The sequence below is a fragment of the Streptomyces sp. 130 genome, from assembly GCF_007096885.1.
GTDB lineage: Bacteria > Actinomycetota > Actinomycetes > Streptomycetales > Streptomycetaceae > Streptomyces.
This window is the reverse complement of sequence record NZ_VJNO01000011.1, coordinates 115,343-173,013: the sequence shown is the minus strand read 5'-3', so window position 1 is coordinate 173,013 and position 57,671 is coordinate 115,343. Positions and strand designations below refer to the sequence as shown.

The following is a 57,671-nucleotide window of genomic DNA, read 5'->3' as shown; positions in this document are numbered from 1 at the left end:
CACTTCGGGCCGAGCGTCATCGGCAGCATCAGGCCGGACAGCAGCATGGCCGGCATGGTGAGCGCGTTGACGACCGGGCCGAACTCCTGCGGCGTCGAGACCCGCATCGCCAGCGCGTACGAGAGCGAGGCCAGCGAGACCGTCAGCAGGCCGACGAAGACGAAGCCGGTCAGCACCCCGGCCAGCGGCGCCCGCAGCCCCATCAGTACGGCGACGAGCACCAGCAGCACCGCCTGGAACACGAACAGCAGCGCGTCCCGCAGCACCCGCCCCAGCAGCAGCGCCGCCCGGCTCACCGGGGTCACCCGCATGCGTTCGACCACCCCGGTCGACTTGTCGATGATCAGGCCGAACCCGGCGAACGAGGCGCCGAACAGGGCGAGCTGGAGCAGCAGCCCGGGCACCAGGACCTGCCAGGAGTCGGTGTCGCCGCCGAGCGGCAGCCCGGTGAGCAGCGGGCCGAAGAAGAGCAGGTGGAGCAGGGGCATCAGGATGCCGAAGAGGACCTGGAACTTGGAGCGCAGGGTCTGGCGGGCGTAACGCCCGAAGATCAGCGCGGTGTCGTGCAGCAGCATGGGATTCCTGAGGGGTCAGACCGCGAGGGGAGCGGTGTCGGCGGCGGGGGCGCGGCCGGTGACGGCGAGGAAGGCGTCCTGGAGCGTGGCGTCGGGTGCGCCCGCGTAGCGGGTCTTGAGCGCGGCCGGGGTGCCCTCCGCCGCCACCAGGCCGCCGTCGATGACGACGAGCCGGTCGGCGAGCGCGTCCGCCTCGTCCAGGTAGTGCGTGGTGAGCACGACGGTGGTGCCGTGCGCGTCGCGGAGCCGGCGCACCAGGTCCCAGAGGTCGGCGCGGCTGCCCGGGTCGAGCCCGGTGGTGGGCTCGTCCAGGAAGAGCACGGCGGGGCGGTGGGTGAGCCCCATCGCGATGTCCAGGCGGCGGCGCTGGCCGCCGGACAGGGCCGCGGTCCGCCGGTCGAGCAGGTCCGACAGGCCGAGTTCCGCGGCGAGTTCGGCCGCCCGGGCGATCGCCGCCGCCTTGCCGAGCCGGTACATCCGGCCCTGGGTGACCAGCTCCTCCCGCACGGTGGTGTGCGGGTCCACCCCGCCCGACTGGGCGACGTAACCGCACCGCGCGCGGACGCCCGCCGGGTCGCCGGCCAGGTCGCGGCCGGCGACGGTGGCCGCGCCGCCGGTGGGGGAGAGCAGCGTGGTGAGCATGCGCAGGGTGGTCGTCTTGCCCGCGCCGTTCGGGCCGAGCAGGCCCACGATCTCACCGGCCGCGACGGTCAGGTCGAGACAGCGGACGGCCTCGACGGGGCCGGACTTGGCCATGAAGGTCCGGGCGAGCCCGGACGTACTGATGACGGTCATGCCCCCACGAAAACAGAGTCACTGCAAAAATGCAATGACCCCAAATTTCAATAGACCCCAGCCGATCTACGATGGACCCATGGCTGAGGGACTCAGGGAGCGCAAGAAACGGCAGACCAGGCAGCACCTCTCGGACGTGGCCACCGGCCTGTTCCTGGAGCGCGGCTTCGACGCGGTGACGATCGCGGAGATCGCCCACGCCGCCGACGTCTCGGTCAACACCGTCTACAACTACTTCCCGGCCAAGGAAGACCTCTTCCTCGACCGGAGCATGGGCGTCGTGGAGCGCCTCTCGCGGTACGTCAGGGGCCGCGACCGGGGCGAGTCCGCGGCCGACGCCGTGCTGCGGGAGCTGCGCGTCCAGGTCGAGGGCGTGTCACCCACCGTCGGCCTGATGGAGGGGTACGCGCGCTTCATGCGGGTCATCGAGGAGGCCGACACCCTCAAGGCCCGCCTCTGGCACATCCAGCAGGAGGCCGCGCAGCACCTGGAGGCCACCCTCGTGGAGGTGAGCGGCGCCGGGGCGGGGGACCGGACGCCGGTCCTGGTGGCCGGTCAGCTCTCCTGGCTGCACGGCACCCTGATGGGATACATCGGGCAGGAGATGGTGGCCGGCGGCAAGCCCGCCGAGGTGTCCAGGCGCGCCCTCGTCCTGCTGGACGACATCGAGGACCTGTTGGGCGAAAAGGTGCTCAACTACGCCCGGCGCGCCGCCGAGTGACGGCCCCCGGTGTGATGTCCGTCATTTGAGACGTGACGCGCATCTCTTCGCGGCCCCAGCGCCCGCCCCGGGTACTAACCTCCGCCGGAGGGCATGGACCAGAACCAGCGACATGTACAGAGGGGTGCCAACGTGGCCAGGAAGCTCGCCGTCATCGGAGCCGGACTCATGGGGTCCGGCATCGCGCAGGTCTCCGCCCAGGCAGGCTGGGACGTGGTGCTGCGGGACGTCACCGACGAGGCCCTGACCCGCGGCCGTGACGGCATCAAGGGCTCCTTCGACAAGTTCGTCGCCAAGGGCAAGCTGGACGCGGCCGACGCCGAGGCCGCGCTCGGCCGGATCACCACGACCACCGACCTCGACGCCGTCGCCGACGCGGACGTCGTGGTCGAGGCCGTCTTCGAGAAGCTGGAGGTGAAGCACGAGATCTTCCGGTCGCTCGACAAGATCGTCCGGGACGACACCGTGCTCGCCTCCAACACCTCCGCCATCCCGATCACCAAGATCGCCGCTGTGACGGAGCGCCCGGAGCGCGTGGTCGGCGTCCACTTCTTCTCGCCGGTCCCGATGATGCAGCTCTGCGAACTCGTACGCGGCTACAAGACCAGCGACGAAACCCTCGCCACCGCGCGGGAGTTCGCCGAGTCCGTCGGCAAGACCTGCATCGTCGTCAACCGCGACGTGGCCGGCTTCGTCACCACCCGGCTGATCTCCGCGCTCGTGGTCGAGGCCGCCAAGCTCTACGAGTCGGGCGTCGCCACGGCCGAGGACATCGACGTCGCCTGCAAGCTCGGTTTCGGCCACGCGATGGGGCCGCTCGCGACCGCGGACCTCACCGGTGTCGACATCCTGCTGCACGCCACGAGCAACATCTACACCGAGTCGCAGGACGAGAAGTTCGCCGCCCCGGAGCTGATGCGCCGGATGGTCGATGCAGGTGACATCGGGCGCAAGAGCGGGCAGGGCTTCTACACCTACTGATCATTTTCGGTCCGGTCCGGCTGATTCGCTGTCAGCCGAGCCGGGTGCCGTTCGGGGCGACGCCGTCCGGAACCATCGGAATCATCGGCGTTCGCGGCCGAACCGCATCACTCCTCGGAGTGAATTCGGTATCGGTTCGCTTACAGACGGCAACTACCCTGTCGCTGCCACAGTCAGTTGGGGCATAGACAGTTTCGGACAGACGGACCGGGCCACGGAGCATTCCAGGGGAGCGCATATGCACATCAGGGGCGACCACGCCGAGCTGGTCGTCGGGGGCCGCCTCGACGTCCGAAGCGCGGCGGACGCCCGTACGGTCCTGCACTCGGCCCTGGACGGCGGCGTCGGCGATCTGGTGCTCGACCTGACCGAGCTGGATTCATGGGACGCCACCGGACTCGGCGTCATCATGGGCGCGCACCGCAGGGCGGGACGCGCCGGGCGGCGCCTCGTGCTGCGCGGCGTGCCTCCGCAGATGCAACGCCTCCTGGTGGCGACCCGGCTGCACCGCATCCTCGCCATCGAGGGCGGGCTCGCGGCGGAGTCCCTGCCCCGCGTCTGAGGGGCCCGCGGGAGCGGCCTGCGGGAGCACCCCGTGCCCCCTCGGTGACCGTACGGCGAGAAGGCACACAATCCTCACGAGACCGTGATCTCGGAGCGGCGCGCCACCCCGGACGGTCGTGGATACTGTGCGAAGGTTTAGGGTTCGGCCGTCTGCCGATTGACGGACCCGACCCGGCGGACACCGGACCGTGGGCGGCATCTGGACGTGCGAGGCCGGGAGGGACAACCGCGCTCGACGCGTCTTGGGGGCTTTGGCGATGGACCCGATACACCGGCGGCCGGAGGAGTTCGGCCACGACGGCGAGGACTCCGCCGAGGGGGCCGGCCCGCGCCGCCCTTCGCGCGATCCGCTGACCCCGGATTTCGGTCAGCAAACACCGCGGCAGGTCCGGATGGTCAGCCTCGTCGCCGGCGACCTGACGCTCACCGTCAACCCCGTCGACGGCAGCGAGGTCGAACCGTGCCCGCCCGGTGAGCGGCCCGCCGCCCCCGTCCGCCGCACCCCCGCCGAGCGCGCCGCCCGCGCCCGCGCCGCGGCGCCCCCCGTGCCGCCGGGCCCGCCCGTCCCCCGGCTGCCGCTGCTGCGGCGCGACGAGGAACGCGAACGGCTGACCCGCCTCCTGGCCCGAGGCCGCTCCGTCCGGCTCACCGGACCGGCGGGTTCCGGCCGTACCGCCCTGCTCGACGCCGTCGCCGCCGACTGCGCGGACGTCGCGCCCGACGGGGTCGTCCGCCTCAGCGGCCACAAGCGCACCGCCACCGACCTGCTGTACGCGCTCTTCGACGCCGTCCACGACGCCCCCCTGCACCGGCCGGACCGCACGCTCCTGCTGGAGACGCTGCGCTCCACCGGCGCCGTCGTCGTCCTGGACGACCTGGAGCTCGGCGGCGCCGCCCTGGACGAACTGCTCGACGCCACCCCCGAGTGCGCCTTCCTGTTCGCCGCGACGCCCGAGGTCGCCGCGCCCGGCGCCGACTCCGCCCTCGAAGAGGTCTTCCTCACCGGCCTCGACCGGGCCACCTCCGTGGACCTGCTGTGCCGGGTGGTCGAACGGCGGCTCACCGAGGAGGAGGCCAACTGGGCCGGAGACCTCTGGTTCGAGTCCGAGGGCCTGCCCCTGCGCTTCGTCCAGGCCGGTGCGCTGCTGCGCCAGCGCGACCAGCTGCGCACCGACGCCACCGCGTACGACGAGTACGGCTATCTGGCGAACCGGCCCGCCGACGCGCCGCCCGCGCCCGAGGCGGCCGGTGACCCGGACGTGCCGCTGCCCAGCCTCGGCGAGGGCGCGGCGCCCGCGGCCCTGCTGGCCTCCCGGCTGAGCGACGCGGCCCGGGACACGCTGCGGTTCGCGGTGGCCCTCGGCGGCGAGGTGCCGCACCAGGCCCATCTGCCCGCGCTCGTCGGGGACACCCACGCCGACGCCGCCCTCGGCGAGCTGGCCGGCTGCGGGCTGCTCTCCTCGACCGGCTCCCGCTACCGGCTGGCCGCCGGGGTCCTGGCCCAGCTGACGGCCGCCGGTTACGAGGACGACGCCGCCGACCGGGCCCGTACCGCCGCCCAGCACTACGCCTGGTGGACCGGGCACCCCTCGGTCACCCCCGAGCGGGCGACCGCCGAGGCCGACGCGATCATCGCCGCCATGGGCCGGCTGGTGCCGGGGGAGGCGGCCGGAGGGACCAGCGCCGCCGTGCTCCTCGCCCGCAGCGCGGCGCCCGCCTTCGCGGCCGGGCTGCACTGGGGCGCCTGGGAGCGGGCCCTGCGGATCGGCCAGGAGGCCGGGCGGCTCGCCGGGGAGGTCGCGGAAGAGGCGTACTTCCACCACGAGTTGGGCGTCCTCGCGCTCTGCACCGGCCACCCCGACCGGGCCAGGGCCGAGCTGGAGACCGCCATCAGCATGCGGGGGGCGCTCGCCGACAAGAGCGGCGCGGTGGCCGGGCGGCGCGCCCTCGCGCTGGTCGAGGACCGGGCCGGCGTGGTGCCGGCGGTGGGTGACGGCGGGGCGTTCGAGGCGTCGCCGCCGATGGGGGTGCCGGCCGTCGTCCCGGTCTCCATGACGAGCCCGTTCGCCGACACCGCGGTGGTGCCCCGGCAGGAGCCGATGACGGTGCCGGTGCCGGTGACCGCGCCTGCGGCGGGCGGCGGCAAGGGGGCGGTGCGGGGCGGGCCGCTGGCCCTCATCGGCGGGGCCCGCCGCAATCTGGTCGCCGCCGGGGCGGGGGTGCTGCTGGCCGGGGTCCTCGGCACGGTGGTGACGCTCGGCCTGACGTCGAGCAGCGATCCGCAGGGCGGGGCCGGCACGTCGACCGAGCAGGAGGTGCCGGACGACGACGGCGTCTACGACGCGGAGGTGGAGAGCGGGGAGCCGGCGGACGGGCCGTCCACGAGCGGGGCGCCTTCGGGGCCCGCGTCCTCGTCGGCGTCGGCCTCGGCGACGCCGGCCGCCACGGGGAGCGGGGCGGCGCCGGCCGACGAGGGGTCGCCTTCGGCGACGTCGTCGGCGCCGGACACGCAGTCGTCCCCGGGGTCGCCGTCGTCGCCCGGTGCGACGGAGCCGTCGTCGCCGAAGCCCACGTCGGCCTCGCCGACGCCCACGAAGACGGCCACCTCGCCCACGCCGACCGAGACCGAGACGGAGTCCCCGAGCCCGGGGGAGTCGGACCCGGACGTGCCGCCCACGAAGCCGGATACGCCGGAGCAGGCGAGCGACAGCCCTTCGGGGACCTAGCCCCCGCGAGGGCGCCGGCCCCCGGCGCCAGGGTTCCGTCCTCAATCGCCGGACGGGCTTGAAAGGGCCGACGGGCCGCGGGCATCACGGGGGTGTCGGGCCCGTTCGGCCCGAGGGTTCCGTCCTCAATCGCCGGACGGGCTTAGGGGGCCGGGCGGGCTTCATGGGGCCGACGGGCCGCAGGCATCACGGGGGCCTCGGGTCCGTTCGGCGCCAGGATTCCGTCCTCAATCGCCGGACGGGCTTGATAGGGCCGACGGGCCGCGGGCATCACGGGGGTGTCGGGCCCGTCCGGCGCCAGGGTTCCGTCCTCAAGCGCCGGACCGGCTTGATGGGGCTGGACGGGCTTGAAAGGGCCGGACCGGCTTGTGGGGGTCGGTTCAGAACAGGCGCAGTTTGTCGTCCTCGATGCCGCGCAGCGCGTCGTAGTCCAGGACCACGCAGCCGATGCCCCGGTCCGTGGCCAGGACCCTGGCCTGCGGCTTGATCTCCTGGGCGGCGAAGATGCCCTTGACCGGGGCCAGATGCGGGTCGCGGTTGAGCAGTTCCAGGTAACGCGTCAGCTGCTCGACGCCGTCGATGTCGCCGCGCCGCTTCAGCTCGACGGCCACCGTCTGCCCGTCCGCGTCGCGGCACAGGATGTCGACCGGGCCGATGGCCGTGAAGTACTCGCGGCGGATCAGCGTGTAGCCCTCGCCCAGGGTCTCGATGCGGTCGGCGAGCAGTTCTTGGAGGTGCGCCTCGACGCCGTCCTTGATCAGCCCCGGATCGACGCCCAGTTCATGGCTCGAGTCATGGAGGATTTCCTCCATCGTGATGATCAGTTTTTCGCCCGCCTTGTTCACCACGGTCCAGGTGCCCTCGTCGTCGCCGCTGCCCTCCTTCAGGGTGCACGGCGGCGACATCCAGTTGAGCGGTTTGTACGCCCTGTCGTCGGCGTGAATCGACACGCTCCCGTCCGCCTTGACCAGGATGAGGCGGGGAGCGGAGGGCAGGTGGGCGGTGAGCCGGCCCGCGTAATCCACGGAGCAGCGGGCGATGACGAGACGCATGGTCGGCAACGCTACTCGACAACGAGGGCCCGGCGCGATTCACCGGTCGGCCGCTCTCACCCCTTCCGGAGTTGGCGCTTTCTGTCTTGCCCCTCTTTGAACCCCTTCGTTATTGGCCGGTTGTGTTCCCAATCTCCTGGTGCGGCCCGGACTGCGCCCTTACCGTGGAAGCGGGAGGTCGCCGCGCGTGCACGCTGCGTCGTCGTCGGCCTTCTTCCCTGCCCGTAAGGCTCCGGTAATCCGCCGGGGCCGCGAGAGGAGAACCCATGTCGCTCGACGTCTCACCGGCTCTGTTGGAACAGGCCGAGCGAGGCGAGGTCGACGAAGCCGACTTCGTCGACTGCGTCCGGACCTCCCTGCCCTACGCATGGGAGATGATCAGCTCGTTGGTGGCTCAGCTGAAGGTCGACGGCGGGGAATTCGCCGACAACCAGACGCCGCCGCCCAACGAGCAGGCACGTGGTCAGCTGCTGCGTGCGCTCGCGAGTGATGCAATACGCGGAGCGCTGCAGCGGCACTTCGGGGTGCGTCTCGCATTCCAGAACTGCCACCGCGTCGCGGTGTTCCCGCTGGACGCCTCGGTCGACGACCGACTGGCCAAGTTCACCTCGGTGAGGGGCCAGTTGCTCAACCAGTCGCCCGAACTACGGGACTGCTGAACGCTTCCGTCGCCGTTCCGGGCCGCGGGAGGTGCAACTGGTCCGGGGCGGCGGCTCCGTACGCACACCGCCATACACCCTTCCGTCCGTGCGCGGGGGTCATCCGAGGAGTGGCCGTACCTCCGTGCCGAGCCGCGCTACGTTCTCCTCCGTGGCGACGAGATCCCCGGAACCTTCCACCAGGAGCGCGAAGCGGGTGATGCCCGTGCGCTCGGCGGTGACCGCCAGGCGCTCGGCCGCGAGCTCCGGCGTGCCCACGGGATGAAGGCCGCACAGCAGCTCCGCGTACCCGACGGGGTCCCGCATCACGCGGTGCCGGCCGTCCACCGTCACATGCGCGTCCAGCCCCTGGCGCAGCCAGCCCGGCATCGCCTTCACCAGCGTCTCGACGGCGTCCTCGGTGCGGTCGGCGATCTGGGCCACCCCGGCCGACACGTGCCCCGCCCCGCGCACCCTCTCCGGCGCATGGCCGGCCGCCAGCGCGCGGGACCGCCAGAGCGCCACCATCTCCGCCTTCTCCTCGTCCCCGCAGTGCATGCCGAGCAGCATCGGCAGGCCCCGGTCGGCGGCGAGCTCCACGGTCCTGCGCGAGGTGCACGCGACGATCACCTCGGGGCCGGACCCCGCCGTGCCGTCCGCGCCGATCAGCTCGTCGGCCCGGGGGACGACCGCCACCTCGCGGAAGCCGTACCGCTCGCCCCGGCCCGCCACGCGCGGCTCGCGCAGCCAGTCGAGCAGAAGCCCCAGGGACTCCGGGAACCCCTTCTCGTACGCCTCCAGGCCGCCGCCGAACACCTCCAGGTCCACCCACGGCCCGCCGCGGCCGACGCCGAGGCTGAACCGGCCGCCGCTCGTCAGATGGAGCAGCGCGGCCTGCTCGCCGAGCGCCACCGGGTGCTGCGTCGGCAGCACGCTCACCGCCGTGCCGACGCGGATGCGACGGGTCCGGCCGAGCAGCTGCGCGGCCAGGGTGACGGCCGACGGGCACACCCCGTACGGCACGAAGTGGTGTTCGGCCAGCCAGACCGAGTCGAGCCCGGACTCCTCGGCGACCTCGGCGGACCGGATGGCGCGGTGCAGCGCTTCCCCCGGCCCCTGGCCCGGAAACTGGGCCGCCAGTACGAACGTTCCGACACGCATCGCCAATTGCCTCCTTGCGGCCGACGCGGCTCTCCCCTACTGGCAACAACGTCTGACACGTGCCAAAGGCACGGTCCGGCGCGTAGTTGTTGCGATTTTCCGGTAACCCCTCGCGCCGCGAGGCCCGGGAGTCGGGTACCCCGCCCGAATGGCCCTACCCTGGACGGGTCCCGCCCGCCCCGTCCCAAGAGGTGAAACGTGTCCCCGCGCCGCAACCGCCCCCGAGGCGGCGAGAGCCGCAACGACAGCGCGAGCGAGTCGGGCGACCGGTACGGCGGGGGAGGGCGTACGGAGGAGTGGCAGGGCGAGGAGTGGTCGGTGCGCCCGGTCAGCGGCGCGAGCGCGGCCGGCAAGCGCTACCGCTGCCCCGGCTGCGACCAGGAGATCCCGTCCGGCGTGCCGCATCTGGTGGCCTGGTCCGAGTACGGCGGGGTCGACGACCGCAGGCACTGGCACAAGGCCTGCTGGAACGCGAAGGACCGCCGCACCACCAAGGTGCAGCGGTCCCGGAACGCGCCGCGCTACTGAGCCGGCCCCGCCTCAGACGTCGCGCCGGTTCATCGACAGGTAGGCCCCGCCCATGGCGACCGCCGTCACGCCGAGGAGGAGCCACAGCGGCTGCCAGCCGGTCGGGCCGCCGGACGAGGTGACCGAGTTGTCGTAGAAGACGCTCAGCTGGTTGGGGATCGAGTACTCCAGCAGCTTCTCCTGGAGCGTCGCCAGCGACGACGCGAACATGAAGATGGCCAGCACGAGCGGCAGCAGCACCACGCCGATCATCAGCGTGATCGCCCCGGCCGAGTGCCGGATCAGCGCGCCGACCGCGAGCGCCAGCAGCCCCAGCGTCGCCACGTAGAGCGCGACGCCGACCGTGGCGCGCAGCCACTCCTCGCCGCTCGGCGACGCCGCGTCCAGCATCGACGACTGGATCAGGGCGACCACCGAGGTCATCACCGTGGTGAGGACGAAGGTGAGCAGGAAGAAGACGAGTGCCTTGGCGCCGAGCACCCGGCCCCGGCTCGGGCAGGCCGTCAGCGTCGTACGGATCATGCCGGTGCCGTACTCCGAGGCGATCGTCATCACGCCGAGCGTGATCACACAGATCGTGCCGAGCAGCACCCCGAAGAAGCCGAGGCTCAGGACCGGGGTGTCGCCCATGTCCGAGTCGGACGCGGAGACGGCGACGGCCGCCAGCACCCCGATGACCAGCAACAGCGCGGTCATGATCCCGAGGGTCCACATGGTCGAGCGCACGGACCGGATCTTGGTCCACTCCGAGGCGATGGCGTCCCCGAGCGTCGCGCGGCGCACGGGGATCGGCGAGACGTACCCCTGCGGCTGCTGGTACGCCTGCTGCGGCGCGGGCTGCTGGTACGGCGCCTGCGGCGCCGGCGGCGTGGTCATCGGGGGTCCTCGCTGGTCTCGCGCTTGGTCAGGTCTGCGGGGGCGGGGGCGGGTGCCTCGGCGGGCGGCGTCGGGGCGGGAGCGGGCGCGGGCGCGGCGGGCGCGGGCGCCTGGGCCGGTGCGCCGGCCGCGTACGGGTTCTGTCCGGGCGGCGGCGGGGCGTACCAGCCCTGCTGCGGCACGTCCGGCACGGGCTGCTGCGGGGCGTACCCCGGCTGCTGCCCGTAGCCGGGATGCGGGGGCTGCTGCTGGAGGTGGGCCCGCTGGTCGACCGTCGAGCGGTAGTCCACGGCGCCCTGCGTCATCCGCATGTACGCCTCCTCCAGCGACGCCTGGTGCGGCGAGAGCTCCCACAGCCGGACGTCCGACTCATGGGCCAGGTCGCTGATCCGGGGCAGTGCCAGGCCGGTGACCCGCAGGGCGCCGTCCGGCTCGGACAGCACCTGGCCGCCCGCCTCGGTCAGCGTGGCCGTCAGCTTCTCCCGCGGCTCCGGCGTCCCGTCCGGGACGCGGACCCGGGCGAAGTCGGCCGAGTTGGCCGAGATGAAGTCCTTGACGCTCATGTCGGCCATCAGCTGGCCGCGCCCGATCACGATGAGGTGGTCGGCGGTGAGGGCCATCTCGCTCATCAGGTGCGAGGAGACGAAGACCGTGCGGCCCTCGGACGCCAGCATCTTCATCAGATTGCGGACCCAGAGGATGCCCTCCGGGTCGAGGCCGTTGACCGGCTCGTCGAACAGCAGCACCTGCGGGTCGCCGAGCAGCGCCGCCGCGATGCCCAGCCGCTGCCCCATGCCCAGCGAGAACCCCTTGGACCGTTTGCGGGCCACGTCCTGGAGGCCGACGACGCCCAGCACCTCGTCCACCCGGGCCTCCGGAATGCCGGCCAGCTGGGCGAGCGAGAGCAGGTGGTTGCGGGCGCTGCGCCCGCCGTGCACCGCCTTGGCGTCGAGCAGGGCGCCCACCTGGCGGGGCGCGTTCGGCAGGCCGCGGAACTCGTGGCCGCCGATGGTGACCCGGCCGGCCGTCGGCCGGTCCAGGCCGAGGATCATGCGCATGGTGGTCGACTTGCCGGACCCGTTGGGACCGAGGAACCCGGTGACGGCACCCGGCCGCACCTGGAAGGAAAGGTTGTACACGGCCGTCTTAGCGCCATAGCGCTTGGTCAGGCCGACTGCCTCGATCATGCTCTCCAGCCCCATCGACTTATCTGTCGTCGGGGCACACGCCGGTCGGCCGTACGCCCCCGTAAGAGTTAGGAGGATATCCACGCCTTGACGGTTCCGCCCAAGCCGTTACGAGGGGTGAGTCGCGGGCCGGCCCTTCCGCAGGGTCAGGCGTCCCGCTTCTTCAGTACGAGGAATCCGCCGAGCACCGCCGCCGCCACCCAGCCCACCATGATCAGCAGCCCGGCCCACGGCCCGTAGGGCGCCGGATCGCTGTTCATCGCGTCCGGCACCACCTGCATGATCTTGGAGCCCGCCTGGTCCGGGAAGTACCGGGCGACCTTCTGGGCGCCCGGCACCGCCGACAGGATCTGCGAGACCAGGAAGAAGAACGGCATCAGGATGCCCAGCGACAGCATGGAGCTGCGCAGCATCGCCGCCACCCCCATGGAGAACAGCGCGATCAGCCCCATGTAGAGGCCGCCGCCGACGACCGCGCGCAGCACGTTGTCCGCGCCGATGTCCGTACCGTGGCCGCCCAGCAGCGCCTGGCCCAGGAAGAACGTGGCGAAGCTGGTGACCAGGCCCACCACCAGCGCGAGGACCCCGGCCACCAGCATCTTGCTGAACAGGAACGTGGCCCGCTGCGGCACCGCCGCCAGTGAGGTGCGGATCATGCCCGAGCTGTACTCCGTACCGACGACGAGCACCCCGAACACCACCATCGCCAGCTGGCCGAGGATCATCCCGGAGAAGCTGACGAACGTCGGGTCGAAGGTGATCCGCTCCTCCGGCTTGAGGTCGTCGAACTGCGCGTTCATCAGCGCGCACAGAGCCGCGCCCATCGCCACGGTGACCAGGAACGCCGAGATCAGCGTCCAGGTGGTGGAGGAGACCGTGCGGATCTTGGTCCATTCGGAGGTCAGGACCGCGGGCACCGAGGCCATCGTCACGCCCCCTCTCCGCCGCCGGGCCGCTGGACCCAGCCCTCGCCCCACCGCGCGCCCCCGGGCGGCGCCCCGCCGCCCGGCTCCGAGTGCGCGTGGTACTCGACCGCGCCCGCCGTCATCTGCATGAACGCCTCCTCCAGCGACGCCCGTTGGGCGCTCAGCTCGTGCAGCGTGATGCCGTGCCGGGCGGCCAGCTCACCCAGGTCCTCGGTGGTGGCGCCGTCCACCTCCAGCGTGCCGCCGTCCGCCTCCACGGCGACGACACCCTCCTGGTGCAGCACGTCGCGCAGCCGCTCCGGCTGCGGGGAGCGCAGCCGTACGTAACTGCGCGAGTTCTCCTGGATGAAGTCGGCCATCGACGTGTCCGCGAGGAGCCTGCCCTGGCCGATCACGATGAGGTGGTCGGCGGTGAGGGCCATCTCGCTCATCAGGTGCGAGGAGACGAAGATCGTCCGGCCCTGCGCGGCGAGCGTCTTCATCAGGTTCCGGATCCAGTGGATGCCCTCGGGGTCGAGGCCGTTGACCGGCTCGTCGAACATCAGAATCCGCGGGTCGCCGAGCAGCGCCGACGCGATGCCCAGGCGCTGGCCCATGCCGAGCGAGAAACCCTTGGACTTCTTCCTCGCCACCGCGGTCAGGCCCACGGTCTCCAGCACCTCCGCCACCCGCTGTTCGGGGATGCGGTTGCTCTGCGCCAGGCAGAGCAGATTGTGGTACGCGCTGCGCCCGCCGTGCATCGCCTTGGCGTCCAGGAGCGCCCCGATGTACTTCAGAGGTTCTTCGAGTTCGCGGTAGTGCTTGCCGTCGATCCGCACGGAACCGCTGGTCGGGTTGTCGAGATCGAGCATCATCCGCATCGTGGTGGACTTGCCCGCCCCGTTGGGGCCCAGAAAACCCGTCACCATCCCCGGCTTGATCACGCACGACAACTGGTCGACGGCGACCTTGTTCCCGTACCTCTTCGTGAGGCCATCGAGCTCGATCATGCGTTCACGCTAGAACGCCCGCGTGCCCGGCGCCACCACAAGGGCGGGGCCGGGCACGCGGGTACGGCAGCCGGAATCAGCGGGTCTGCTGGGCCGGGACACCGCGCGAGGCGGGCTCCTCGTCGGCGGGGGTGCCGGCGGCGGCCACCGCGGCACCGGTCAGCGTCGCCAGCATCTCGCGGACGTTGGTCAGCTGCGCGTTGATCGAGTCGCGGCGGTTGGTGAGCGCCGCGAGCTCGCGCTCCGACTCGCTGCGGATGCGGTCGGCCTTCGCGTTGGCGTCCGCCACGATGTCCTCGGACTGGCGCTGCGCGGTCTCCACCGTCTGCCGGGCCCGGCGCTCGGCGTCCGTGCGCAGCTTCTCGGCCTCCAGCCGCAGCTGCTCGGCGCGGTGCTCGATCTCGGCGAGCCGCTTCTCCGCCTTGGCCTGGCGGGACGCGAGGTCGCGCTCCGACTGGTCGCGGCGCTTGGCGAGGTTGGTCTCGAAGTCCGCGGCGGCCTGGGCGGCCTTGGCGCGGGTCTCCTCGAAGAGGGCGTCGGCCTCCTCCCGCTTCTGCGCCGCGTCCTTCTGCGCGTCGGCGCGCAGCGCGGTGGCCTCACCCTTGGCCTTGTCGACGATGCGGACGCCGTCGTCCTCCGCCTTGGCCTTGCGCTCGGCGGCGAACGTCTCGGCGTCGTTGCGCACCTGCTGGGCGGCGGACTCGGCGAGCTCGCGGTGCTGCTCGGCGGCGCGACGGGCCTCCTCGCGCAGGTCCTTCGCCTCCTCCTCGGCCAGCCGGAGGATCTTCTCCACACGCGCGCCGAGACCCGCGTACGACGGCTCCGCGTCGTTCACCTGGGCCTGGGCGTTCTGCGTTTCGAGGTGCAGCTCCTCGATGCGCTTTTCCAGCGATGTGATGCGGGCGAGAGCACTATCACGGTCGGCGACGAGCTTGGTAATGCGGTCATCCACCTGACCGCGGTCGTAACCACGCCGCACGAGTTCGAAGCCGAAGGGGGAGGAAGGGTCACTCATGGGGTTCCTGTCGAAGTGAGACCGGTGAGGTGATAGAGGGAATCCTAGGGGCCGAAACGGCGTGTCATCGAGTGGATGCCGGTTTGATCTGGAGAATGACACCCCTTTTGAGTGGCGAACACGGCCTCCCCCTTGCCACCCGGACGGCTGAAGGTCCATGAGAGACCACGGACCACAGCCGGTCGGCTACCCATCGGACTGCTTGCCACCCGATCGAGTGCCCGCCGCGGCCCCGGCCTTGACACCGCCGGCCGGTGCGGAGCCCCCGCCCTTACCGCCCGCCGCGGGGGTCTCGAAAGACTCCAACGCCTCCAGCACGTCCTGGACACGGGAGATCTCCGTGTTGATGTCCTCGCGCCGGCGCACCAGGACCTCCAGCTCGCGCCGGCCCTCGTCCACCATCCGCTTGGCCTCGGCCTCGGCGTCCGCCCGCAGCTTCTCGGCCTCGCGCACCAGGCTGGCCTTCTTCTGCTCGGCCTCCTTCAGCAGCGACTCGGCCCGCTTCACGGCGGCGATCCTGACCTTGCTCGCCTCCGAATTGGCGTCCGCCAGCAGCTCCTTGGACTTCGCCTCGGCCTCCTCGCGCTGCTCGGTGGCGGCCTTGATCAGCTTGTCGACGCGCTCGCCGACCGTCTTGACCTGCTCGGCCGTCTCCCGGCGCGCCCGGTCGTGCAGCTCCTGCACCTCGGTCTCCGCACGGGTCTTCAGCTCCTCGGCCCGCTCCCGGATCTGCGTGGCGTCCCGGCGCGCGCCGACCAGCAGCTCGTCCGCGTCCGTCCGGGCCCGCTCCACCAGCGCGTTGCCCTCGACCGTCGCCTCGGAGGTGATCCGCACGGCCTCCTTGCGCGCCGCGCCGACCATCGCGTCGGCCTGCTCCTCGGCCTCCGTGGCGGCGCGCAGCGCCTCCTCCTGAGCCTTGGCGATGAGCTGGTCCGCCTGCTCCGCCGCGTCCGCCCGGCGCTTCGACGCGGCCTCGCGCGCCTCGTCGAGCAGCCGGTCCGCCTCCTGGCGCGCCTCGGCCCGCATCTGCTCGGCAGCCGCCTCCGCGTCCGCCCGCAGCCGCTCCGACTCCTCCCGGGTCCGCGCCGCGTGCTCCTGCGCGGAGCCCACCGTGGCCGAAGCCTCCGCGCGCATCCGCTCCGCGTCGCCCGCCGCCTCCTCCACGGTCCGGGCCGCCTGGTGCTCCGCGTCCGTGCGCAGCCGCCCGGCCTCCGCGGTCGCCTCGGACACCAGCAGGTCGGCCTGGGCCGCCGCCTCGTTCCGCATCCGGTTGGCGTCCTCGCGGGCCTCCGCCCGGCTGCGCGCCGCGTCCTGCTCGGCGGACGCCAGCGCGTCCGACGCCTCGGTGCGCATCCGCTGGCTGTACTCGGCGGTGTCCGCCCGCAGCCGCTCGGACTCCGCGATCGCCTCGGAGACCGTGCGCTCCGCCATCGCCTTCGCGGCGTCCGTCTCCTCCTTGGCCACCTGGCGGATGCGCGCGGCGTCCTCGCCCGCCCGCTCCCGCTCGGCGTGCGCGTCGGCGCGCAGCCGGTCGGCCTCCTCCTGGGCCTCCGACTTCGTCCGCTCCGCGGCATGCTCGGCCGCCGAGCGCAGCCCGGCGATCTCCGCCTCGGCCTGCTCCTGGAGCCCGCTGACCGCGTCCCGCACCTGCTGGGCGGTCTGCTCGGCCGCCGCGACCAGCTCGGCCGCCCGGGTCTCCGCCTCGGCGGTCAGGCGGTGCGCCTCGGCCTGCGCCTCCTCGACCCGCTTGCGCGCGGAGGCCAGCAGCTCCTCGCTCTGCTCACGGGCGCGCTCGCGCTCCTGATTCGCCTCGACACGGGCCGCGTCCAGCGTCTCCTCGGCCTCGCGCCGGCGCCGGTTCGCCTCCTCCTGGGCGGCGGCCAGCGCCTCGGCGGCCTCCGTGCCCACCCGTTCGGCCGCCGCGGCGGCCTCCGACCGCATCCGGCCCGCGCTCTCCTGCGCCTCGGTCCGCAGCCGCTCCGCCTCGGTGGCGGCCTCCGTGCGCAGCCGTACGGCGACGGCCTCGCCCTCGGCACGCGACTGCGAGGCGTCCGCCGCGGCCTCGTCGCGCAGCCGCTGGGCCTCGGCCTCCGCCTGCTCCCGGAGCGTCCGCAGCCGCTCGGCGGACTCCGCGCGCAGCCGCTCGGACTCCTCTCCGGCCTCGCGCCGGATGCGCTCCGCCTCCGCACGCGCCTCACCGAGCGCCTGCTCGGCGGCGGTGAGCCGGGTCTCGGCCTCGCCCTTGAGCCGGGCCAGCTCCTCGGCCGCCTCCGACTGCCGGGCCGCGACGGCGCGCTCGGTCTCCTCGCGCAGCGCCGACGCCGCCCGCTCCGCCGCGGTCCGCGCCGCCTCGGCCTGCTCCTCGGACTCCGTGCGCAGCTGCTCCGCCTCGGCGCGGGCCCGGTCGAGGGCCTCCTCCGCCTGCTTGCGCAGCGCCGCGGCCCGCTCCGTGGCCTCGGTGCGGACGCGCTCGCCCTCGGCGGTCGCCGTACCGCGCAGCTCCTCCGCGTCGGCCTTGGCCTTCGCGAGCAGCTCCTCCGCGGTCTTCGCGCCCTCCTCGATCTGCTGGAGGGCCTCGCGGCGGGCCTCGCCCCGGATCCGCTCGCCCTCCGCGACCGCCTCGGCCCGCAGCTGCTCGGCCTCGCCGCGCAGCCGGCGCGCCTCCTCCTGGAGCTCGACCGTCTTGGCCCGGTACTCCTTGGTGTCGTCCTTGGCCGCGCCCTTGAGCTGGTCGGCCTGCTCGGCCGCCTCGCCGCGCAGCCGGTCCGCCTCGGCCTCGGCCTCGCGGCGGATGCGCTCGGCCTCCTCGCCCGCCGCCCTGGTGGCCGCCTTCGCGTCCTCGGACGCCTTGGTCAGGATCTCCTCGGCGGACCGGGCCGCCTTCGCGAGCTGGGCCGCCGCGTCCTCGGCGGCGGCGGTGCGCGCGGCCTCGGCCGCCTCCGCACGCAGCCGCTCGGCCTCGGCACGGGCGTCCGCGAGCGCCTGCTCGGCCTCCGCCTTGAGGGTCTCGGCCTCCTTGGTCGCCTCGCCGACCAGCCGGGCGATCTCCGTCTTGGCGGTCCGGGTGCGCTGCTCGTTCTGCGACTCGGCGGACGCCAGCCGCTTGACCGCGGTCTCCTTGGCCTCGGCGAGGACCTTCTCGGCCTCCAGGCGCGCCTCGCGCAGCCGGGTCTCGGCCTCCTGCATGCGCTGCTCGGCGGCCCGGCTCAGCTCGGTCGCCCGCTGCCGGGTCTGCTCGGTCTCCGCGGTCGTCGTCAGCCGCAGCTGCTCCGCGTGGCTGGTGGCCTCCTGCGCCTGGCCGGCCGCGACGCCGAGCATCCGCTCCGCGTCCTTGCGGGCGCGGGACAGGATCGACTCCGCCTCGGCCCGGGCGGACTCGGCCTCCGCCCCCACGCGCTGACGGGTCTCCTCGGCCAGCCGGGCGGCCTCGGCCCGGGCGGTGGCGAGCGCCTGCTCGGCCTCGGCCCGGGACTCCTCCATCAGGCGGCGGGCCTGCGACTCCGTCCGGGCCCGCAGCTGCTCGGCCCAGGCGACGTTCTCGTTGACGTGGGACTCGACGGTCTGGCGGCGCTCCGCCAGCTCCTGGTCGAGCTGCTGGCGGCGCTGCACCGCCTCGTTGTGCAGCTCGGCCTGGAGGCGGGCCTGGTGCTCGGCGTGCTCCTGGAGGATGCGCTGCGTCTGGGCGCGGGCGTCGCGCAGTTCGCGCTCGGCGTCGCTGCGCATCTGCTCGGCCTGGATCTGGGCGTTCCGCAGGAGCTGCTCCGCCTGATAGCCGATGTCCGCGCTGTCGTAGGCGGGACGCATCGCCAGACTGCGCCGTGCCTCGTGCAGCTTGGCTCGCAGGACCTCGACCTGGTAGCCGAGGTCCTCGGCGTGCTGGACGGCCTTCTCCCGGTCGGTTCTGAGCCGGTCCATCTCGGCCTCGAACCGCGAGAGATGGTCGTCTTCAGCTCGGTGGCTCTCCTGGCGTTCGTAGCCCCGCACTGCGCGGTCCCATCCTTCCCCGAGCTCTCAACGTTCGGGGAATGGTGACAGATCAACGGCTGGGGACGCGGCGCGCCCCCGACCCGGCCCCGGCCCGGAAGAGCCCACTCTACCGGGCGGGTATGGCTGGGGTCAGTGCTCCTTCTTCGCCGTGACCAGTTCGGTGAGGACGCCGTGGCAGTCCTTGGGGTGGAGGAAGGTGATCCTGGACCCCATCGAACCCGTCCTGGGCTCGTCGTACAGCACCCTGACCCCCTTCTCGCGGATGTCCGCGGCGTCCCCGTCCACATCGGCGGTGCCGAACGCGATGTGGTGCACGCCCTCCCCGTTCTTGGCCAGCCATTTGCCCACGGCGGAGTCCTCCCGGACGGGCTCCAGCAGCTGGAGGTACGAGGCGCCGCCGTCGGACGTACCGTTGATCTTGAGCATGGCCTCGCGTACGCCCTGCTCCTCGTTGACCTCGGTGTGGAAGACCTCGAACCCGTAGGTCGAGCGGTAGAACTCGACGGTCGCGTCGAGGTCGAAGCAGGCGATCCCGATGTGGTCGATGCGCGTCAGCATGGGAACAGTGCAGCGCGCTTCGAACGGTTACGCAACGTGCGCGCGATCACACCCGCTGCCGGATGACGGGGGCGGTACCGCTCAGTACATTCAAGTAAACCCTCGTTCACATCCAACCCAAGGGGCTGTGCCTCATGTCAGGAACGACCGGTAACACCTCCGTGATCGTCGCGGGCGCCCGGACGCCCATGGGCCGGCTCCTCGGCTCCCTGAAGAGCTTCTCGGCGGCCGACCTCGGCGGCTTCGCCATCAAGGCGGCGCTGGACCGGGCCGGCATCGGCGGCGACCAGGTCGAGTACGTGATCATGGGCCAGGTGCTGCAGGCCGGCGCGGGCCAGATGCCCGCCCGCCAGGCCGCGGTCAAGGCCGGCATCCCGATGAACGTCCCCGCGCTCACCGTCAACAAGGTGTGCCTCTCCGGGCTCGACGCCATCGCCCTGGCCGACCAGCTCATCCGCGCCGGTGAGTTCGACGTCGTCGTGGCCGGCGGCCAGGAGTCCATGACGAACGCCCCGCACCTGCTCCCGAAGTCCCGCGAGGGCCACAAGTACGGCGCGATCGAGATGCTGGACTCCATGGCGTACGACGGTCTGACCGACGCCTACGAGAACATCCCGATGGGCCAGTCCACCGAGCAGCACAACGCCCGCCTCGGCCTCGACCGCGCCGCCCAGGACGAGATCGGCGCCCAGTCCCACCAGCGCGCCGCCGCCGCCCAGAAGAACGGCCTGTTCGAGGCCGAGATCACCCCGGTCGAGATCCCGCAGCGCAAGGGCGACCCGGTCCTCTTCGCCAAGGACGAGGGCATCCGCCCCGAGACCACCGTGGAGTCCCTGGGCAAGCTGCGCCCGGCCTTCGCCAAGGACGGCACCATCACCGCGGGCACCTCCTCGCAGATCTCCGACGGCGCCGCCGCGGTCGTCGTCATGAGCAAGGCCAAGGCCGAGGAGCTGGGCCTGGACTGGATCGCCGAGATCGGCGCCCACGGCAATGTGGCCGGCCCGGACAACTCCCTGCAGTCGCAGCCGTCCAACGCCATCCGGCACGCCCTGAAGAAGGAGGGCATCGGCGTCGAGGACCTGGACCTCATCGAGATCAACGAGGCGTTCGCGGCCGTCGCCGTCCAGTCCATGAAGGACCTCGGCGTCACCTCGGACAAGGTCAACGTCAACGGCGGCGCCATCGCGCTGGGCCACCCCATCGGCATGTCCGGCGCCCGCGTGGTGCTGCACCTGGCGCTGGAGCTCAAGCGGCGCGGCGGCGGCACCGGCGCGGCGGCCCTGTGCGGCGGCGGCGGTCAGGGCGACGCGCTGATCCTGCGCGTCCCGGGCAAGTAACGCGGTACGAGAAGACGCGCTGAGCGGAACGGAGCGGTGATGGTGGACGTCCCCACCCTGGTGGAGCAGGCCCGCGCGGGCGGACCGCGGGCGGTGGCCCGGCTCATCTCCCTGGTGGAGGGTGCCTCGCCGCAGCTGCGCGAGGTGATGGCGGCCCTGGCGCCGCTGGCGGGCAGCGCGTACGTGGTCGGCCTGACCGGCTCGCCGGGCGTCGGCAAGTCCACGTCGACGTCGGCGCTCGTCTCCGCGTACCGGAAGCAGGGCAGGCGGGTCGCGGTGCTCGCCGTCGACCCGTCCTCGCCGTTCTCCGGCGGGGCGCTGCTCGGCGACCGGGTCCGGATGTCGGACCACGCCTCGGACCCGGGCGTCTACATCCGCTCCATGGCGACCCGCGGCCACCTCGGCGGCCTCGCCTGGGCGGCCCCGCAGGCGATCCGCGTGCTGGACGCGTCGGGCTTCGACGTGATCCTGGTGGAGACCGTGGGCGTCGGCCAGTCCGAGGTGGAGATCGCCTCGCAGGCCGACACCTCGGTCGTCCTCCTCGCCCCCGGCATGGGCGACGGCATCCAGGCCGCGAAGGCGGGAATCCTGGAGATCGGCGACGTGTACGTCGTGAACAAGGCGGACCGGGACGGCGCGGACGCCACCGCGCGCGAGCTCAACCACATGCTGGGCCTCGGGGAGTCCCGGGGCCCCGGTGACTGGCGCCCGCCGATCGTGAAGACGGTCGCCGCGCGGGGCGAGGGCGTCGACGAGGTGGTCGAGGCGCTGGAGAAGCACCGGGCCTGGATGGAGGAGCACGGCGTCCTCGGCGAGCGCCGGGCCGCCCGCGCCGCCCGCGAGGTCGAGACGATCGCGGTCACCCGCCTGCGCGAACGCATCGGCACCCTGCACGGCGACCGCCGCCTGGACGCCCTCGCCGAACGCATCGTGACCGGCCGCCTCGACCCGTACGCGGCTGCGGACGAACTGGTGGCGGGGCTGACGGGCGAGAGCTGACGCCTCGCGGACGCGGCGTGCGGGCCGCGTCCGGGCGTGCCCGGGACCGTCCCAACTCCCTTGCTCCCGTGGCAGGATGGCCGCCCGTCACGCGCGCGAGGGGGGAAGTGGCACATGCTCGGTCCGCTCAGGGACGACTCGCCCAGGACCATCGGCCCGTACACGATCCGGGCCCGGCTGGGCGCGGGCGGCATGGGGGAGGTCTTCCTCGGAGACCGGGGCGGCTCCACCGCGCCCGCCGCCGTCAAGACCGTCCGGCGCGACGTGGTGCAGGACCCCGGCTTCCGCGACCGCTTCCGCCGCGAGATCGCCGTCGCCCGGTCCGTCACCGGCGCCCGTCTCGCCCCGCTGCTCGACGGGGACGCCGACGCCGCCGTGCCCTGGCTCGCCACCGCCTACGTGGCCGGGCCGACGCTCTCCGCCGCCGTGCGCCGGGCGGGCGCGCTGGACGAGGCCGAGGTGCGGATGCTGGGCGCCGGGCTCGCCCGCGCGCTGGCGGCCGTGCACGCGGCGGGCATCGTGCACCGGGACGTGAAGCCGGGCAACGTCATGCTCGCCGCGGACGGGCCGCGCCTCATCGACTTCGGGATCGCCCGGGACACCGGCGCCACCCCGCTCACCACGACCAGCCGGATGGTCGGCAGCCCCGCCTTCATGTCCCCGGAGCACGTCGCGGGCAGCGGACGCGTCGTCCCGGCCTCCGACGTCTTCTGCCTCGCCTCCGTGCTCTGCTTCGCCGCCACCGGGCGCGACCCGTTCGGCGACGGGCCCGTGGCGGCCGTCCTGTACCGCGTCAAATACGTCGAGGCCGATCTCGCGGACGTGCCGGACTCGCTGCGCGCGGTCCTCGCGGACTGCCTCACCGCCGACCCGGCCGGCCGCCCGACCGCCGCGGCCCTCGCCGAACGGCTGACGCCCGGCGCCGCCTCCGGCTGGCCGGCCCCGGTCGGCGAGCAGATCGCGGAGTACGAGAGGGAGCTGGCGCGCGTCACCGCCCTGGACGGCCCCCTGCTCCCCGGCTACACGCCCACCCAGGCCGCCACCGCGAGCCCGGCCGCCCCGCACCGGCCGCCGGACTTCGTCCACCTCGCCCCCACCCAGGGCCCGGGCCTCCCCGCGCCCCCGCGCCGCCCGGGGCGGGGCCTCGCGGCGGCCCTGGCGGCCCTGGTCCTGCTGGGCGCGGCCACCGGCGGATACCTGGGGTGGCGCGAGCGCGGGGGCGGCCCCGCCGAGGCGTCCGCGGGCGGCGGGGGCCCGCGGACGGCCGTGGTGGCGGGCGTGGGCGAGCGGGGCGGCCCGGACGGCTCGGGGACCGTGCCCTACGGCCGCGACGTGCGCCCCGCCGGCTGGAAGAAGCCGTGGCGGGGCAGGTTCGCGCAGCCCCCGCTCGGCTGCTCGGCCGGCCGTGACGTGCTGGTGTGCCGGCTGATCGACGGCACCTACGAAGGGCTGTCGGCCGCCGACGGCCACCATCTGTGGACGTTCGACTCGGGCCAGGAGATGAGCGGCCGGCAGGCGGGCTACGGGCCCAGCGGCGCGTTCTTCATGCCCGCCGGGGCCACCGTCCCCACGGTGTACGACGACACCGTCCTGCTCGCGGCCGGCAGCCGCCTCCACGCGCTGGACGCCCGCACGGGCGAGGGACGCTGGGAGACCAGGGCGGGCGAGGCGCTGTCCCTGGAGAGCGCGCCGCTGGTCCTCGGCGACCTCGTCTTCGCCGCCGCCTCGGCTTCCGAAGGGGCCGAACTCGCCGCGTACGACCGGCGGACGGGCACCGAGAAGTGGCGGAAGCGGCTGGCGGAGGAGGACATCGCCATGGCGCAGAAGGGCAACTTCTGGCCCGTCGCCACCGACGGCGAGGTGGTGTACGCGATCGGCCTGGAGGGCCCGAAGGCCTTCCGCCCCGAGGACGGCCGGCTGCTGGGCACGGCCGGGGGCGACGCCGGGCAGGAGTCCGCGAACTCCGGCTGCTGGGACCTGCGGGTGCGCGGCACCTCCGCGTTCTGCGCGACGTTCGTACCCAATGACGAGGGCGACTCCGGCTTCGGCGAGGACATCGCCGTGCTGCGGTTCCGCACCGGCGACCTCCGGGCCGAGGGGCGGGTGGAGCTGGACGCCGGGCTGGTGTCCGGCGCGGCGCTGAGCGCGGTGGACGACCGGGTCACCGTGCTGAGCAGGGGCGACGAGTACGTGGAGAGCGTGCCGGACGAGATCGACGTGGTGAGCCGGGCGGACGGCCGCACCCTCGGCCGGTTCCCGCTGACGCCGCACCCCGAGGAGGGGATGAGCAACCCGGCCTCCGCCCCGCTGATCGTCGCCGACACCGTGGTCTGGGCGGACACCGCGACGCTGTACACGGTGCCGGTGCGCCCGGACGGCACGCTCGGCCCCCTCAGGAAGACCGAGGTCCCCGGCGCCCCCGGCCCGAGCCCGACCCCCGACTACGAAAGGTCCCAGGGCATCGAACTGGGCAAGGAGCTCCTGGCCCCCCGGGTGCTGCCCGTGGGCGGGGTGGTGCACCTCGTGTACGACGACGGCACGACGGTCTCCGTACGCCTGCCGGACTGACCCCGCCCGACCCCGACGCACGACCGAGGAGAGCCCCAGTGATCCAGCCGCTGCCGGCCGGGCGGACCCGGCTGATCGGGCCGTACCAGCTGCTCGGGCTGCTCGGCGCGGGCGGCATGGGCGAGGTGTATCTCGCCCGGCCCGTGGACGGCCCGCAGGCCCCGGGGCCCGTCCTGGTCGCCCTGAAGACCGTCCGGCCCGACCTGGACCTGGACGACGGCTTCCGGGTCCGCTTCCGCCGCGAGATCGCCGCCGCCGAGGCCGTCCGCAGCCCGCACACCGCCGCGCTCGTGGGCGGCGACGCGAGCGGCCGGCTGCCCTGGCTGGCCACCGAATACGTCCCCGGCCCCTCGCTCGCCGAGGCGGTGGCCCGGGGCGGGCCGCTCCCCGAACCGGCGGTCCGGGCCCTCGGCGCCGGTCTGGCCCTGGCCCTCGCCGACATGCACGCGGTACGCGTCCTGCACCGCGACCTGAAGCCGGGCAACGTGCTCCTCGGCCCGGACGGGCCCAAGGTCATCGACTTCGGGATCGCCCAGGCGTTCGACGCGACCCAGCTCACCCGTACCGGGGTCGTCGTCGGCAGCCCCGGCTACATCTCGCCCGAGCACGTCAACGGCTCCCGCGCCCTGGTGCCCGCGTCCGACGTGTTCTGCCTGGGCGCGGTGCTGGCCTTCGCGGCGACGGGCCACGGGCCGTTCGACGACTCCGACATGGCCGCCGTCATCTTCCGGATCGCGCGGGGCGAGTCCGAGCTCTCCCGCGTACCGCCCACCCTGCGCCCGGTGATCGAGGCGTGCCTGCGCACCGACCCGGCCGCCCGGCCCGCGCCGGGCCGGCTGGCGGAGCTGCTGCTGCCGCGGCGGCCCGCGCCGGGCGCCTTCCCGTGGACCGACGCGGTACGGGAACAGCTGGCCGCCCACGCGGCGGCGGCCGGTGCCTGGGCACGGGCGGCGGCCCCCGCCCCGGCCGCCCCGCCGCTCCCGCCCCACCACCCGGCGTTCGCCCGCACGCCGGTCGTGCCGGTCGCGGTGCCGGGGGACCGGAAGGGCGGCGGCGGGCGGCTGCGGCTCGGGCTCGCCGCGCTGGCGACGGCGGCGTGCGTCGCCCTGGGCGCGGTCCTCCTCCCGGGGCTCCTCTCCGGTGACGACGGGCAGGACGGCACCGGCGGGGCCGCCCGGCCGACCGCGTCCGCCTCCGGGGCGGTGTCCACCGAGGGCGCCGGCCAGGTCGTCTTCCCGCACGCGGACCCGGGCCGCACCGGCGACTTCGGCGCGGTGGCGGCCGATGTCTCCGCCCGCCCGGAGGGCTGGCGGGCGTGGCACGCCCAGGTGGACGACGGCCGGGTCGAGTGCGTGTACGCCGGTGCGTCACTGGTGTGCGCGGGCCCCCGCCGGATCACCGCGCTGGCGGCGGCGGACGGCAAGCGGCTGTGGCGCGGCGCGCGGACGGACTCCGGCCCCACCTCGGTGGCGGCGGTCCTGGACGGCACGGTGTACGCGTTCGAGGGCGGCGCCCTGGTGGCGCGCGGGCTGTCCGAGGGCGCCGAGAAGTGGCGCGAACCCCTGCCGGACGGGGTGGCCGTGGCCGACTCCGTGCAGTCGGGCGACACGCTGTACTACGCCACGAAGGCGCGGGGCTCCGGGACGGGCCGGCTGGTCGCGCGCCGCCTGACCGGCGATCACGACCGGGTCTGGGACAAGGAGTGGCGGGACACGTCCGAGACCGCCGAACTCCTCCTGGACGACGGCCGCCTGGTCGCGGCGGGCGACGCGGTCACCGTCCTGAAGGCGTCGGACGGGACCCGCGTCTCGGCGGCCGGCACGCGGTGCCGCACCCCGGTTCTGAAGGGCGGGCAGCTCCTCTGCCCGGGCCCGGACGGCCTGACCGTGGTCGACGTGACGTCCCTGGGGAAGCGGCGCACGCTCCTGCCCGGCGTGGACATCGCGTTCCGCCCCGCGCTGGCGGCCGACGGGACGGTCGTGGTGGGCGGCACGGACCGGGTCTACGGGGTGGACCTGGGGTCCGGTGAGACGCGGTGGGCGACGTGCGCGTGCGAGGAGTCCATGGCCCAGTGGGGCGCACCGTACGTCGTCGGTGACCGGGCGATGATCGTGCAGGACTACGGCCCGACGGTCGTCCCCCTGGCCTCGGAGGGCGAGGTCGAGCCCCGGGGCGCGGCGGAGATCAAGGGCTGGCCGGGCCCGGCGGTGGACGACTACCCGGACCCGGCGTCGGTGTCCGTCCTGGCCCGGGGCGACACGGTGCTCGCGAGCTTCGAGAACGGCACGGTGCTCTCGGCGTACGCCCCGTGACCCGGACCGCCTCGCGGGGGCGCTGCCCCGGACCCCCGCTCCTCTACCGCTGCCCCCGCAGATGCTGCGCCACCGGCGTCAGCGCCGCCCGCAGCTCCGCCAGCGCCTCCTCCGACAACAGGTCCACGAAGTGGCGGCGCACCGACGCCACGTGATGCGGCGCCACCCGCCGCATCGTCTCCGCGCCGTCATCCGTCAGCACCGCGTACAGCCCCCGCCGGTCCGACTCGCAGTTCTCCCGCCGGACCAGCCCCGCGCTCTCCATGCGCGTGATCTGGTGCGAGAGCCGGCTCTTGGACTGCAGGGTCGCGCCCGCGAGGTCACTCATCCGCATCCGCCGGTCCTCGGACTCCGAGAGGTTGACGAGGATCTCGTAGTCGTTCATGGTCAGCCCGAACGGCTGGAGGTCCTTCTCCAACTGGTAGGTCAGCAGCCTGCTGACGTCCAGGTGGGTGCGCCAGGTGCACTGCTCTGCATCGCTCAGCCAGCGGGTGGCCGTCTCGGTCTCCATGTTTGAATTCTACCTAAGAAGTTGAAAGCCGGACGAAGTGTGAAGGTGTGACACCCGGCACCGCACCGCCCGCGTGGGTGGACCGCACCGGGGCGCAGACGTTCGACGTCACACTCCGCAGACTACCGCTCACACCCCGAAGCGACGCTGGAGGTCCCCCAGCTGACCGGGCGCCCGGGGCGTCTGGCCCGGCCGGGCGCCCCCGCCCGGCACCCCCGCCTGCTGCGGCACCGCCCCCGTCGCCTGTTCGGCCATCAGCGCCTCGGAGGACTGGAGCAGCACCGTACCGGCGCCGACGAACTCGAACTGGTGTTCCTCGCCCGAGGTGCCGCCGATGCCGGTCAGCCCGCGCAGCCCGCCCAGGAAGCCGGTCATGTAGCCGTGGTCGTAGTGGTGGCAGGGGGACGGGCAGTCCGCCCAGCCGACCAGCGCCTGCGGGTCCACGCGCAGCGGGGGCTCCATGAAGACCACCGGGCCGTTGGACGCGGCGACGAACTTGCCGGTGCCGATCAGCGTCAGGAACCCGGGCACGATCGACTGCTTCAGCGCCAGCGACGGCTGGTACGCGAGCAGATTGCCGGACCGGATCGTCAGGTTCCCGTCGTCCAGGTCGTAGGAGTTCACGTCGAACGCCCGGTCGGCGAGCAGCATCTTGCCGTTGCCCTCGGCCACGACCCAGTCGCTCGCGTGCAGCGGCGAGTGGAAGCTCGACCGGACCAGCCCCTCGAAGCGGCCGTGTCCGATGCCGTCGAAGACGATCTGCCCGTAGTAGGCGATCATCTTGCCCTTCTGGAGGAACCACCGGCTCCCCTTGAGCTCCACGCAGAAGGTGTACGCGTTGACGTTGTCGTCCGCCGGCAGCGTCATCGGGTCGAAGACCACGGGCCCGTTCACAGCTTCTCCTCCGACGCCTGGACGTACACCGCACCGTTGCCGCTCAGCTCCAGCTGGAAGCCCTCGCCCGAGCCGCGTCCCACCATCTCGCGCCAGCCGATCGCGGTGGAGAGCTTGTTGCGCACGTCGCCGTGGTGGGCGACGTACGCCTGGGGGTCGACGTGCACGTCGCGGCCCGGCGAGATCGGCAGCTCGATCACCCCGCCGTGCGCCATCACCGCGACCGAGCCGTGGCCCTGGAGGGTCGTGGTGAACAGGCCCTGCCCGGTCACCTGGCCGCGCACCATGCCCATCACCCCGCCCTGCGAGCCCATGAACATCGTGCCCTGCTGGAGCGTGCCGTCGAAGGCGAGCAGCCGGTCCGCCTCCACGTAGAGGGTGTCCCCGGAGAGGTTGATCACATGGATGTGGTGGCCGCCGTGGCCGAACATCACCGTGCCGTCGCCCTCGACCGTCATCAGCGGGGTCGCCTCGTTCGCCAGCCGGCGGCCGATCATCGACATCATGCCGCCCTGGCCGCCCTGGATGTTCGGCGTGAACGCCACCTCGCCCCGGTAGGCGAGCATCGCCCCGCGCTGGCTGAACATCTTCCGGCCGGGGACCACCGTCGCCTCGACCATCTTCGAGTTGATCTCACGGAACGGCATCAGACGTTCCCCCCGATCGTGTTCCGCTCGCTGGGCTGCACGTAGACCAGGCCGTCGCCCTCGAAGCGGATCTGGAAGGACTCGCCGGAGCCCTCGCCGATCAGCGTCCGGAAGTTCACCCCGGACTGGAAGTGCTGCTGGAGGCTGCCCTGGTGGGCGATGTAGGCGCCCGGGTCGACGAACAGCGGGTACTGGGGGGAGACCCGCAGCACCACGGCCGTGCCGTCCGACATGATCGCCGCCTGCCCCGTCCCCTCCACGGTGGTGGTGAACAGGCCGTTGCCCGTCGCCCCGCCGCGCAGGCCGGTGAACGTGGTGCCGGTGCGCAGCCCCGCGTCGGTGCAGAGCAGATTGCTCGCCTCGACGTACAGCTTGTCACCGTGCAGCGAGACCAGGTTGATCTCGCTCGCCCGGTCCGCGAAGTAGCAGGTGCCCTGCCCGCTGACCTGCATCACGGCCATCGCCTCACCGGTCAGCCTGCGGGTCACCATCCCGCGCAGCCCCTCACCGCCGCCCGTCATCTTCTTGAACGTCATCCGGCCCTCGTACGCGACCATGGAGCCGTTCTTCGCCTTGACGGCATCGCCTGCCAGATCGACGGCGAGCGTCTTGTTTCCCTCGAGCCGGAACATTGCCACCCGGCGAAAATAGCCGCAGCCACCGCCGCCGAACAGGGGCAGTCGCGCCATCGCACGCCCCTGACCGCCCCTGATACGCATCCGGTACGGGACCCGGACACTACGGAGACGTACCTCGCACACAACGCCCGGCCGCCGGGCCGCCGCCCATCCGGACCCGCCGCCGGACCTCCCCGCCCGCGATGTCACAATGGGTGCCGCTTGTGCGTGCGTTCACAAGCTGTCACGCCCCTCCCACCGAAGGTGCCCCCCGTGGACATCAAGACCGCCACCGCCCTGCACCGGCTGCGCCTCATCTCGATTCCCGAGGCGCTGTCCTTCCCGGCGCTCATCCTCTTCGGCTCGGTGCTGAGCCGCGTCTCCGACATCGACTTCCTGATGATGCCGCTGGGCATGCTGCACGGCGTGCTCTTCGTGATCTACGTCGTGCTGCTGCTCGACGTGTGGGCGAAGACCAAGTGGCCGCTGAAGCGCGTCGCGTTCTTCTTCCTGCTGTGCGTGCTGCCGTTCGGCGGCCTGTACGGCGACAAGGTGCTCAAGCGCTACGAGGCGGACAGCGTCATCGCCGCCCGGGCCCGCCGCGAAGGCACGGTCAGCGCATGATCGTCGCCTTCTCCGTCAGCCCGCTCGGGGTCGGCGAGGACGTCGGCGAGTACGTCGCCGACGCGGTCCGGGTCGTCCGCGAGTCGGGGCTGCCGAACCGCACGGACGCCATGTTCACCTCCGTCGAGGGCGAGTGGGACGAGGTCATGGACGTGGTGAAGCGCGCCGTGGCCGCCGTCGAGGCGCGCGCCGGGCGGGTCTCGCTGGTCCTGAAGGCCGACATCCGCCCCGGGGTCACCGACGGGCTCACCTCCAAGGTGGAGACCGTCGAGCGCTACCTCGCGGAGTGATCCCGCGCCCCCGATGAGCCCCTGCCGGTCCCGGCGGGGGCTCTCCTCATCTCATTCCGGGACCGCGAGCGCGATCCCCAGCGGCGTCCGCTCGTACAGCACCTGGTGCCCGTAGCGCCGCGAGGTCAGCAGCCCCGCCGCCCGCAGCACCGACAGGTGCTCCGACACGGACGAGGGGGCGAGCCGCAGCCGGTGCGCCAGCACGCTGGTGCCGGCCGGCTCGTCCAGCGCGCACAGGACGTCCGCCCTGGTCCGCCCGAGCAGCCGGGCCAGGGCGTCCGGCGTGGTGCCGCCCGGCTCGGTCCACAGGCTGCCGATCCCGCGCGCGGGGTAGATCACGGCGGGCGGCCACGGCGGTTCGTATCCGCTGACCACGTCCGGCCAGGCGAAGACGCTGGGGATCAGCACGAGGCCCTGCCCGCCGAGCACCCGCGAGTGCCGGCCCCGCATCCCCACCAGGGTCAGGGTGGAGTCCGTCCACGTCAGCTGCGGGCTCAACTCCCCGAGAAGACGTGCGAATCCCACCTCGGCCAGCCGTCGCGAGTGGTAGGCGATATCGGCCTCCAGCAGGGCGCGCAGCCTCGACCAGTCCGGTTCGACCAGCGTCCGCCACGCCTCTTCGAGCAGATCGGCCAGCTCCCGCAGGGCACGCGCCGGGTCGGCGAGCAGCGCCCGGCCGGCGGGGGAGTCCAGGGCACCCGGCCGGTCCGCCAGCGTCAGCGCCAGATCCTCGGCGACCAGCTCCGGGGCGGTGGCGCGTACGGCCTCGATCTCGTCCGCGAACGTGACGTTCGGCCTCGCGGGAGGCGGGCAGAGGAAGTCCGGATTGTGCCCCCCGTCCGTCATCAGCGACCAGAGCGGCCGCAGGTCGAGCCCCGAGGCCGCGGCCTCGATGCGCCGCAGCCAGGGCCGGTGGTACCCGTGCCGCTGCGGGTGCAGCAGCGTACGCACGGCGGCCTGGGTCTCCCAGAGCGGGGAGAGCGCGAACCGGCAGCGCAGCAGGTCGTTCTCGTCGAGGTGGAGATGGAACGGCATGGGCGGCCTCGCGAAGATTCGGCGTCGGCCGAAAGTCTACGGAGAGGGGCGACCGCTCCTCCAGGCTGCCGCCATGCCGAGCAACAGCACCCGCCCGCAGGGCGCCGCCCCCGGTGCGCCGGACGCCCCGTCCGCCGCCCGTGGCTACCGCGCCGTCTTCGCCGTACGCGAGTTCCGCGCCGTCTTCGCCGCCCATCTGCTCTCCCTGCTCGGGGTCGTCGTCAGCGAACTCGCGCTCACCGTCCTCGTCTACGGCCTCACCGGCTCCCCGCTGCTGAGCGCCCTCACCTTCGCGCTCGGCTTCCTCCCGTACCTCGTCGGCGGCACCCTCTTCGCCGGGGTCGCCGACCGCTACCCGGCCCGCCGGGTGCTCGTCACCTGCGATCTGATCTGCGCGGTCTGCGTCGCGTGCATGGTGCTGCCGGGCACTCCGGTCGGCGCGCTCCTCGCGCTGCGCTGCCTGGTCGCCGCCGTCTCCCCGGTCTTCACCGGGACGCGGATGGCGGCGCTCACCGACATCCTGGGCGAGGGCGAGCTGTTCGTCCTGGGGCGCTCGTTGCTGCGGATCGTCTCGCAGAGCGCCCTGATGACCGGCTTCGGCGTGGGCGGGCTGCTGCTGGCCGCGCTCCCCGCGCGCGGGGCGATCACGATCACCGCCGGTACGTTCCTCTGCTCGGCGGCCCTGCTCCGGTTCGGTACCCGCGACCGGCCCGCCCGGTCCTCGGGCGAACGCGGCGGCGCCCTGTTCGGCGCGTCGCTGAGCGGAGCCCGCGCGGTCTTCGCCGACCGCCGGGTGCGCGCCCTGATGCTGCTCTTCTGGCTGCCCGCGCTGTTCGTCGTCGCGCCGGAGGCGCTGGCCGCCCCGTACGCGGACGAGGCCGGCCTCGGGCCCGCCGCCCTCGGCCTGCTGATGTGCGCCATGCCGGTCGGCCACATCGCCGCCGAGCTGTACGTGGGCTCCGCGCTGAGCCCGCGGCTGCGCTCCCGGCTCGTGCTCCCGGTCGCCGCCACCGGACTGCTGCCGCTCCTGCTGTACGCGCTGCGCCCCGGCATGGCGCTGACCCTGGCGGCGCTCGCGCTCGCCGGGGTGGGCGCCGCGTACAACATCGGCCTCGACCAGTGGTTCGTCGAGGCCGTCCCCGAGGAGCTGCGCGGCCGGGCGATGACGCTGCTCACCGCCGGGCTGATGACGCTCCAGGGCGTCGGCATGGCCCTGGCGGGGCTGGCCGCGGAGTTCTTCCCGGTGCACGCGGTGGTCGCGGGGGCGGGGCTGGTGGGCACGGTGTGCGTCCTCCCCCTGGTGGCCGAGCTCCGCCGGACCGCACCCGGGGGCGGGGAGCCCCGGACCGCACCGGAGGGCGGGGAGCCCGGGACCGCCCCCGCGGGTAAGGAGCCCCGGACCGCACCCGCGCGCGAGGAGACCCGGACCGAAGTGCGAGACGGGGAGGACCGCCAAGTTCCCCATGGGTAAGGTCGTGGCCGTGCCGAAGCCGCTCAGCCTTCCCTTCGATCCCATCGCCCGCGCCGACGAGCTCTGGCAGCAGCGCTGGGGCCCGGTCCCGTCCATGGCGGCGATCACCTCGATCATGCGGGCGCAGCAGATCCTGCTCGCCGAGGTCGACGCCGTCGTCAAGCCGTACGGACTGACCTTCGCGCGGTACGAGGCGCTGGTGCTGCTCACCTTCTCCCAGGCGGGCGAGCTGCCGATGTCGAAGATCGGCGAGCGGCTGATGGTCCACCCGACGTCCGTGACGAACACGGTGGACCGGCTGGTGCGCTCCGGCCTGGTCGACAAGCGCCCGAACCCGAACGACGGCCGGGGCACGCTGGCCTCGATCACCGACAAGGGCCGCGAGGTCGTGGAGTCGGCCACCCGGGACCTGGCCGCGATGGAGTTCGGGCTCGGGGTGTACGACGCCGAGGAGTGCGCCGAGATCTTCGCGCTGCTGCGCCCCCTGCGTATCGCCGCGCAGGACTTCGAGGAGATCTGAGAGGCGCGGTTCCGGTGCCCGGCCCGCTGCAAGATCGCCCCGGACGTCCGGTTACGCTCGATGGCATGAAACGCAGTGTGCTGACCCGATACCGGGTGATGGCTTACGTCACCGCCGTCATGTTGCTGATCCTCTGCGTGTGCATGATCTTCAAATACGGCTTCGACAAGGGCGAGGGCCTGACGCTCGTCGTCTCCCAGATCCACGGCGTGCTGTACATCATCTACCTGATCTTCGCCTTCGACCTGGGCTCCAAGGCGAAGTGGCCGATGGGCAAGCTGCTCTGGGTGCTCATCTCCGGCACGATCCCGACGGCCGCGTTCTTCGTGGAGCGCAAGGTCGTCCGCGAGGTCGAGCCGCTGGTCGCGGGCTCGGCGCCGGCGGCCCCCGCGAACGCCTGAGCAGTCCCCGAACCGCCCCGCGCGAAGCGCCGGGCGGTTTGTCATCGACATTTACTAGGACGTCCTAGTAAATTGGGTGGCATGGACGCTGAAGCGATCGAGGAAGGCCGCCGCCGCTGGCAGGCCCGTTACGACAAGGCCCGCAAGCGTGAGGCCGACTTCACCACGCTGTCCGGGGACCCGGTGGAGCCGGTCTACGGCCCCCGCCCCGGGGACGCGTACGAGGGCTTCGAGCGGATCGGCTGGCCCGGCGAGTACCCCTTCACCCGGGGGCTCCACCCGACCGGCTACCGGGGCCGCACCTGGACCATCCGCCAGTTCGCCGGCTTCGGCAACGCCGAGCAGACCAACGAGCGCTACAAGATGATCCTGGCCGCCGGCGGCGGCGGGCTCAGCGTGGCCTTCGACATGCCGACCCTGATGGGCCGCGACTCGGACGACCCGCGCGCGCTCGGCGAGGTCGGCCACTGCGGCGTCGCCATCGACTCCGCCGCCGACATGGAGGTCCTGTTCAAGGACATCCCGCTCGGTGACGTCACGACGTCGATGACGATCAGCGGCCCGGCCGTCCCGGTCTTCTGCATGTACCTGGTCGCCGCCGAGCGCCAGGGCGTCGACCCGGCCGTCCTCAACGGCACGCTCCAGACGGACATCTTCAAGGAGTACATCGCGCAGAAGGAGTGGCTGTTCCAGCCCGAGCCCCATCTGCGCCTCATCGGCGACCTGATGGAGCACTGCGCGAGCTCCATCCCCGCGTACAAGCCGCTCTCCGTATCCGGCTACCACATCCGCGAGGCCGGGGCGACGGCCGCGCAGGAGCTGGCGTACACCCTCGCCGACGGCTTCGGCTACGTGGAGCTCGGCCTCTCGCGCGGCCTGGACGTCGACACCTTCGCGCCCGGCCTGTCCTTCTTCTTCGACGCGCACCTCGACTTCTTCGAGGAGATCGCCAAGTTCCGCGCCGCCCGCCGCATCTGGGCCCGCTGGATGAAGGAGACGTACGGCGCCAAGACCGACAAGGCCCAGTGGCTGCGCTTCCACACCCAGACCGCCGGGGTCTCCCTCACCGCGCAGCAGCCGTACAACAACGTCGTGCGCACCGCCGTGGAGGCCCTGTCCGCCGTCCTCGGCGGCACCAACTCGCTGCACACCAACGCCCTCGACGAGACCCTCGCGCTCCCCTCCGAGCAGGCCGCCGAGATCGCCCTGCGCACCCAGCAGGTGCTGATGGAGGAGACCGGCGTCGCCAACGTGGCCGACCCGCTGGGCGGTTCCTGGTACGTGGAGCAGCTCACCGACCGCATCGAGGCCGACGCCGAAAAGATCTTCGAGCAGATCAAGGAGCGCGGCACCCGCGCCCACCCCGACGGGCGGCACCCGGTCGGCCCGATCACCTCCGGCATCCTGCGCGGCATCGAGGACGGCTGGTTCACCGGCGAGATCGCGGAGTCCGCGTTCCGCTACCAGCAGGCCCTGGAGAAGGGCGACAAGAAGGTCGTCGGCGTCAACGTGGCGCACGGCTCGGTCACCGGCGACCTGGAGATCCTGCGCGTCAGCCACGAGGTCGAGCGCGAGCAGGTGCGCGTCCTCGCCGGCCGCAAGGCGGCCCGCGACGACGCCCGCGTCAGGAGCGCCCTGGACGCGATGCTGGCCGCCGCCCGCGACGGCTCCAACATGATCGCGCCGATGCTCGACGCGGTCCGCGCGGAGGCCACCCTCGGCGAGATCTGCGGCGTCCTGCGCGACGAGTGGGGCGTCTACACGGAGCCGGCCGGCTTCTGACGTACCGCCGCCGCGGCCGGGACGAGCACCGAGCCCCCGTCAGTTCGCTGACGGGGGCTCGCTGTTGCCCGAACGGCGGCCGACTGCCGGGTAACAAGATGATCAACCTGTCGATCGCTTTGCCCGTTCTTGAGCTCCGTGACCCTTTGCGGAAGTTTTGTTGGTCTTCCCGTGAAGATCAACACATGACATGGTCACAGGGAAAGCGGCAGCGTCGACTCGTGGGGGAGGCGGGAGCGCCGGCGGTGCCGCGCGGGGAGAGTGCGAATCGGTCGGCACCCCCTGTCACGACCATGTAAAACCGCTGCCGGGAGATCCGAGAGATCAAGGCAGACATGTCAATGCTCAGAGACGTCGGCAGACGCCGGCGTCGCATACGTTCCGCACTGGCGGGAGCCACCGGTGCGACAGCGCTCCTCACCGCCTCCGCCGTGCTGGCGGGCGTGCTCCAGGCTCCCCAGGCCGTGGCCGCCCCCGTGTCCGAGGAGGACACCGGGGTCATCCGCAACAGCATCGGCCAGACCGTCCGGCAGGACCGCTGCTACGCCGGTGTGGCGCTGCACATCGGCGGGCCCCGGATGAAGGCCAAGGCCATCGAGGGCCTGACCGGTACCGACGAGCAGCTGAACGACGTCGTCCTCGGCGGCTACGACTGGATCGGCTACGGCCCCCTCGCCGACGCCCAGTCCGCCGACGAGGAGGACGGCCGGAGCTACCGGGACGCCAGCGACCTGCGCAACGAGCAGCTCGGCGAGGCCCAGGAGACCTACCGCCGGTCCGCGTGGCCCGAGGGGGTCATGGACTGGGACCCGCCGGAGTTCGGGGAGGACGTCGACTACTTCACGGCGCTCGGCCAGGTCCAGCTCGCCTACCCGCTCGGCTCCGACGGCCACAGCGAGGCGGGCGAGGCGGCGATCGCACGCGCCGCGGAGATCGTCGAACAGAACCGCGGCAAGGACAGCTGGCACGACGCCGCCGCCGACCTCATGCTGCGGGACGTCGGGAGCGACTACGCGGGCGGCACCACCTCCAGCGACATCGCCGCCTATCTGCGGCGCGGCGGGTTCGCGACCGAGACGCCGGCCGAGGGCTCGCCCGAATACCGCGTCGAGGTCGAGGACCTCAAGCAGGCATGGGCGGCCTGCGACCACCAGAACCCGATCGACCCGCGACGCAAGCTCAACGCCCCGGTCATGACCGCGATGGCCGAGTGGGAGGCGGAGTACGCGGGGCAGGCACCCCAGCGCGCCACCATCATGCGGGCCGAGGCCGACGCCGCCGCCGCGACCCGGACCGCCACGGACCACATGGTCGAGGCCATCGGCCAGGCGTGGTTCGCCGAGCAGATCCTGACCTGGCGCAAGTACTGGCAGGACGAGCTCGCCAACGACCCCGACACGATCTTCGAAAAGCCCGACCAGGCGTTCTACGACAAGGCCACGGCGGACCTGGAGGCCGCCCGCACCAGGGTGGCCGCCCTGGTCGTCGCGGCCAAGGAGCAGGCCGGCAAGGCCGCGACGGCCGCGCAGAAGGCCGCGACCGCGCAGCAGGAGGCATGGGCCGTCGCCGACGCCACCCACGTGCCGCGCGGACGCGGGCTGATGTACGCCCAGCAGTCGGTCCAGGTGGCCCGCGCCTCGGCCGCCGCCGCCAAGGCCGCCGCCACGGCGACGGAGACGGCACTCTCCGCCGCCGACGCGACGGTCGCCGACGCCGGCGCGCTCCTCGCCAAGGCGCAGACCGACGCACACGCCCTGAACACCGAATTCCGCCGCGTCGCAGCCGAGGAGGCCGCCACCCAGGCGAAGGCCGCCGCCGACAGCGCCGAGGCCAACGCCGACGCTGCCGCCGAGGAAGCGAAGACGGCGAAGAACGCCCGCACCACCGCGGAGCAGAAGCGCGACAAGGCCAAGACCGCCGCCGCCACCGCCGCCACCCAGCGCGCCAAGGCGCAGACGGAGAAGGCCAACGCGGCCGCCGCCCGTGCCACCGCCGCCACCGAGCGGGTCAAGGCGCAGGAGGCCGAGCAGCGGGCGGAGACGCAGTACACCGCGGCCACCGGCGCCGACACGGCGGCCGAGACCGCGACCGCCGACGCGTCCGCGAAGCGCAAGCTCGCGGACGGGAAGGCGAAGGCGGCGCAGAAGGCGCGCGAGAAGGCCGTGTCCGCACTCCGGGCGAAGCAGGCCGTCGCGGCCCGCGCCGCCGCGCTCGAAGCCGCCGCCGCTGCCGCCGAGGGCACCGAGGCCGCCACGGAGACCCGGGCCGCGGCCACCGCCGCGCGCACCGCGGCGAACGAGGCGGCCCAGGCGGCCACCGCCGCGCAGACCGCGGCGGACGAGGCGACCACCGCCGCCGTCACCGCGCGGACCGCCGCGACCAAGGCCGAGGGTGCCGCCAAGCGCGCCGAGGCCGACGCGACCAAGGCGTGGTCCGCGTACCGCACCTCGCTCGGCGCGGCTTCCGCGGCGCACGCCGCCGCGGCCGTCGCGCTGGACGCCTCGCGGGAAGCGGCACTGCTCGCCGACAACGCCGCCACGGCCTCCGGGAACGCCACCGCGCTCGCCGAGAAGGCCGAGCAGGAAGCCGTCAAGGCGGGCGGGGACGCGGCCGAGGCCGTGAAGTCGGCCGCCGTCGTGGCCGGCCGCGCCTACGCCGCCGGGCAGGCGGCGCTGGCGGCACGCGACACCGCGAACCAGACGATCGCCGCGTCCGACGAGGCCGTCGCGGTGGGCACCCCCTACCGGGTGACGGACAGTTCGGCCGCGTTCGCCGTCCTCGTCGGCCAGTCCTCCAAGACGATCGCCGAACAGCAGGCGGCAGCCGCCGAGGCCAAGGCCGCGGAGGCGACAGCGGCCTCCGAGGCCGCGCAGGAGGCCGCCACCCGGGCCACGGGCGACGCCAAGCTCGCCGCCGAGGCCGCCGCACGCGCCGCGGGCGACTCGCTGCGCGCCGTCGAGGCCGTGACCCGCGCTCAGGCGTCCGCGACCGAAGCGGCCAAGGAGCGCGAGGGGGCCGAGGGAGCGGCCACCGCGGCGGCCGGTTACTCCGAGCAGGCGGGCACCGACGCCGCCGCAGCCGCCCTTCTCGCCGACGGGGCACGTGACACCGCCGACGAGGCGGACCGCGAGGCCACCGAAGCCGAACGGCACGCCGCCGAGGCCGACGGCAAGTCCGGCCGGGCCGCGCAGGCCGCCAAGGACGCCCAGGACAAGGCGGCCCGGGCGGACGAGGACGCGCAGGCCGCCGAGGACAGGGCCTCCGACGCGCAGGGCGACAGCACCGCCGCCGAGGACGCCGCTGCCCGGGCCGAGCAGGAACAGCGCGAGAAGAACGAGGCCGCGCACCAGGACGCCCTCGCCGAGGGCGTCACGCCGGTCAAGGGCGGCGCCGCCAACTGGCCGGCTCTCGGCGAGCGGGAGGAGAAGATCCTCCTGGACGCCTGCGGCCAGACCTGCGTCGACGACTACCGCGAGGGCCTGAAGGCCGTCTCGGTGGACCTCGTCGCCTGGACGAAGGCCAACGGCGGGCAGATCCTCTTCGACCGGCTCGACCCGGCCGAGGTGAAGGCGTGCCTGCCGCGCTACGACGCCGAGGGATGCCTCTGGGACCTCGTCGACATCGCCTCCTCCGTCGCGGTCGTGGGCCGGATACCCGCGCTCGCGGCAGCGGTCGAGAAGGTCTCGGACGGCGTCCGGCAGATCTTCGTCGACGCCGACGACGCGCTGCGCCGCCTCACCGAGCTCACCGCGGTGATCAGCGACGTACGCTCCACGCCGCGCCTCAACCAGTGCGTGGCGGGAGTCGCCCTGCACGCGGGCGGCGCCCGCATGAAGGCCGCGGCCATCGAGGGCCTGACCGGCACGAACGACGAGCTGGCCGCCGCCATCGGTGACCTCGGCATGATCGGGTTCGCGCCGCTGGGGCAGGCCCGTGACCAGGACGAGACGGCGGGTTACGCCTTCCTCGACGCCATGGCCGCCCGCGAGGCCCTCCTGGAGGACGCCAACCGGCCGTACGCGATGAGCTCGTTCGACGACGGGATCACCCTGCACGCGCCGACGTTCGGCGACGACATCCTCGGGTTCACCATCGCCTCCCAGGCCGGCCTCTCCCACCGGCTGGGCTGGGACGGGCACACCAACGCCGGCGACGACGCGCTGGCGAAGGCGCGGCAGATCACCGAGGAGAACCGCGGCAAGGACAGCTGGTTCGACGCCGAGGCCGACGTCATGCTGCGGTCCGGCAACGTGAGCAACACCCGGTACTCCGGGGGCACCACCGCCTCAGACATCGCCGCCTACCTGCGGCACGGCGGCTTCCTCGGCGAGAAGGTCACCCAGGACTCCGCCGAGTTCCGGATCGAGGTCGAGAACCTCAAGCAGGCCTGGGCCTCGTGCGACCACCAGGACCCGGTGGACCCCCGCAACTCCCTGAGCGAGGTCGTCTCGCAGGCTTCGGCCGAGTGGGAGGCGGAGTACGCGGGCCAGGCCGCCCCGCGCGCCGTGATCGTGCAGGCGGAGGCCGACGCCGCCGCCGCGACCCGGTCCGCCGCGGACAACATGGTCGAGGCCATCGGCCAGGCCTGGTTCGCCGACCAGATCCTGCGCTGGCAGAAGTACTGGCACGACACGCTCCAGGACGACCCGGACAACATCTTCAAGCCGAAGCAGGCCCTCTTCGACCAGGCGAAGACGGACCTGGCGAAGGCCCGGGGCAAGGTCCAGGCGCTCGTCACCTCCTCCCAGCAGCAGGCCACCGCGGCCACGGCCGCCGCACAGCGCGCGGTGACCGCCCAGCAGCAGGCCTGGGCGATCGCGGACGCCGCCGAGGTGCCGCGGGGCCGCGGTCTGCTCTACGCCCAGCAGTCGGTCCAGGTCGCCCGCGCCTCCGGCGCCGCCGCCACGGCCGCCGCGAAGGCGACGGAGACGGCTCTCAACGCGGCGAACGCGACCGTGTCGACGTCCGAGGCGCTGCTCGCCCTGGCCCAGACCGAGGCGCACGCGGTGAACACCGAGTTCCGCCGCATCGCCGCCCAGGAGGCCGCGTCCCAGGCGAAGGCCGCCGCGGACAGCGCCGACGCCTACGCCGCCTCGGCCGCGGCGAACGCCGCCAAGGCCAAGAAGGCCAAGGAAACCGCCCTCGCGGAGGAGGAGGACGCCCGCAAGGCCGCGGCCGAGGCGCAGCGCACCCGTGCCGTGGCCGAGCTGGAGCGCGCCAACGCGGCGGCCTACCGGGCAACCGCGGAGCGCGAGCGGGACAAGGCCGCCACGCACGAGGCGGACGCGGTCGCCCAGGGCCGGATCGCCGCCGAGGCCCGTTCCTCGGCGGAGGCGTCCGGAGCCACGGCTTCGGCCCGCAGATCCGAGGCCGAGCAGGCGGAACGCGACGCGGTCACCGCCCGCAACAAGGCCCTTGAGGCCGAGCGGCTGCGGGACTCGCTGAAGGCCAAGGCAGCCGCACTGGAGGCCCACGCGGCGGCCGTGGACGGTACGGACGCCGCCGAGGGAGCCCGTAGCGCGGCGACCGAGGCCCGTAGCGCCGCGGACACCGCGACCACGGCGGCCACCAACGCCCGTGCGGCGGCGACGGCGGCGACGACCGCCGCGACGAAGGCGCGTGAGGCGGCCACCAAGGCGCAGGGCGCGGCATCCCGGGCCAAGGCGGCGTCCGACGCCACCTGGGCCTCCTACCTGGTGGCGGCTGGTTCCGCGGCGGCGGCCCATGCCGCGGCGGCCGAGGCGATCGACGCCTCCGAGGCGGCGGCGCGCGACGCCGCCGGAGCCAAGGAGGAGTCGGAGAAGGCCGGTACCGCCGCCAAGACCGCCAAGAGCGAGGCCACGGCGGCCCGCAGCGAGGCGGTCCAGACGGCGAACTGGGCGGCGACCACCGCGGGCAAGGCGCTCGCGGCCGTGCAGGCCTCACTCGCGGCGCGGGACTCCGCGGCGGCGGTGAACAAGCCGGCGAACGAAGCGATCGCGCTCGGCGGTCCCTACCAGGAGACCGACAGCTCGGCGGCGTTCGCCACGCTGCTCGGCCAGCAGTCCCTGACGCTCGCCCAGCAGCAGGCGGCGGCGGCCGGCGCCACGGCCGGCCTGGCCGAGGAGTTCTCCGCGGAGGCGAAGGCCCGCGCCGAACAGGCCGCGGCGGACATGAAGCTCGCGGCACAGGCGTCCGCGGCAGCGGCGTCCGACGCGGCCCGTGCGGCCAAGGCGTACGAGCGGGCACTGGCCTCGGCCGCCCAGGCCGCGGCGGACGCGAAGCTCGCCGGGGCGTCGGCGAACCGTGCCGACGGCTACGCCCAGTCCGCCGGCGCGGACGTGGTCAGGGCGTGGACCGCGGCGAGCGACGCCCAGACGGACGCGAACGCGGCGGACAGCGCGGCCACCGAGGCGGAGCACGACGCCGCTTCGGCCCGGGCCGCCGCCACCCAGGCCGAGAAGGACGCGGCCGCGGCCCGGGACGTCGCCACCCAGGCGGAGGCCGACGCGACGGCCGCGGAGAAGGCCGCGGAAGGCGCCTGGGACGCGGCGAACGAGGCCCAGGAGGCAGCGGACCGCACGGAGAAGGAGGTCAGCAACGAGCAGATAGCCGAGGGGGCCACCACCGGCATCGGCGGCGTGTGGCAGGTCCTGGACCACATGGAGTTCATCGGCGAGCCGAAGAACGTCGTCAAGGACAACTGCAACGCGATCATCCATGTCGGTGACTGCACGATCACGGCCGACGTCACGTACAAGCAGTACTACGACGTGTTCATGTGCCTGGCCGAGCAAGACACCTACTCGGGCAGCTGCCCGGACGCGGACACGGTCTATCTGGGCCTCGACGTCTCGGACCCCAAGACCGAGGAGATGTCGTACACGCTGACGATGGTCGAGTTCAACTCGGGCATCGATCCGGTCGACATCATGCTCGGCGACTTCATCGGCTGCGCGAAGAAGATCAATCCGTTCGTATCGGGCGGCACGTGGGGCGACTGCGGATGGGTCGTGGGCTTCTTCGTCGCCGGCGCGCTGTTCAAGGCGGCGTCGACGGCCGTGACGGCGCTGGACGGCGCCGCCAAGACCGGAATCGGCTTCCTCGACGCGTGGAAGGCGCTGCGGACCCTCCGGATATCGGAGGCCGCCGCGGCCGGAGTCGCCAAGAAGGTCGCGGAGAAGTTCTACAACGTCTGCCGGAAGAAGTCGCGGGTCGCCCCGCTGTCGCGGGTCGCGACGATCATGCCCATGGGCACGATCGGGAGCCCGGTTCCCGAGTACTCCTGTGTCGGACTGGTCGGCTACAACAGCACGGATCTCGCCAGCGCCGCCTACCAGGCGAGAATCAAGGCAGGATTCGGGATCTACGCCAAGAGGAATGTGGCCGTTGCCCGGGTGACGGGCTGGAAGGACCCGAATACCGGCAGCGATCTCGTCGTCGGTTTCAGCAAGGGGGGCGGGTTCCACGCCGAGGACGACATTCTCGAGCAGCTCGCCAAGGCGAACGTCTCACCGAAGAAGATCACCGCGCTCTACAGCGAACGGCAGCCCTGCCCCGTATGCGGGCCCAATTTGGAGGAACTGCTTGAGGACGGCACGGAGATCACCTGGTCCGTGCAGTGGGGATCGGACGGACTGATGAACAGTGCGTTCGAGGACCTGCTGGCAAAAATGATCCAGGCTCAGTAAGTCCCCTGACCCCTGAATCCGGCCGGCCAGGCCCGTAAGATACGGAGGGGGGGGGGGGGGGGGGGGGGGGGGCCCCCCCCCCCCCCCCCCAGCAACGGGGCTAGTGGGGGGGGGGGGGAGGTGGGTGGGGGGGAGAGGGGGGGGGGGGGGGGGCCCCCCCACCCCCCCCCCCCCCACCCCTCCAAGCAACTACATGTCGAAATGGTGGCAAACGGAAATGTTCGAAGTCGAAAAGGTGAGCGAGGCGGAGGCCGCCGAAAGGGACGGGCTGGCCGACAGGGCGGCCGAATCGCTGACGCTGGCCGGCTTTGCCGTGCACCGGGACGTGAACGAGCCGTCCGGCGCCCGAGGCGCCCTGGTCTGGGCCGACCCGACCGCGGACTCCGGGGGCGGGGTCTTCGTCCGGTGGCTCATCGATCCGGCGCTGAGCCGTGCCGCGGTGGAGAGTGCGCAGCGCGGGGATGTCGGATCGGCGGAATTCCAGCACTACGGTTTCGTGACGAAGCACATGCACGCCACATTGCTCGCGATTCTCGAATCCGCCGGACTCCGCGCCGAAGACGCCGATGACGACATGAGTCCCTACCTGATCCGGGTCGTGGGGTGACGTCGGAGAAGGTGTCGCGGCTCGCCCGGGCGCGGGCGCGGCACCGCCCCGGGCGGACCGCCGCTGTCAGTCCGTGACGTTGCCGATCCGGTCGAGCTGCGCCTGCACGAGCGCCTTCGGAATCGCCGCCTTCTTCTCGTCCAGCATGTTCACCCCGTAGAAGACGGCGATCACACCACCGCTGCGCACCACCGTGTACGTCATCGGCACCTTCTGCTTGCCGACGTCACCCGTGATCCGGTAGTCGACGCTCTCGTCGCCGAAGTCCCTCGCGGGCAGCTTCTCCACCTTGCCGTACGCCAGGCCCAGCGTGTGGAATCCCTTGGGGCACGCGGTGACCGCCTTCCGCAGGTCCTTCATCACCTGGACGGCGTTCTTCTCGGAGTGCGAGGCGAGCCACATCGAGCCCACCGTCGCGTCGGTCGCCTCGATCGGTGTGAGGGAGCGGTGCGTCTCACTCACGGCCGGAATGTGCGTGAAACCGCCGATGAGGCTGGCGAGCGGCTGGCATTCCTTCTTGTCCGCCTTCATGCCCCGCCCGGCCTCGACCTCCGCCTTGGCCACCTTCTTGGCCTCGACGCCCTTGACCTTTCCCGTGACGGTCACTTTTTCCAGGTGCTTGGTGTCCAGGGCACCGAGCCGCTCGGCCTCCGCGGCTTCCTTCTCCTCGGCGCTCCGGGCTTCGGTCGCCTTGGGCTTCCCTTTTCCGGAATCCGCCGATTCGCCGCTGCACGCGGATGTCACCAGCAGGGCCGACAAAACGGCGACGATCGGGAGGGCCCTATGCAGTCTCATGTCGTTGTTCTTTCCTGGCGTCTCTCGCGGGCGAAGCAAAGCGAAAATGATCTTACTGTCGCCAGGAACTCCCTCTCGTCACAATTTGAGATCAACCGGCGGCGGCCGCGCCCAGCCCCGCCAGCAGCAGCAGCGTGAAGCGCCGGGCCCAGTCGGCATCGACGGGCTCGGCGCTCACCAGTGTCCGGTGCACCACCGCGCCGGCGATCACATCGAAGATCAGGTCCGCCGTCAGGTCCGCCGTCGCGCCGTCCGGTTCGACGGGCAGCTCGCCGCGCTCCTGCGCCCGCCGCCGCCCCTGGAGGACGAGCCGCTTCTGCCGGTTGACGATCGAGTCGCGGATACGGGCCCGCAGCGCCTCGTCCCGCGTCGACTCGGCGACCACCGCCATCAGCGCGGTCCGGGTCTCCGGCCGGTCGAGCAGGGCCGCGAACTGCAGCACGACCGCCTCCACATCGGCGGCCAGGCTGCCCAGGTCCGGCATCTCCAGCTCGTCGAAGAGCACCGCGACCGCGTCCACGACCAGCTCGTTCTTGCCCGCCCAGCGCCGGTACAGGGTCGTCTTCGCGACCCCGGCGCGCGTCGCCACGTCACCCATGGTCAGCTTCGACCAGCCGAGATCCACGAGTGAGGCTCTGGTCGCCTCCAGGATCGCCTCGTCGGCCTCGGCGCTGCGCGGGCGTCCCGATCGTGCGGGTTTGGGGTGGCTGCGGCTGAGCATGCCGAGACCATACCCGCCAGTAGGTAAATCAGACCGACCTCGTTCGCCGTGAGACAGATCACCGAACGCCCTTGTGTGCGAGGGGGTCTGGCCAGTTACGCTACGGGTCGTAGCGTAAGGCGACGGTCCGGGCCGTCGCGGGCGCCACGAACGAACGACAGCCACAGGCGCCGGGTGGGGACCGGGCGCCGAACCGGGTCTTTCAGGGGCCCCGCGACCGTGTCTGTCCGTCCACCCCGCACACCGGCGGGGACCGCGGACGGGCGCGGTTCTCGTATCGCTTTCCGGAACGGCGCACCGAAGGGGGAGGATGTACGCATGCAGCCCAGAAACATGTCCATGAGCGGCGTGGTCGACCTCGCCGCGGTGAAGGCGGCCGGAGAGGCCAAGGCGAAGGCGGAGCAGGCGCGCGCCGAGTCCGCGCGGCAGGGCGGCCCGGCGGCCGTCCCCGCCTCCTCCCTCGTGATCGACGTCAACGAGGCGGGCTTCGAGCACGACGTCCTCCAGCGCTCCGCCGAAGTGCCCGTCGTCATCGACTTCTGGGCCGAGTGGTGCGAGCCGTGCAAGCAGCTGGGCCCGCTCCTGGAACGCTTGGCCCACGAGTACAACGGCCGCTTCCTGCTGGCCAAGGTCGATGTCGACGCCAACCAGATGCTGATGCAGCAGTTCGGCATCCAGGGCATCCCCGCGGTCTTCGCGGTCGTCGCCGGTCAGGCGCTGCCGCTCTTCCAGGGCGCGGCCCCGGAGGCCCAGATCCGGCAGACCCTGGACCAGCTGATCCAGGTCGGCGAGGAGCGTTTCGGCCTCACCGGCATCGCGGTCGACCCGTCGGCCGCCGGTGAGCCGCAGGCGGCGGCCCCGGCCCCGCCCGGCCCGTACGACTCGCTCCTGGAGGCGGCCGCGCGGGCGCTCGACGCCAACGACTTCGCGGGCGCCGTCCAGGCGTACAAGAACGTGCTGTCCGACGACCCGGCGAACACCGAGGCGAAGCTGGGCCTGGCCCAGGCCGAGCTGCTGGGCCGGGTCCAGGCGACGGACCCGCAGAAGGTGCGGACGGACGCGGCGGAGAAGCCGGCCGACGCGGACGCGCAGATGGCGGCGGCCGACCTCGACCTCGTCGGCGGCCATGTGGAGGACGCCTTCGGCCGGCTGGTCGAGACCGTGCGCCGGACGTTCGGCGAGGACCGCGACCGGGTGCGGCTGAGGCTGCTCGACCTCTTCGAGGTGATCGGCCCGGAGGACCCGCGGGTCGGTGCCGCGCGTACCGCGCTGGCGCGCGTCCTGTTCTGATCCGGTCTGTCCGATCCGATTGTTCTGAACTGACAACACGGCCGCGGCGGCCTCCGGGCGCCGCGGCCGTTTTCGCGACCGGGCGATAAGAGTGGGCCCTGCTTTACCAAATCTTGATAAAAGCACGGCCTGTTACTCGCAGTAAATCGATCCTTGGGATCCGTCCCGTTTCGCTCAGCCTTCCTCCCTTTCGTCCGTTGGTCCGGGGCAACCCTGTGTGGCCGCCCGGTGCCGGCGGGTCGTGGCCCGGTTATGGGGGCATTACCAGCGAGTAACGAACCCCCTTGTGTCCCGGCCGGGAATGGACCACGATCGGCCACGCTCGGTCCAATCACGCCAGTCCGGCAGCCAGCCGGGAGCGGCGGCTCCGTTGGGTCCCCACCGGGCGGGCCGGCGGCCAGTGGCGCCGGCTCCGGACAGGGGGGTTCCTGCCGGCCGGCAGGGCCTGTCCGATCAGGTCGCGTACACGCGTGACCAGTGGTTGTCGCTCGGGGGTGATCGCCGGTGATGCGGACGCGGTACAGCCTCCGTATCCGGGCGCTCTCCTTTCCGAGGACGTAGCACTTCTCCCATCCCAGGTCGGGCAGGATGCCTGACCGGAGATGTACGTCCGAGAAGGAGGAAAAGTATGAGTTCCCAGGTTCGCGGTGGCACGAGATGGAAGCGTTTCGCTGTCGTCATGGTGCCGAGCGTCATAGCCACCGCCGCCGTCGGCGTGGGCCTGGCGCAGGGCGCGCTCGCCGCGTCGTTCAGCGTGTCGGGGCAGGAGTTCAAGGTCAAGGCCGGCCAGCTCGTGGGCTACGACTTCGTGCAGTACGGCAGTGTGGCCACCGAGCAGGGTGCCGACCCCAAGGTTGCTGATGGCAAGGGACACGCTGTGGCCGTGTCCGGCTTCAGCAAGGCATACATCACGAACATGTGCCAGTCGGTCGTCACGCCGAAGCTGCCGTTCGGCCTCGGAGACATCACCCTGAAGCTGGAGGCGGGTGGCGACGGACACAAGGCTGTCTACGCCAAGGACCTCTACCTCGACGTGTCGGAGCTCGACGGCGACGCCAAGTTCAAGAACATCGACATCGGTGTCGCCGCCGGTTCGCTGAAGACGGACAAGCCGGGCAGCATCGGCATTCAGCCCGGCACCAAGGCCGACCCCAACGGGTTCTCCCAGCGCGCCGAAAAGGCCGTGCTGACCGGCGTCCGCCAGAAGGCGTGGGCCACGACGGCCGGCACCTTCAACCTCAGCGGTCTGAAGCTGCGCCTTCACAGGGGCTCCGGCGCCGGCGTGGAGTGCTACTAAGCACTCGCCCGGGCGGGCGGGGGCGCTTCGCGTACCCGCTCGCCCACCCCTCTCCTTCTCACAGCAGTACCGGTTCCAGGGAGCTGTTTTCCATGAGCCCCGAATCCCAAGGGCAGAACGCGCACTACCTCTCCGTCGCCCGGCGAGGCTTCCGCACCTGGCGGGGTGACCGGCCGTTCTGGGCCGGACTGTTCACCATGCTGGGCGGCGTGCCCATCATGTACTTCCCGTACGCGAACATGCACCTCGGCAACATGACGCTGGCGATGTCCACCACGGCCGGCGCCGGTTCGCTGATCATCGGTGTCCTGCTCGTCACGCTGGGCCTGACGATGTGGTTCCACAGCATCGTCCGCGTGTTCGCCGGAGTCGCGGCGATTCTGCTGGCCCTCATCTCGATACCCGTAGCCAACATCGGCGGCTTCGTCATCGGCTTCGTCTTCGCCCTGCTCGGTGGCGCGCTCTCCGTGTCCTGGGCCCCGGGCGAACCACCGGCGGCCGAGGAGCCCGCCGCCGATGAGACCCCGGAGACCGTCACGTTCGCGAACGACGAATCGCTCCCCGAGGGCGCGCTCCACGGGGCGGGTGTTCCCGAGCAGCCGGCCCCGTACGACACCACGGTCGAGTCCGAGGGCGGGAGGCACCGTGCGGGGTGACGACGAGCAGGTGAACCGCGCGGACGAGGGCGGCACCCGGGAACGCAGGGGCCCCCGCCACGCCGCCCCCAGGAAGTCGCTGCTGACGAAGCTCCACATGCCCGCGGGCAAGAAGGCGTTCGCGCTCGCCGCGATGCCGACGGCGGTCTTCGTCGGGATGGGCCTCACGCCCCGGCTGGCGATGGCCGACGACACCACGGACATCCCCTTCGCGCCCGGCCCCTGCGTCACGCGCTCCGACGAGCCGAGCGAGTCGGCGGACCCGACGCCCTCCGCGTCGAAGACGCCGTCGCCGTCCACGAGCGAGAGCGCGAAGCCGACGCCGGGGACGACCGGCGAGGCGACCCCGAAGCCCACGGCCACGGGCACGGCGGACGACACCGCGAAGAGCACCGACGCCGCGAAGAGCACCGACGCCGCCCCGGCCGAGACGCCGGCGGCCACCCCGTCGCCCACGAAGACGAAGAACCCGCTCGACCCGCTGGGCCTCGGCGACGCGCTCAAGGACCTCTTCGACGGCCCGGACGACAAGGAGACGGCGAGCCCGTCCCCGAGTCCCACCACGGCGTCCCCGAAGCCGACCGCGTCCGCGGACAGTGAGGACGAGTCCGCGGACAAGGCCACCGACGCGGCGAAGGACGCGGTGAAGGACACCACCGACACCGTCGGCGAAACCACCGAGGCCATCCGCGAAGCGGCCGGCAAGGCGGGCCGGACGGTCGAGGAGCTGGACGAGGACGTCAAGGGCACCGAAGCCAAGAAGGACGAGGACATCCCGGACGGCGCCAAGGAACCGTTCCCGTGCCCGACCCCGGACCCGGAGGCCCTGGCCAACGCGAAGCTGGAGCCGGGCATCCCGAACCTGCCCACCGACCCGTGGATTCTGGAAAGCTCGCTGCTCACCCTGAACGGGCTCGACTACAAGGGCATCGTGGAGGTACGGACGGGCGACGGCGCCACCAAGAAGGTGCTGAAGTTCACCGCGACCTCGATCGACATCAAGGACCTGCACCAGCTGACGGTCGGCCCGATGCCGGGCACCACGGGCCACGTGCAGGCGCGGAAGGGCTCCACCTCCACGATCCGCCACGGCACGGTGACCATGTACACCGAGGAGCTGAAGGGCAACCTCTTCGGCTTCCTTCCGATCACCTTCAGCCCTGAGACCCCGCCCCCGCTGAACGTCCCGTTCGCGTTCTTCACCCACGTCAAGGTCACCCAGGCCGGCCAGTTCGGCGGCACGCTGACCGTCCCGGGACTGCACAACTACTTCACCCAGGACGACGCCTGACGCGTCCGGGATTCGCACGAAGGCTGTGGGCCGCACCCCGGGGTGCGGCCCACAGCCTTTCCTGCGGTGGTGCTTCTCGGTGCCGCGGTTACGCGCGTGCGAGATATTCGACGTCGCTCACGACATAGGCGCCGTACCGGAACTCCCGTCCCAGGGAAGCCAGCCGTGCGTACTGCTGTTTCGACAGCTCCAGGTAGTCCGGAGAAGACGCCGCGCTTGCTCTGGGCAATGCCTGAAGAAGCAGCCGGAAGGCAAGGTCAGGGGTGCAGAGCTCGACGCACTCGATGAGCGCCTGGACCATCCCCCGGTCGAACCAGTCCTCGAATTCCGCGATCGCGCTCCGAACCCGGCCGTCCAATTCCCGGCCCTCGTACTGGTCCGCCTCGGAAAGAGTCACCGTATGCGGATGGCGGAGGATCCATTCGTCGCACACCGCGATCACCTGCCGCATCCATTCGGCACCGTCGGCGAGCCGGCTGTTGCGGAAGAAGCGCTCCCCGCTCTCCACGCATCCATTCCACAGGGTGGTGATCCGCTCGGCGGGAAGCCGCTCGTGGAGCAGTTGCGCATCGCGGCGTACCAGCAGTACCGCTTGCGGCTCCAGCTCCTCCACGAACTGACCGGCGACGGCATCGGCTTCCGTTGACGCGTCGAGCCTCCAGTCCTGATGGAAGAAGCTCACCACCCATGGGAGGCCGAAAGTGAATTCAGTTGACCGATGCATCGACGCCCTCACTGCGGATACCCCGTGTAGGCGTAATATCCGCATTTATGCCCCTTCGCCCTTTTCGGGATAATGGTGAGCCTCTCAGCGTCTTCTGCAGAACGTGTGCAAGTTGTCGACGGTCAGGTCGTAGACCTGCTGGTTCGTCAAGCCGATCTTGCTCCGGAGCGCTGCCACCGTCCGGATCGTTCCGTTACGCACCCGCAGTCGGTCGGTCCCGTGGCGGAACGTGCTGAGTACTGACTCCGGGCGAGATTACGACATCTACCGTGTCATGTTCTCCTGACGCCCGCGGGAGGACCGCGCCTGGCGCCTCTCGTTAGCATGGCGGCGGCCCGACACCCCACCGGGTGCGGGCCGTTGCCGGGCTCGGCCGAGGTTTGCATGTGGGGGACGGATGAGTTCGATGTACGCGGTACAGCCGGGGGAAGCGCGTACCGAGGCGGGGGCCGGCCTCGGCGGCGGGGTGTATCACCCGAGGTTCTTCGCGCCGGACGAGGACCACTTCCGGCGCATCCGTGCCGAGCACGCGTTCCAGTCGCTGACGGAGTCCACGAAGGCCGGCACGGCCCACCGCACCGGCATCTACCTCACGCCCGTCACCCGTGACGGGGACGCGCTGCACTTCCGGCTGCTCCGGTGCTCCACGAACCTGTCCGGGCCGACCGAGAACTTCCGCGCGACCGACACGGAGATCGTCGACGCGCTGAACCGCGAAGCGGCCACCGTCTTCCGGGGCCACGCGCCGCTGAACCACGTGCTGGCGCAGACGTACCACAACACCCCTGCCACCACGGAGCGGAAGCAGACCAAGGCCCGGATCTCGTCGCACGCCGACAAGACCAAGGACATGCCCCGCAACGGCATCATGGCCTTCTGCACCTTCTACGACCGGCTCGACGGGCTGAGCCCGATGGCCGACGACCCCTACGACTACGGCGTGGGGCGCGCCAGCGCGCTCACCCGGCTCCGCTTCCGGCTCAAGGACCCGGCCGCCGAACGCGACGACCGGCCCGCGCAGTTCACGCTGACGCTCCACCCCGGGTCCGTGTTCTTCATGCCGCTGTCCACCAACCGGCTGTACACGCACGAGGTCCGGCCCTCCACGCTGAACGCCGAGTACCTGCCGACCCGCCTGGGATACGTGGTGCGCTGCTCCAGCACCGAAGCCGTGCACCGGGACGGCCGTACGTACCTCAAGGGCGCCGCGGGGCCCGTGGAGCTGGAGCAGCCCACCGAGGCGGGAATGGCGGAGCTGCGCGCGCTGTACGCCGAGGAGAACCGGTCCACGTCGTTCATCGACTACGGCGACCGGTTCCGGTTCAGCATGAACGCGGGGGACTACCGTGCTCCCCGGATCTGAGGACATCGTCCGGTGCTCGCTGCCGGCGGCGGCGGACCGCTTCGCCGAGCTGTGCGCGGCCACGCCCATGGAGGACGTCGGCAAGGGCCGCAAGGCCGCCGTGCTCACCAGGCCGGACGCGGACGGCGGTGTGCCGCTCGTACGGACGACGACGCGGTACGCGCGTCCCGCGCTGCGCTTCCGGGAGGTGCACGAGCGGCTGGCCCGGGAGGTACGGGAGCGGGCGGGGCTCCCGGCCGCCTTCGACAACGCGCTGGCCGAGCGCTACACGAGCGCTTGCACCACGATGGGCCGCCACTGCGACCAGGCGCTCGACCTGGCCGGTGATTCCTGCATCGCCGTCTTCTCCTGCTACCGGGACCCGGATGCGGACCCGCGCCGGAAGCTGGTCTTCGAGTCGAAGGAGGACCCGGGCGCCGGGGTGCTGGAGATCCCGCTCGTCCACAACGGCGTGGTCGCCTTCTCCGTGGCGGCGAACCGGCGGCTGCGGCACCGGATCGTCGCGGACCCGGCCGGACGGGCCGGGGACAACGAGTGGCTGGGCCTGACGTTCCGGACGTCGAAGACCGTCCTCCGCTTCCGCGCCGGAGTGCCGTACCTCCCGCAGGGCGTACCGCTCACGCTCGCCGACGAGGAGCAGGCGCGCGCGTTCTACGGGCTGCGGCGCCGCGAGAACGACGAGGTGGACTTCGCGTATCCCGAGCTGAGCCGCACCGTCAGCGCGAGCGATCTGCTGCCGCCGGTCTGAAAAGGGCGGTGCCCCCGGTCCGGAGGAACCGGGGGCACCGTGGCCGTGCCGGGCGTCAGCCCTGGTCCTGGCCGCCCACGTGGTGGACGCGGACCATGTTGGTGGTGCCGGGGACCCCGGGGGGCGAGCCGGCCGTGATGATCACCGTGTCGCCGGCGTTGTAGCGGTTCAGCTTCAGCAGCTCCGAGTCGACCAGGTCGACCATCGCGTCCGTGTTGTCCACGTGCGGGACCACGTGGGCCTCGACGCCCCAGCTGAGGGCCAGCTGGTTGCGGGTGGACTCGTCCGTGGTGAAGGCCAGGATCGGCTGCGCGGCCCGGTAGCGGGACAGGCGGCGGGCGGTGTCACCGGACTTGGTGAAGGCGACCAGCGCCTCGCCGCCCAGGAAGTCCGCGATCTCGCAGGCCGCGCGCGCCACCGAACCGCCCTGGGTACGGGGCTTCTTGCCCGGCACCAGCGGCTGGAGGCCCTTGGAGAGCAGCTCCTCCTCGGCGGCGACCACGATCTTCGACATGGTCTTGACGGTCTCGATCGGGTACGCGCCGACCGAGGACTCCGCGGAGAGCATGACCGCGTCCGCGCCGTCCAGGATCGCGTTGGCGACGTCGGACGCCTCGGCGCGGGTCGGGCGGGAGTTGGTGATCATCGACTCCATCATCTGGGTCGCCACGACCACCGGCTTGGCGTTGCGCCGGCACAGCTCCACCAGGCGCTTCTGCACCATCGGGACCTTCTCCAGCGGATATTCGACGGCGAGGTCGCCACGGGCGACCATCACACCGTCGAACGCCATGACGATGCCCTCCATGTGCTCGACGGCCTGCGGCTTCTCCACCTTGGCGATGACGGGGACCCGGCGGCCCTCCTCGTCCATCACCTTGTGGACGTCCTTGATGTCGTTGGCGTCCCGGACGAAGGAGAGCGCGACCAGGTCGGCGCCCATGCGGAGCGCGAAGCGCAGGTCCTCGACGTCCTTCTCGGACAGGGCCGGGACGTTGACCGCGGCACCCGGCAGGTTGATCCCCTTGTGGTCGGAGATCACCCCGCCCTCGATGACGATGGTGTGGACCCGGGGGCCGTCCACGGAGACGACCTTGAGCTCGACGTTGCCGTCGTTGATCAGGATCGGGTCGCCCTTGGCGACGTCGCCGGGCAGGCCCTTGTAGGTCGTCCCGCAGATCGACTTGTCCCCGGGGACGTCCTCGGCGGTGATGACGAACTCGTCCCCGCGGACCAGCTCGACCGGACCCTCGGCGAACTTCGCCAGGCGGATCTTCGGGCCCTGGAGGTCGGCGAGCACGCCGACCGCCCGCCCGGTCTCGGCGGCGGCCTTGCGGACCCGGTCGTAACGACCCTGGTGTTCCGCGTGGGAGCCGTGACTGAAGTTGAAACGGGCCACGCTCATGCCGGCCTCGATCAGAGCGACGAGCTGCTCGTGGGAGTCGACGGCGGGGCCGAGGGTGCAGACGATTTTGGAACGGCGCATGAGGCGGATCCTATCGGTTTGTTTCGCTGCGGAATATTCCGGCTGGCGGAAGATACAAAAGGGCGGGGGGCCGCTCAGTTGTCGACCAGTGCGAAGGTCTGGGTGGCGATCTCCAGCTCCTCGTCGGTAGGCACCACGGCGACCGCGACCCGCGCGTAATCCGGCGAGATCAGCCGCGGCACGCCGGACCGTACGGCGTTGAGATCGGCGTCCACCGCGAGGCCCAGCTCCTCCAGACCGGCGATCGCAGCCTCCCGTACCGGGGCGGAGTTCTCACCCACCCCCGCCGTGAACACCACGGCGTCCACCCGGCCGAGGACCGCCGAATAGGCGCCGATGTACTTCTTCAGCCGGTGGACGTAGATGTCGAAGGCGAGCGCGGCACGCTCGTCGCCCGCGTCCACCCGGCGCCGGATCTCCCGCATGTCGTTGTCACCGCACAGCCCCACCAGGCCGCTCTTCTTGTTGAGCAGGACGTCGATCTCGTCCGCCGACATCCCCGCCACCCGCTTCAGATGGAAGGTGACGGCCGGATCGATGTCCCCGGAGCGGGTACCCATCACCAGCCCCTCCAAGGGGGTCAGGCCCATCGACGTCTCCACGCACCGCCCGCCCGCGACCGCCGAGGCGGACGCCCCGTTGCCGAGGTGCAGCACGATGACGTTGACGTCCGCCGGCTCCTTGCCCAGCAACTCGGCCGCCCTGCGGGAGACGTACGCGTGGGAGGTGCCGTGGAAGCCGTAGCGGCGGATGCGGTGGGCGTCGGCCGTCTCCACGTCGATCGCGTACCGCGCCGCGTACTCCGGCATCGTCGTGTGGAACGCCGTGTCGAACACCGCCACCTGCGGCAGGTCCGGGCGCAGCGCCCGGGCGGTGCGGATGCCCGTGATGTTGGCCGGGTTGTGCAGCGGCGCCACGGGGACCAGGCGCTCGATCTCCTTGAGGACGTCGTCGGTGATCACGGTCGGCTCGGTGAACCGCAGCCCGCCGTGCACCACCCGGTGCCCGATCGCCGCGAGGTCGGGGGAGTCCAGGCCGAGCCCGTCGGCCGCCAGCTCCTCGGCCGCCGCCCTCAGCGCCTCGTCGTGGCCGGCGATCCGGCCCTCGCGCTCCCGCACCCCGCCGCCCCCGGCCGGCGGGGTGTGGACGAGCCGGGAGGTCTCCTCGCCGATCCGCTCGACGAGCCCGGACGCCAGCCGGGACCGGTCGTCCATGTCGAGGAGCTGGTACTTCACGGAGGACGAGCCGGAGTTGAGGACGAGCACCCGGCTCGGCTTCCCGGCCGCCGCCGCGTTGTCGGTGTTCGGGGTGGTCATGCGGGTCACTCCTCGTCCTGGGCCTGGATCGCGGTGATGGCCACGGTATTCACGATGTCCTGCACCAGCGCGCCCCGGGACAGGTCGTTGACCGGCTTGCGCAGCCCCTGGAGGACCGGCCCCACCGCCACCGCGCCCGCCGAGCGCTGCACGGCCTTGTAGGTGTTGTTGCCGGTGTTCAGGTCCGGGAAGATCAGGACCGTCGCCTGCCCGGCCACCTCGGAGTCCGGCAGCTTCGTCGCGGCCACGCTCGGCTCGACCGCCGCGTCGTACTGGATGGGGCCCTCGATCCTCAGGTCCGGGCGGCTCGCGCGCACCCGTTCCGTCGCCTCGCGCACCTTGTCCACGTCGGCGCCGGTGCCCGAGGTCCCGGTCGAGTACGACAGCATCGCGATCCGGGGGTCGACGCCGAAGCGGGCGGCCGTGGCGGCGGACTGGACCGCGATGTCCGCGAGCTGCTCGGCGTCCGGGTCCGGGTTGACCGCGCAGTCGCCGTACACCAGCACCTTGTCGGCGAGGCACATGAAGAAGACCGAGGACACGATCGACGCGGCCGGCTTGGTCCCCCCATCGCCCGCCGCCGCCCTGCCCGACGAGCTTCGCTCGGCCCCCTTCGTCCCCCCATCGCCCGCCGCCGCCCTGCCTGACGAGCTTCGCTCGGCCCCCTTCGTCTTGATGATCTCGAACGCCGGGCGGATCGTCGCCGCCGTGGAGTGCACCGCTCCGGAGACCATCCCGTCGGCCAGGCCCTCCTGGACCATCAGGGTGCCGAAGTAGTTGACGTCCGAGACCACGTCGTACGCCAGCTCGACCGTCACCCCGCGGTGCGCCCGCAGCTGTGCGTACCGCTCGGCGAACGACTGGCGCAGCTCTGAAGTCTGCGGGTCGATGAGCTGGGTCTCGGCCAGGTCGATGCCGAGGTCGGCGGCCTTCTTGCGGATGGTGTCCGGGTCGCCGAGCAGCGTGAGGTCGCAGACGTCCCGGCGCATCAGCACGTCCGCCGCGCGCAGCACGCGCTCCTCGGTGCCCTCCGGCAGCACCACCCGGCGCCGGTCCGCGCGCGCCTGCTCCAGCAGCTCGTGCTCGAACATCATCGGGGTGACCCGGCCGCTGCGGGCGACGGAGACCCGGTCGAGGAGGGCGGCGGTGTCGACATGGCGCTCGAAGAGGCCGAGCGCGGTCTCCGCCTTGCGCGGGGTCGCCGCGTTCAGCCTGCCCTCCAGGGCGAAGAGCTCCGCGGCGGTGGGGAAGGAGCCGCCGGCCACCGAGACGACCGGGGTGCCCGGTGCGAGCCGGGCGGCCAGCGTGAGGATCTCCTCGCCCGGCCGCTCGCCCAGGGTCAGCAGCACCCCGGCGATCGGCGGCGTCCCGGCGCTGTGCGCGGCGAGCGAGCCGACCACCAGGTCCGCCCGGTCCCCGGGCGTCACCACCATGCACCCCGGGGTCAGCGCCTTCAGCAGGTTCGGCAGCATCGCGCCGCCGAAGACGAAGTCCAGCGCGTCCCGGGCGAGCCCGGAGTCGTCGCCGAGCAGCACCGTGCCGCCCAGGGCCGAGGTGATCTGCGCGACCGTCGGCGCCGAGAGGGCCGGGTCGTCCGGCAGCACCGAGCACGGGACCGGCAGCGTCGCGGCGAGGCGTTCCGCGACGACGTCCCGGTCGGCGGGGGCCACCCGGTTCACGATCATCGAGAGCACGTCGCAGCCGAGCCCCGAGTAGGCCCGGTAGGCGTTGCGGGTCTCGGCGCGCACCGACTCCGCGTCCTGGCCCCTGCCGCCGACCACCGCGATCACCGAGGCGCCGAACTCGTTGGCCAGCCGGGCGTTGAGCGCCAGCTCGTCGGGGAGCTGGGTGGCGGCGAAGTCGGTGCCGAGGACGAGCACCACCTCGTAGTCGGCGGCGACCCGGTGGAAGCGCTCGACCAGCCGGGAGACGAGTTCGTCGGTGCCCTGCTCGGCCTGGATCGCGGACGCCTCGTGATAGTCCATCCCGTAGACCGTGCCGGGGTCCTGGGAGAGCCGGTAGCGGGCCCTCAGCAGCTCGAACAGCCGGTCCGGGTCGTCGTGCACCAGGGGGCGGAACACCCCGACCCGGTCCACCTGGCGGGTCAGCAGCTCCATGACGCCCAGGTCCACGACCTGGCGGCCGTCCCCCCGGTCGATCCCGGTCACGTACACGCTGCGCGTCACGCGTGCCCTCCCGTCGTCTCTGGTCCGGTATGGTGCCCGGTTCGAGTGGTAATCGCCCGTTTGACGATACCCGTGGGGGCGCAGGGGCCGCCCGCCGGACGACTGCCCCGCGAGGGCGTCCCCAGGCCGCCCCCGGGCAGCCGCGAGCGCGAGCCGCGCGCCCGTCGTGGGACACTCGTCGTGACTCACGGTACGGGGGAAGCGGAAGAAGCCCCCGTTCCGGATGCCGAAAAC

General features: G+C 72.5%; 46 protein-coding genes (1 of these 46 cut by a window edge). 24 read left to right on the top strand and 22 right to left on the bottom strand.

The window, feature by feature from the left end:
• Both FKN01_RS12820 and FKN01_RS12815 read right to left on the bottom strand, forming a co-directional pair.
• Positions 1–575: the 5' portion of an ABC transporter permease gene (locus FKN01_RS12820; RefSeq protein ID WP_143619732.1), read on the bottom strand. The gene continues 175 nt to the left of window position 1, outside the view; 575 of the gene's 750 nt are visible here — the first part of the coding sequence; its start codon is at positions 573–575; its stop codon lies off the left edge, out of view.
• Positions 576–590: 15 nt separating this feature from the next.
• Positions 591–1,370, bottom strand: coding sequence for an ABC transporter ATP-binding protein (locus FKN01_RS12815; RefSeq protein WP_143619731.1), 780 nt, complete (start codon positions 1,368–1,370; stop codon positions 591–593).
• A gap of 79 nt (positions 1,371–1,449) precedes the next feature.
• Between FKN01_RS12815 and FKN01_RS12810 the strand changes: the two genes are divergently transcribed.
• The 4 genes from FKN01_RS12810 to FKN01_RS12795 all read left to right on the top strand — a co-directional run bounded on the left by FKN01_RS12810 (position 1,450) and on the right by FKN01_RS12795 (position 6,362).
• Positions 1,450–2,091 carry a TetR/AcrR family transcriptional regulator gene (locus FKN01_RS12810; RefSeq protein ID WP_143619730.1) on the top strand — a complete coding sequence of 214 codons (642 nt, stop codon included), beginning with the start codon at positions 1,450–1,452 and terminating at the stop codon, positions 2,089–2,091.
• 132 nt (positions 2,092–2,223) lie between these two features.
• Positions 2,224–3,072, top strand: coding sequence for a 3-hydroxyacyl-CoA dehydrogenase family protein (locus FKN01_RS12805; RefSeq protein ID WP_143619729.1), 849 nt, complete (start codon positions 2,224–2,226; stop codon positions 3,070–3,072).
• Positions 3,073–3,310: 238 nt separating this feature from the next.
• Positions 3,311–3,634, top strand: coding sequence for an STAS domain-containing protein (locus FKN01_RS12800; RefSeq protein WP_143619728.1), 324 nt, complete (start codon positions 3,311–3,313; stop codon positions 3,632–3,634).
• Positions 3,635–3,893: 259 nt separating this feature from the next.
• On the top strand, positions 3,894–6,362 hold the full coding sequence (locus FKN01_RS12795; RefSeq protein ID WP_143619727.1) for an ATP-binding protein: 2,469 nt from the start codon (positions 3,894–3,896) through the stop codon (positions 6,360–6,362).
• Positions 6,363–6,742: 380 nt separating this feature from the next.
• Here the strand turns inward: FKN01_RS12795 and nucS are convergent, their stop codons facing one another.
• Positions 6,743–7,414, bottom strand: coding sequence for an endonuclease NucS (nucS, locus tag FKN01_RS12790; RefSeq protein ID WP_143619726.1), 672 nt, complete (start codon positions 7,412–7,414; stop codon positions 6,743–6,745).
• A 266-nt stretch (positions 7,415–7,680) separates the two neighbouring features.
• On the opposite strand from nucS, the gene FKN01_RS12785 reads away from it, so the two are divergent.
• The gene (locus FKN01_RS12785; RefSeq protein ID WP_018102614.1) at positions 7,681–8,073 is read left to right on the top strand and encodes an SCO5389 family protein; all 393 of its coding nucleotides are present in this window, start codon (positions 7,681–7,683) and stop codon (positions 8,071–8,073) included.
• A gap of 99 nt (positions 8,074–8,172) precedes the next feature.
• Here the strand turns inward: FKN01_RS12785 and FKN01_RS12780 are convergent, their stop codons facing one another.
• Positions 8,173–9,213 (bottom strand): LLM class flavin-dependent oxidoreductase, encoded by a 1,041-nt coding sequence (locus FKN01_RS12780; protein ID WP_143619725.1) that lies wholly within the window; start codon positions 9,211–9,213, stop codon positions 8,173–8,175.
• Positions 9,214–9,411: 198 nt separating this feature from the next.
• Between FKN01_RS12780 and FKN01_RS12775 the strand changes: the two genes are divergently transcribed.
• Entirely contained in the window at positions 9,412–9,741 is a 330-nt protein-coding gene (locus tag FKN01_RS12775; RefSeq protein WP_143619724.1) for an ATP/GTP-binding protein, read from the top strand.
• Positions 9,742–9,753: 12 nt separating this feature from the next.
• Here the strand turns inward: FKN01_RS12775 and FKN01_RS12770 are convergent, their stop codons facing one another.
• From FKN01_RS12770 to mce, 7 genes are all read right to left on the bottom strand, one after another.
• A complete protein-coding gene (locus FKN01_RS12770) occupies positions 9,754–10,617 on the bottom strand; it encodes an ABC transporter permease (RefSeq protein WP_143619723.1) in 864 nt (287 codons plus the stop codon).
• Positions 10,614–11,804, bottom strand: coding sequence for an ATP-binding cassette domain-containing protein (locus FKN01_RS12765; protein ID WP_143619722.1), 1,191 nt, complete (start codon positions 11,802–11,804; stop codon positions 10,614–10,616). Before FKN01_RS12765 ends, FKN01_RS12770 begins: the two co-directional genes overlap by 4 nt.
• A gap of 146 nt (positions 11,805–11,950) precedes the next feature.
• Complete coding sequence (locus FKN01_RS12760; protein ID WP_143619783.1) at positions 11,951–12,730, bottom strand: ABC transporter permease subunit; 780 nt, start codon at positions 12,728–12,730, stop codon at positions 11,951–11,953.
• 2 nt (positions 12,731–12,732) lie between these two features.
• Positions 12,733–13,719, bottom strand: coding sequence for an ATP-binding cassette domain-containing protein (locus tag FKN01_RS12755; protein ID WP_143619721.1), 987 nt, complete (start codon positions 13,717–13,719; stop codon positions 12,733–12,735).
• A 76-nt stretch (positions 13,720–13,795) separates the two neighbouring features.
• Entirely contained in the window at positions 13,796–14,734 is a 939-nt protein-coding gene (locus FKN01_RS12750) for a cellulose-binding protein (protein WP_073963892.1), read from the bottom strand.
• A gap of 186 nt (positions 14,735–14,920) precedes the next feature.
• Complete coding sequence (gene scy, locus FKN01_RS12745) at positions 14,921–18,718, bottom strand: polarized growth protein Scy (RefSeq protein WP_143619719.1); 3,798 nt, start codon at positions 18,716–18,718, stop codon at positions 14,921–14,923.
• 132 nt (positions 18,719–18,850) lie between these two features.
• On the bottom strand, positions 18,851–19,279 hold the full coding sequence (mce, locus tag FKN01_RS12740; protein ID WP_143619717.1) for a methylmalonyl-CoA epimerase: 429 nt from the start codon (positions 19,277–19,279) through the stop codon (positions 18,851–18,853).
• A 134-nt stretch (positions 19,280–19,413) separates the two neighbouring features.
• Here mce and FKN01_RS12735 point away from each other — a divergent pair, with 134 nt between their 5' ends.
• The 4 genes from FKN01_RS12735 to FKN01_RS12720 all read left to right on the top strand — a co-directional run bounded on the left by FKN01_RS12735 (position 19,414) and on the right by FKN01_RS12720 (position 26,495).
• On the top strand, positions 19,414–20,616 hold the full coding sequence (locus FKN01_RS12735) for an acetyl-CoA C-acetyltransferase (RefSeq protein ID WP_143619715.1): 1,203 nt from the start codon (positions 19,414–19,416) through the stop codon (positions 20,614–20,616).
• Between the two features lie 39 nt (positions 20,617–20,655).
• Positions 20,656–21,615 carry a methylmalonyl Co-A mutase-associated GTPase MeaB gene (gene meaB / locus FKN01_RS12730; protein ID WP_143619713.1) on the top strand — a complete coding sequence of 320 codons (960 nt, stop codon included), beginning with the start codon at positions 20,656–20,658 and terminating at the stop codon, positions 21,613–21,615.
• 114 nt (positions 21,616–21,729) lie between these two features.
• A complete protein-coding gene (locus FKN01_RS33545) occupies positions 21,730–24,183 on the top strand; it encodes a protein kinase domain-containing protein (RefSeq protein WP_143619711.1) in 2,454 nt (817 codons plus the stop codon).
• Positions 24,184–24,221: 38 nt separating this feature from the next.
• The gene (locus tag FKN01_RS12720) at positions 24,222–26,495 is read left to right on the top strand and encodes a protein kinase domain-containing protein (RefSeq protein WP_143619708.1); all 2,274 of its coding nucleotides are present in this window, start codon (positions 24,222–24,224) and stop codon (positions 26,493–26,495) included.
• A 43-nt stretch (positions 26,496–26,538) separates the two neighbouring features.
• On the opposite strand, the gene FKN01_RS12715 is transcribed toward FKN01_RS12720, so the two are convergent.
• The 4 genes from FKN01_RS12715 to FKN01_RS12700 all read right to left on the bottom strand — a co-directional run bounded on the left by FKN01_RS12715 (position 26,539) and on the right by FKN01_RS12700 (position 29,179).
• Positions 26,539–27,006 carry a MarR family winged helix-turn-helix transcriptional regulator gene (locus tag FKN01_RS12715; RefSeq protein ID WP_143619706.1) on the bottom strand — a complete coding sequence of 156 codons (468 nt, stop codon included), beginning with the start codon at positions 27,004–27,006 and terminating at the stop codon, positions 26,539–26,541.
• Between the two features lie 129 nt (positions 27,007–27,135).
• Entirely contained in the window at positions 27,136–27,900 is a 765-nt protein-coding gene (locus tag FKN01_RS12710; protein ID WP_143619704.1) for an AIM24 family protein, read from the bottom strand.
• On the bottom strand, positions 27,897–28,547 hold the full coding sequence (locus FKN01_RS12705; RefSeq protein WP_143619702.1) for an AIM24 family protein: 651 nt from the start codon (positions 28,545–28,547) through the stop codon (positions 27,897–27,899). Before FKN01_RS12705 ends, FKN01_RS12710 begins: the two co-directional genes overlap by 4 nt.
• On the bottom strand, positions 28,547–29,179 hold the full coding sequence (locus FKN01_RS12700; RefSeq protein ID WP_143619781.1) for an AIM24 family protein: 633 nt from the start codon (positions 29,177–29,179) through the stop codon (positions 28,547–28,549). Before FKN01_RS12700 ends, FKN01_RS12705 begins: the two co-directional genes overlap by 1 nt.
• A gap of 258 nt (positions 29,180–29,437) precedes the next feature.
• Here FKN01_RS12700 and FKN01_RS12695 point away from each other — a divergent pair, with 258 nt between their 5' ends.
• Positions 29,438–29,788, top strand: coding sequence for a DUF3817 domain-containing protein (locus FKN01_RS12695; RefSeq protein WP_018102592.1), 351 nt, complete (start codon positions 29,438–29,440; stop codon positions 29,786–29,788).
• A complete protein-coding gene (locus FKN01_RS12690; RefSeq protein WP_143619700.1) occupies positions 29,785–30,078 on the top strand; it encodes an MTH1187 family thiamine-binding protein in 294 nt (97 codons plus the stop codon). Before FKN01_RS12695 ends, FKN01_RS12690 begins: the two co-directional genes overlap by 4 nt.
• A gap of 51 nt (positions 30,079–30,129) precedes the next feature.
• Here FKN01_RS12690 and FKN01_RS12685 read toward each other — a convergent pair whose 3' ends face one another.
• Entirely contained in the window at positions 30,130–31,113 is a 984-nt protein-coding gene (locus FKN01_RS12685; protein WP_143619698.1) for a DUF5937 family protein, read from the bottom strand.
• Positions 31,114–31,186: 73 nt separating this feature from the next.
• On the opposite strand from FKN01_RS12685, the gene FKN01_RS12680 reads away from it, so the two are divergent.
• From FKN01_RS12680 to FKN01_RS12655, 6 genes are all read left to right on the top strand, one after another.
• Positions 31,187–32,584 carry an MFS transporter gene (locus FKN01_RS12680; protein ID WP_143619696.1) on the top strand — a complete coding sequence of 466 codons (1,398 nt, stop codon included), beginning with the start codon at positions 31,187–31,189 and terminating at the stop codon, positions 32,582–32,584.
• A 10-nt stretch (positions 32,585–32,594) separates the two neighbouring features.
• A complete protein-coding gene (locus tag FKN01_RS12675) occupies positions 32,595–33,104 on the top strand; it encodes a MarR family winged helix-turn-helix transcriptional regulator (RefSeq protein ID WP_143619779.1) in 510 nt (169 codons plus the stop codon).
• Positions 33,105–33,169: 65 nt separating this feature from the next.
• A complete protein-coding gene (locus FKN01_RS12670; RefSeq protein WP_143619694.1) occupies positions 33,170–33,505 on the top strand; it encodes a DUF3817 domain-containing protein in 336 nt (111 codons plus the stop codon).
• A gap of 81 nt (positions 33,506–33,586) precedes the next feature.
• A complete protein-coding gene (locus FKN01_RS12665) occupies positions 33,587–35,287 on the top strand; it encodes a methylmalonyl-CoA mutase (RefSeq protein ID WP_143619692.1) in 1,701 nt (566 codons plus the stop codon).
• A 335-nt stretch (positions 35,288–35,622) separates the two neighbouring features.
• Positions 35,623–42,957 carry a nucleic acid/nucleotide deaminase domain-containing protein gene (locus tag FKN01_RS12660; protein WP_143619690.1) on the top strand — a complete coding sequence of 2,445 codons (7,335 nt, stop codon included), beginning with the start codon at positions 35,623–35,625 and terminating at the stop codon, positions 42,955–42,957.
• 193 nt (positions 42,958–43,150) lie between these two features.
• Positions 43,151–43,564, top strand: a complete 414-nt coding sequence (locus FKN01_RS12655; RefSeq protein ID WP_260696863.1) for a hypothetical protein — start codon at positions 43,151–43,153, stop codon at positions 43,562–43,564.
• A 66-nt stretch (positions 43,565–43,630) separates the two neighbouring features.
• Here the strand turns inward: FKN01_RS12655 and FKN01_RS12650 are convergent, their stop codons facing one another.
• Positions 43,631–44,359 (bottom strand): hypothetical protein, encoded by a 729-nt coding sequence (locus tag FKN01_RS12650; RefSeq protein WP_143619688.1) that lies wholly within the window; start codon positions 44,357–44,359, stop codon positions 43,631–43,633.
• A 91-nt stretch (positions 44,360–44,450) separates the two neighbouring features.
• Complete coding sequence (locus tag FKN01_RS12645) at positions 44,451–45,080, bottom strand: TetR/AcrR family transcriptional regulator (protein ID WP_143619686.1); 630 nt, start codon at positions 45,078–45,080, stop codon at positions 44,451–44,453.
• Positions 45,081–45,398: 318 nt separating this feature from the next.
• On the opposite strand from FKN01_RS12645, the gene FKN01_RS12640 reads away from it, so the two are divergent.
• From FKN01_RS12640 to FKN01_RS12625, 4 genes are all read left to right on the top strand, one after another.
• Positions 45,399–46,370, top strand: a complete 972-nt coding sequence (locus FKN01_RS12640) for a tetratricopeptide repeat protein (protein ID WP_143619684.1) — start codon at positions 45,399–45,401, stop codon at positions 46,368–46,370.
• A 628-nt stretch (positions 46,371–46,998) separates the two neighbouring features.
• Positions 46,999–47,667: a DUF6230 family protein gene (locus tag FKN01_RS12635; protein ID WP_143619681.1), complete on the top strand. Its 669-nt coding sequence runs from the start codon at positions 46,999–47,001 to the stop codon at positions 47,665–47,667.
• Between the two features lie 92 nt (positions 47,668–47,759).
• Complete coding sequence (locus FKN01_RS12630) at positions 47,760–48,323, top strand: DUF6114 domain-containing protein (RefSeq protein WP_143619679.1); 564 nt, start codon at positions 47,760–47,762, stop codon at positions 48,321–48,323.
• Positions 48,313–49,614, top strand: coding sequence for a hypothetical protein (locus FKN01_RS12625; RefSeq protein ID WP_143619677.1), 1,302 nt, complete (start codon positions 48,313–48,315; stop codon positions 49,612–49,614). The genes FKN01_RS12630 and FKN01_RS12625 overlap by 11 nt, the downstream gene beginning before the upstream one ends.
• 88 nt (positions 49,615–49,702) lie before the next feature.
• On the opposite strand, the gene FKN01_RS12620 is transcribed toward FKN01_RS12625, so the two are convergent.
• Complete coding sequence (locus FKN01_RS12620) at positions 49,703–50,299, bottom strand: hypothetical protein (RefSeq protein WP_143619675.1); 597 nt, start codon at positions 50,297–50,299, stop codon at positions 49,703–49,705.
• A gap of 445 nt (positions 50,300–50,744) precedes the next feature.
• Here FKN01_RS12620 and FKN01_RS12610 point away from each other — a divergent pair, with 445 nt between their 5' ends.
• The gene (locus FKN01_RS12610; RefSeq protein ID WP_143619673.1) at positions 50,745–51,701 is read left to right on the top strand and encodes a hypothetical protein; all 957 of its coding nucleotides are present in this window, start codon (positions 50,745–50,747) and stop codon (positions 51,699–51,701) included.
• Positions 51,685–52,449, top strand: coding sequence for a hypothetical protein (locus FKN01_RS12605; protein WP_143619671.1), 765 nt, complete (start codon positions 51,685–51,687; stop codon positions 52,447–52,449). The genes FKN01_RS12610 and FKN01_RS12605 overlap by 17 nt, the downstream gene beginning before the upstream one ends.
• Before the next feature lie 55 nt (positions 52,450–52,504).
• Here FKN01_RS12605 and pyk read toward each other — a convergent pair whose 3' ends face one another.
• The 3 genes from pyk to pta all read right to left on the bottom strand — a co-directional run bounded on the left by pyk (position 52,505) and on the right by pta (position 57,437).
• Entirely contained in the window at positions 52,505–53,935 is a 1,431-nt protein-coding gene (pyk, locus tag FKN01_RS12600) for a pyruvate kinase (RefSeq protein WP_143619669.1), read from the bottom strand.
• 74 nt (positions 53,936–54,009) lie between these two features.
• Complete coding sequence (locus FKN01_RS12595) at positions 54,010–55,251, bottom strand: acetate kinase (RefSeq protein WP_143619667.1); 1,242 nt, start codon at positions 55,249–55,251, stop codon at positions 54,010–54,012.
• Between the two features lie 5 nt (positions 55,252–55,256).
• Positions 55,257–57,437 (bottom strand): phosphate acetyltransferase, encoded by a 2,181-nt coding sequence (pta, locus tag FKN01_RS12590; protein WP_143619665.1) that lies wholly within the window; start codon positions 57,435–57,437, stop codon positions 55,257–55,259.
• Positions 57,438–57,671 lie beyond the last annotated feature (234 nt).

Coding starts and splice junctions, on each gene's coding strand:
- FKN01_RS12815 (WP_143619731.1), bottom strand. CDS start 1,370: ATGACCGTCATCAGTACGTCCGGGCTCGCCCGGACCTTCATGGCCAAG.
- FKN01_RS12810 (WP_143619730.1), top strand. CDS start 1,450: ATGGCTGAGGGACTCAGGGAGCGCAAGAAACGGCAGACCAGGCAGCAC.
- FKN01_RS12800 (WP_143619728.1), top strand. CDS start 3,311: ATGCACATCAGGGGCGACCACGCCGAGCTGGTCGTCGGGGGCCGCCTC.
- FKN01_RS12795 (WP_143619727.1), top strand. CDS start 3,894: ATGGACCCGATACACCGGCGGCCGGAGGAGTTCGGCCACGACGGCGAG.
- nucS (WP_143619726.1), bottom strand. CDS start 7,414: ATGCGTCTCGTCATCGCCCGCTGCTCCGTGGATTACGCGGGCCGGCTC.
- FKN01_RS12785 (WP_018102614.1), top strand. CDS start 7,681: ATGTCGCTCGACGTCTCACCGGCTCTGTTGGAACAGGCCGAGCGAGGC.
- FKN01_RS12780 (WP_143619725.1), bottom strand. CDS start 9,213: ATGCGTGTCGGAACGTTCGTACTGGCGGCCCAGTTTCCGGGCCAGGGG.
- FKN01_RS12770 (WP_143619723.1), bottom strand. CDS start 10,617: ATGACCACGCCGCCGGCGCCGCAGGCGCCGTACCAGCAGCCCGCGCCG.
- FKN01_RS12765 (WP_143619722.1), bottom strand. CDS start 11,804: ATGATCGAGGCAGTCGGCCTGACCAAGCGCTATGGCGCTAAGACGGCC.
- FKN01_RS12760 (WP_143619783.1), bottom strand. CDS start 12,730: ATGGCCTCGGTGCCCGCGGTCCTGACCTCCGAATGGACCAAGATCCGC.
- FKN01_RS12755 (WP_143619721.1), bottom strand. CDS start 13,719: ATGATCGAGCTCGATGGCCTCACGAAGAGGTACGGGAACAAGGTCGCC.
- FKN01_RS12750 (WP_073963892.1), bottom strand. CDS start 14,734: ATGAGTGACCCTTCCTCCCCCTTCGGCTTCGAACTCGTGCGGCGTGGT.
- mce (WP_143619717.1), bottom strand. CDS start 19,279: ATGCTGACGCGCATCGACCACATCGGGATCGCCTGCTTCGACCTCGAC.
- FKN01_RS12735 (WP_143619715.1), top strand. CDS start 19,414: ATGTCAGGAACGACCGGTAACACCTCCGTGATCGTCGCGGGCGCCCGG.
- meaB (WP_143619713.1), top strand. CDS start 20,656: ATGGTGGACGTCCCCACCCTGGTGGAGCAGGCCCGCGCGGGCGGACCG.
- FKN01_RS33545 (WP_143619711.1), top strand. CDS start 21,730: ATGCTCGGTCCGCTCAGGGACGACTCGCCCAGGACCATCGGCCCGTAC.
- FKN01_RS12715 (WP_143619706.1), bottom strand. CDS start 27,006: ATGGAGACCGAGACGGCCACCCGCTGGCTGAGCGATGCAGAGCAGTGC.
- FKN01_RS12705 (WP_143619702.1), bottom strand. CDS start 28,547: ATGCCGTTCCGTGAGATCAACTCGAAGATGGTCGAGGCGACGGTGGTC.
- FKN01_RS12700 (WP_143619781.1), bottom strand. CDS start 29,179: ATGTTCCGGCTCGAGGGAAACAAGACGCTCGCCGTCGATCTGGCAGGC.
- FKN01_RS12690 (WP_143619700.1), top strand. CDS start 29,785: ATGATCGTCGCCTTCTCCGTCAGCCCGCTCGGGGTCGGCGAGGACGTC.
- FKN01_RS12685 (WP_143619698.1), bottom strand. CDS start 31,113: ATGCCGTTCCATCTCCACCTCGACGAGAACGACCTGCTGCGCTGCCGG.
- FKN01_RS12680 (WP_143619696.1), top strand. CDS start 31,187: ATGCCGAGCAACAGCACCCGCCCGCAGGGCGCCGCCCCCGGTGCGCCG.
- FKN01_RS12670 (WP_143619694.1), top strand. CDS start 33,170: ATGAAACGCAGTGTGCTGACCCGATACCGGGTGATGGCTTACGTCACC.
- FKN01_RS12665 (WP_143619692.1), top strand. CDS start 33,587: ATGGACGCTGAAGCGATCGAGGAAGGCCGCCGCCGCTGGCAGGCCCGT.
- FKN01_RS12660 (WP_143619690.1), top strand. CDS start 35,623: ATGTCAATGCTCAGAGACGTCGGCAGACGCCGGCGTCGCATACGTTCC.
- FKN01_RS12655 (WP_260696863.1), top strand. CDS start 43,151: ATGTCGAAATGGTGGCAAACGGAAATGTTCGAAGTCGAAAAGGTGAGC.
- FKN01_RS12650 (WP_143619688.1), bottom strand. CDS start 44,359: ATGAGACTGCATAGGGCCCTCCCGATCGTCGCCGTTTTGTCGGCCCTG.
- FKN01_RS12645 (WP_143619686.1), bottom strand. CDS start 45,080: ATGCTCAGCCGCAGCCACCCCAAACCCGCACGATCGGGACGCCCGCGC.
- FKN01_RS12640 (WP_143619684.1), top strand. CDS start 45,399: ATGCAGCCCAGAAACATGTCCATGAGCGGCGTGGTCGACCTCGCCGCG.
- FKN01_RS12635 (WP_143619681.1), top strand. CDS start 46,999: ATGAGTTCCCAGGTTCGCGGTGGCACGAGATGGAAGCGTTTCGCTGTC.
- FKN01_RS12630 (WP_143619679.1), top strand. CDS start 47,760: ATGAGCCCCGAATCCCAAGGGCAGAACGCGCACTACCTCTCCGTCGCC.
- FKN01_RS12610 (WP_143619673.1), top strand. CDS start 50,745: ATGTACGCGGTACAGCCGGGGGAAGCGCGTACCGAGGCGGGGGCCGGC.
- pyk (WP_143619669.1), bottom strand. CDS start 53,935: ATGCGCCGTTCCAAAATCGTCTGCACCCTCGGCCCCGCCGTCGACTCC.
- FKN01_RS12595 (WP_143619667.1), bottom strand. CDS start 55,251: ATGACCACCCCGAACACCGACAACGCGGCGGCGGCCGGGAAGCCGAGC.